This window comes from Bradyrhizobium sp., assembly GCF_030693485.1.
Classification (GTDB): Bacteria; Pseudomonadota; Alphaproteobacteria; order Rhizobiales; family Xanthobacteraceae; genus Bradyrhizobium.
This window is the reverse complement of record NZ_JAUYAN010000297.1, coordinates 1-46,243: the sequence shown is the minus strand read 5'-3', so window position 1 is coordinate 46,243 and position 46,243 is coordinate 1. Positions and strand designations below refer to the sequence as shown.

52 protein-coding genes and 3 pseudogenes are annotated in these 46,243 nt (G+C 63.6%); 27 read left to right on the top strand and 28 right to left on the bottom strand.

Annotated features, from left to right (window positions below):
• The 3 genes and pseudogenes from Q8N40_RS21565 to Q8N40_RS21555 all read left to right on the top strand — a co-directional run.
• Positions 1-1,289 (top strand): annotated as a pseudogene (locus tag Q8N40_RS21565) (vitamin B12-dependent ribonucleotide reductase); the annotation flags it as partial.
• 400 nt (positions 1,290-1,689) lie between these two features.
• Positions 1,690-3,132 carry an SEFIR domain-containing protein gene (locus Q8N40_RS21560; protein WP_305713234.1) on the top strand — a complete coding sequence of 481 codons (1,443 nt, stop codon included), beginning with the start codon at positions 1,690-1,692 and terminating at the stop codon, positions 3,130-3,132.
• 28 nt (positions 3,133-3,160) lie between these two features.
• Positions 3,161-3,334, top strand: coding sequence for a hypothetical protein (locus Q8N40_RS21555; RefSeq protein WP_305713233.1), 174 nt, complete (start codon positions 3,161-3,163; stop codon positions 3,332-3,334).
• A gap of 244 nt (positions 3,335-3,578) precedes the next feature.
• Here the strand turns inward: Q8N40_RS21555 and Q8N40_RS21550 are convergent, their stop codons facing one another.
• Positions 3,579-4,256, bottom strand: coding sequence for a hypothetical protein (locus Q8N40_RS21550; protein ID WP_305713232.1), 678 nt, complete (start codon positions 4,254-4,256; stop codon positions 3,579-3,581).
• 79 nt (positions 4,257-4,335) lie between these two features.
• On the opposite strand from Q8N40_RS21550, the gene Q8N40_RS21545 reads away from it, so the two are divergent.
• Together Q8N40_RS21545 and Q8N40_RS21540 are read left to right on the top strand one after the other, a co-directional pair.
• Positions 4,336-4,572, top strand: coding sequence for a hypothetical protein (locus Q8N40_RS21545; RefSeq protein ID WP_305713231.1), 237 nt, complete (start codon positions 4,336-4,338; stop codon positions 4,570-4,572).
• On the top strand, positions 4,569-4,862 hold the full coding sequence (locus Q8N40_RS21540; RefSeq protein WP_305713230.1) for a type II toxin-antitoxin system RelE/ParE family toxin: 294 nt from the start codon (positions 4,569-4,571) through the stop codon (positions 4,860-4,862). Before Q8N40_RS21545 ends, Q8N40_RS21540 begins: the two co-directional genes overlap by 4 nt.
• A gap of 72 nt (positions 4,863-4,934) precedes the next feature.
• Here Q8N40_RS21540 and Q8N40_RS21535 read toward each other — a convergent pair whose 3' ends face one another.
• Positions 4,935-5,636 carry a hypothetical protein gene (locus Q8N40_RS21535; protein ID WP_305713229.1) on the bottom strand — a complete coding sequence of 234 codons (702 nt, stop codon included), beginning with the start codon at positions 5,634-5,636 and terminating at the stop codon, positions 4,935-4,937.
• Between the two features lie 295 nt (positions 5,637-5,931).
• On the opposite strand from Q8N40_RS21535, the gene Q8N40_RS21530 reads away from it, so the two are divergent.
• From Q8N40_RS21530 to Q8N40_RS21520, 3 genes are all read left to right on the top strand, one after another.
• Positions 5,932-6,213, top strand: a complete 282-nt coding sequence (locus tag Q8N40_RS21530) for an AbrB/MazE/SpoVT family DNA-binding domain-containing protein (RefSeq protein WP_305713228.1) — start codon at positions 5,932-5,934, stop codon at positions 6,211-6,213.
• Positions 6,194-6,583, top strand: coding sequence for a type II toxin-antitoxin system VapC family toxin (locus tag Q8N40_RS21525; RefSeq protein ID WP_305713227.1), 390 nt, complete (start codon positions 6,194-6,196; stop codon positions 6,581-6,583). Before Q8N40_RS21530 ends, Q8N40_RS21525 begins: the two co-directional genes overlap by 20 nt.
• Before the next feature lie 164 nt (positions 6,584-6,747).
• Complete coding sequence (locus tag Q8N40_RS21520; RefSeq protein WP_305713226.1) at positions 6,748-7,536, top strand: hypothetical protein; 789 nt, start codon at positions 6,748-6,750, stop codon at positions 7,534-7,536.
• Between the two features lie 193 nt (positions 7,537-7,729).
• Here the strand turns inward: Q8N40_RS21520 and Q8N40_RS21515 are convergent, their stop codons facing one another.
• The 4 genes from Q8N40_RS21515 to Q8N40_RS21500 all read right to left on the bottom strand — a co-directional run bounded on the left by Q8N40_RS21515 (position 7,730) and on the right by Q8N40_RS21500 (position 11,968).
• A complete protein-coding gene (locus Q8N40_RS21515) occupies positions 7,730-8,572 on the bottom strand; it encodes an amidohydrolase (RefSeq protein WP_305713225.1) in 843 nt (280 codons plus the stop codon).
• 54 nt (positions 8,573-8,626) lie between these two features.
• On the bottom strand, positions 8,627-9,874 hold the full coding sequence (locus Q8N40_RS21510) for an aminotransferase class III-fold pyridoxal phosphate-dependent enzyme (RefSeq protein ID WP_305713224.1): 1,248 nt from the start codon (positions 9,872-9,874) through the stop codon (positions 8,627-8,629).
• A gap of 79 nt (positions 9,875-9,953) precedes the next feature.
• A complete protein-coding gene (locus Q8N40_RS21505; RefSeq protein ID WP_305713223.1) occupies positions 9,954-11,015 on the bottom strand; it encodes an AI-2E family transporter in 1,062 nt (353 codons plus the stop codon).
• A 71-nt stretch (positions 11,016-11,086) separates the two neighbouring features.
• A complete protein-coding gene (locus Q8N40_RS21500; protein WP_305713236.1) occupies positions 11,087-11,968 on the bottom strand; it encodes an SDR family oxidoreductase in 882 nt (293 codons plus the stop codon).
• Between the two features lie 143 nt (positions 11,969-12,111).
• Here Q8N40_RS21500 and Q8N40_RS21495 point away from each other — a divergent pair, with 143 nt between their 5' ends.
• On the top strand, positions 12,112-13,020 hold the full coding sequence (locus Q8N40_RS21495; RefSeq protein WP_305322830.1) for a ketopantoate reductase family protein: 909 nt from the start codon (positions 12,112-12,114) through the stop codon (positions 13,018-13,020).
• Positions 13,021-13,103: 83 nt separating this feature from the next.
• On the opposite strand, the gene Q8N40_RS21490 is transcribed toward Q8N40_RS21495, so the two are convergent.
• Positions 13,104-13,931, bottom strand: a complete 828-nt coding sequence (locus Q8N40_RS21490) for a metal-dependent phosphohydrolase (protein ID WP_305322829.1) — start codon at positions 13,929-13,931, stop codon at positions 13,104-13,106.
• A 285-nt stretch (positions 13,932-14,216) separates the two neighbouring features.
• Here Q8N40_RS21490 and Q8N40_RS21485 point away from each other — a divergent pair, with 285 nt between their 5' ends.
• From Q8N40_RS21485 to Q8N40_RS21470, 4 genes are all read left to right on the top strand, one after another.
• Positions 14,217-14,573 carry a DUF6152 family protein gene (locus Q8N40_RS21485; protein ID WP_305713222.1) on the top strand — a complete coding sequence of 119 codons (357 nt, stop codon included), beginning with the start codon at positions 14,217-14,219 and terminating at the stop codon, positions 14,571-14,573.
• A 6-nt stretch (positions 14,574-14,579) separates the two neighbouring features.
• Positions 14,580-15,068 carry a DUF6644 family protein gene (locus Q8N40_RS21480; protein WP_305713221.1) on the top strand — a complete coding sequence of 163 codons (489 nt, stop codon included), beginning with the start codon at positions 14,580-14,582 and terminating at the stop codon, positions 15,066-15,068.
• Positions 15,069-15,077: 9 nt separating this feature from the next.
• On the top strand, positions 15,078-15,653 hold the full coding sequence (locus tag Q8N40_RS21475; protein WP_305713220.1) for a histidine phosphatase family protein: 576 nt from the start codon (positions 15,078-15,080) through the stop codon (positions 15,651-15,653).
• A 184-nt stretch (positions 15,654-15,837) separates the two neighbouring features.
• Positions 15,838-16,773: a hypothetical protein gene (locus tag Q8N40_RS21470; RefSeq protein WP_305713219.1), complete on the top strand. Its 936-nt coding sequence runs from the start codon at positions 15,838-15,840 to the stop codon at positions 16,771-16,773.
• Here Q8N40_RS21470 and Q8N40_RS21465 read toward each other — a convergent pair.
• The 4 genes from Q8N40_RS21465 to Q8N40_RS21450 form a co-directional block, all read right to left on the bottom strand.
• Positions 16,770-17,450 carry an endonuclease/exonuclease/phosphatase family protein gene (locus Q8N40_RS21465; RefSeq protein WP_305713218.1) on the bottom strand — a complete coding sequence of 227 codons (681 nt, stop codon included), beginning with the start codon at positions 17,448-17,450 and terminating at the stop codon, positions 16,770-16,772. The two genes, Q8N40_RS21470 and Q8N40_RS21465, sit on opposite strands and share 4 nt — an antisense overlap.
• The gene (locus Q8N40_RS21460) at positions 17,447-19,552 is read right to left on the bottom strand and encodes a VTT domain-containing protein (protein WP_305713217.1); all 2,106 of its coding nucleotides are present in this window, start codon (positions 19,550-19,552) and stop codon (positions 17,447-17,449) included. The genes Q8N40_RS21465 and Q8N40_RS21460 overlap by 4 nt, the downstream gene beginning before the upstream one ends.
• Positions 19,553-19,833: 281 nt before the next feature.
• The gene (locus tag Q8N40_RS21455; RefSeq protein WP_305322822.1) at positions 19,834-20,649 is read right to left on the bottom strand and encodes an MBL fold metallo-hydrolase; all 816 of its coding nucleotides are present in this window, start codon (positions 20,647-20,649) and stop codon (positions 19,834-19,836) included.
• Between the two features lie 14 nt (positions 20,650-20,663).
• Positions 20,664-21,452, bottom strand: a complete 789-nt coding sequence (locus Q8N40_RS21450) for an SDR family NAD(P)-dependent oxidoreductase (RefSeq protein ID WP_305322821.1) — start codon at positions 21,450-21,452, stop codon at positions 20,664-20,666.
• Positions 21,453-21,623: 171 nt separating this feature from the next.
• On the opposite strand from Q8N40_RS21450, the pseudogene Q8N40_RS21445 reads away from it, so the two are divergent.
• Positions 21,624-22,298, top strand: a pseudogene (locus tag Q8N40_RS21445) (methyl-accepting chemotaxis protein); the annotation flags it as partial.
• A 31-nt stretch (positions 22,299-22,329) separates the two neighbouring features.
• Here the strand turns inward: Q8N40_RS21445 and Q8N40_RS21440 are convergent.
• Positions 22,330-23,100 (bottom strand): Stf0 family sulfotransferase, encoded by a 771-nt coding sequence (locus Q8N40_RS21440; protein ID WP_305713216.1) that lies wholly within the window; start codon positions 23,098-23,100, stop codon positions 22,330-22,332.
• A 334-nt stretch (positions 23,101-23,434) separates the two neighbouring features.
• On the opposite strand from Q8N40_RS21440, the gene Q8N40_RS21435 reads away from it, so the two are divergent.
• On the top strand, positions 23,435-23,878 hold the full coding sequence (locus tag Q8N40_RS21435) for a DMT family transporter (protein ID WP_305713215.1): 444 nt from the start codon (positions 23,435-23,437) through the stop codon (positions 23,876-23,878).
• Here the strand turns inward: Q8N40_RS21435 and Q8N40_RS21430 are convergent, their stop codons facing one another.
• The 3 genes from Q8N40_RS21430 to Q8N40_RS21420 all read right to left on the bottom strand — a co-directional run bounded on the left by Q8N40_RS21430 (position 23,879) and on the right by Q8N40_RS21420 (position 26,479).
• The gene (locus Q8N40_RS21430; RefSeq protein ID WP_305322818.1) at positions 23,879-24,565 is read right to left on the bottom strand and encodes a substrate-binding domain-containing protein; all 687 of its coding nucleotides are present in this window, start codon (positions 24,563-24,565) and stop codon (positions 23,879-23,881) included.
• A gap of 4 nt (positions 24,566-24,569) precedes the next feature.
• Positions 24,570-25,274 carry a GrlR family regulatory protein gene (locus Q8N40_RS21425; RefSeq protein ID WP_371135778.1) on the bottom strand — a complete coding sequence of 235 codons (705 nt, stop codon included), beginning with the start codon at positions 25,272-25,274 and terminating at the stop codon, positions 24,570-24,572.
• Between the two features lie 167 nt (positions 25,275-25,441).
• Complete coding sequence (locus Q8N40_RS21420) at positions 25,442-26,479, bottom strand: glutamine synthetase beta-grasp domain-containing protein (protein WP_305713213.1); 1,038 nt, start codon at positions 26,477-26,479, stop codon at positions 25,442-25,444.
• A 552-nt stretch (positions 26,480-27,031) separates the two neighbouring features.
• On the opposite strand from Q8N40_RS21420, the gene Q8N40_RS21415 reads away from it, so the two are divergent.
• Complete coding sequence (locus Q8N40_RS21415) at positions 27,032-27,232, top strand: DUF2735 domain-containing protein (RefSeq protein ID WP_305713212.1); 201 nt, start codon at positions 27,032-27,034, stop codon at positions 27,230-27,232.
• Positions 27,233-27,326: 94 nt separating this feature from the next.
• Here the strand turns inward: Q8N40_RS21415 and Q8N40_RS21410 are convergent, their stop codons facing one another.
• Entirely contained in the window at positions 27,327-27,641 is a 315-nt protein-coding gene (locus tag Q8N40_RS21410; protein WP_305322814.1) for an MliC family protein, read from the bottom strand.
• A gap of 102 nt (positions 27,642-27,743) precedes the next feature.
• On the opposite strand from Q8N40_RS21410, the gene Q8N40_RS21405 reads away from it, so the two are divergent.
• The gene (locus tag Q8N40_RS21405; RefSeq protein WP_305322813.1) at positions 27,744-28,490 is read left to right on the top strand and encodes a tyrosine-protein phosphatase; all 747 of its coding nucleotides are present in this window, start codon (positions 27,744-27,746) and stop codon (positions 28,488-28,490) included.
• 52 nt (positions 28,491-28,542) lie between these two features.
• Here Q8N40_RS21405 and Q8N40_RS21400 read toward each other — a convergent pair whose 3' ends face one another.
• The gene (locus Q8N40_RS21400; RefSeq protein ID WP_304745165.1) at positions 28,543-28,746 is read right to left on the bottom strand and encodes a hypothetical protein; all 204 of its coding nucleotides are present in this window, start codon (positions 28,744-28,746) and stop codon (positions 28,543-28,545) included.
• Positions 28,747-28,953: 207 nt separating this feature from the next.
• Here Q8N40_RS21400 and fabG point away from each other — a divergent pair, with 207 nt between their 5' ends.
• Entirely contained in the window at positions 28,954-29,634 is a 681-nt protein-coding gene (gene fabG, locus Q8N40_RS21395) for a 3-oxoacyl-ACP reductase FabG (RefSeq protein ID WP_305713211.1), read from the top strand.
• Between the two features lie 3 nt (positions 29,635-29,637).
• Here fabG and Q8N40_RS21390 read toward each other — a convergent pair whose 3' ends face one another.
• Entirely contained in the window at positions 29,638-30,402 is a 765-nt protein-coding gene (locus tag Q8N40_RS21390) for a GrlR family regulatory protein (protein WP_305713210.1), read from the bottom strand.
• 140 nt (positions 30,403-30,542) lie between these two features.
• On the opposite strand from Q8N40_RS21390, the gene Q8N40_RS21385 reads away from it, so the two are divergent.
• Positions 30,543-31,229: a DUF2161 domain-containing phosphodiesterase gene (locus Q8N40_RS21385; protein WP_305713209.1), complete on the top strand. Its 687-nt coding sequence runs from the start codon at positions 30,543-30,545 to the stop codon at positions 31,227-31,229.
• Positions 31,230-31,343: 114 nt separating this feature from the next.
• Positions 31,344-31,649, top strand: coding sequence for a hypothetical protein (locus Q8N40_RS21380; protein ID WP_305322809.1), 306 nt, complete (start codon positions 31,344-31,346; stop codon positions 31,647-31,649).
• A gap of 72 nt (positions 31,650-31,721) precedes the next feature.
• Here Q8N40_RS21380 and Q8N40_RS21375 read toward each other — a convergent pair whose 3' ends face one another.
• A complete protein-coding gene (locus tag Q8N40_RS21375) occupies positions 31,722-32,345 on the bottom strand; it encodes a GNAT family N-acetyltransferase (protein ID WP_305322808.1) in 624 nt (207 codons plus the stop codon).
• 178 nt (positions 32,346-32,523) lie between these two features.
• On the bottom strand, positions 32,524-32,922 hold the full coding sequence (locus tag Q8N40_RS21370; RefSeq protein WP_305322807.1) for a PaaI family thioesterase: 399 nt from the start codon (positions 32,920-32,922) through the stop codon (positions 32,524-32,526).
• A 151-nt stretch (positions 32,923-33,073) separates the two neighbouring features.
• Here Q8N40_RS21370 and Q8N40_RS21365 point away from each other — a divergent pair, with 151 nt between their 5' ends.
• Positions 33,074-33,856 carry a cobalamin-binding protein gene (locus Q8N40_RS21365; protein WP_305713208.1) on the top strand — a complete coding sequence of 261 codons (783 nt, stop codon included), beginning with the start codon at positions 33,074-33,076 and terminating at the stop codon, positions 33,854-33,856.
• A gap of 1,001 nt (positions 33,857-34,857) precedes the next feature.
• Here the strand turns inward: Q8N40_RS21365 and Q8N40_RS21360 are convergent.
• Positions 34,858-35,283: pseudogene (locus tag Q8N40_RS21360) on the bottom strand (methyl-accepting chemotaxis protein); the annotation flags it as partial.
• A gap of 413 nt (positions 35,284-35,696) precedes the next feature.
• Positions 35,697-35,993, bottom strand: a complete 297-nt coding sequence (locus Q8N40_RS21355; RefSeq protein WP_305713207.1) for a hypothetical protein — start codon at positions 35,991-35,993, stop codon at positions 35,697-35,699.
• Positions 35,994-36,290: 297 nt separating this feature from the next.
• Between Q8N40_RS21355 and Q8N40_RS21350 the strand changes: the two genes are divergently transcribed.
• Positions 36,291-37,280, top strand: coding sequence for a helix-turn-helix domain-containing protein (locus Q8N40_RS21350; RefSeq protein WP_305320578.1), 990 nt, complete (start codon positions 36,291-36,293; stop codon positions 37,278-37,280).
• A gap of 132 nt (positions 37,281-37,412) precedes the next feature.
• On the opposite strand, the gene Q8N40_RS21345 is transcribed toward Q8N40_RS21350, so the two are convergent.
• Complete coding sequence (locus tag Q8N40_RS21345; RefSeq protein ID WP_305713206.1) at positions 37,413-38,699, bottom strand: ArgE/DapE family deacylase; 1,287 nt, start codon at positions 38,697-38,699, stop codon at positions 37,413-37,415.
• A gap of 142 nt (positions 38,700-38,841) precedes the next feature.
• On the opposite strand from Q8N40_RS21345, the gene Q8N40_RS21340 reads away from it, so the two are divergent.
• Complete coding sequence (locus Q8N40_RS21340) at positions 38,842-38,994, top strand: hypothetical protein (protein ID WP_305320580.1); 153 nt, start codon at positions 38,842-38,844, stop codon at positions 38,992-38,994.
• An 18-nt stretch (positions 38,995-39,012) separates the two neighbouring features.
• Complete coding sequence (locus tag Q8N40_RS21335) at positions 39,013-39,273, top strand: DUF6719 family protein (protein ID WP_371135776.1); 261 nt, start codon at positions 39,013-39,015, stop codon at positions 39,271-39,273.
• 70 nt (positions 39,274-39,343) lie between these two features.
• On the opposite strand, the gene Q8N40_RS21330 is transcribed toward Q8N40_RS21335, so the two are convergent.
• From Q8N40_RS21330 to Q8N40_RS21310, 5 genes are all read right to left on the bottom strand, one after another.
• Complete coding sequence (locus Q8N40_RS21330; RefSeq protein WP_305320581.1) at positions 39,344-39,772, bottom strand: hypothetical protein; 429 nt, start codon at positions 39,770-39,772, stop codon at positions 39,344-39,346.
• 43 nt (positions 39,773-39,815) lie between these two features.
• On the bottom strand, positions 39,816-39,989 hold the full coding sequence (locus Q8N40_RS21325; protein ID WP_305713205.1) for a hypothetical protein: 174 nt from the start codon (positions 39,987-39,989) through the stop codon (positions 39,816-39,818).
• Between the two features lie 254 nt (positions 39,990-40,243).
• Entirely contained in the window at positions 40,244-40,405 is a 162-nt protein-coding gene (locus Q8N40_RS21320; RefSeq protein ID WP_305320583.1) for a hypothetical protein, read from the bottom strand.
• A gap of 196 nt (positions 40,406-40,601) precedes the next feature.
• Positions 40,602-40,889: a hypothetical protein gene (locus Q8N40_RS21315; RefSeq protein WP_305713204.1), complete on the bottom strand. Its 288-nt coding sequence runs from the start codon at positions 40,887-40,889 to the stop codon at positions 40,602-40,604.
• 84 nt (positions 40,890-40,973) lie between these two features.
• Positions 40,974-41,525, bottom strand: a complete 552-nt coding sequence (locus Q8N40_RS21310) for a CreA family protein (protein WP_305320585.1) — start codon at positions 41,523-41,525, stop codon at positions 40,974-40,976.
• A gap of 247 nt (positions 41,526-41,772) precedes the next feature.
• Here Q8N40_RS21310 and Q8N40_RS21305 point away from each other — a divergent pair, with 247 nt between their 5' ends.
• The 3 genes from Q8N40_RS21305 (at position 41,773) to Q8N40_RS21295 (ending at position 45,915) form a co-directional block, all read left to right on the top strand.
• Entirely contained in the window at positions 41,773-43,560 is a 1,788-nt protein-coding gene (locus tag Q8N40_RS21305; RefSeq protein WP_305713203.1) for a L,D-transpeptidase family protein, read from the top strand.
• A 71-nt stretch (positions 43,561-43,631) separates the two neighbouring features.
• Entirely contained in the window at positions 43,632-45,269 is a 1,638-nt protein-coding gene (locus tag Q8N40_RS21300) for a hypothetical protein (RefSeq protein WP_305713202.1), read from the top strand.
• Between the two features lie 73 nt (positions 45,270-45,342).
• Positions 45,343-45,915, top strand: coding sequence for a glutathione peroxidase (locus Q8N40_RS21295; protein WP_305713201.1), 573 nt, complete (start codon positions 45,343-45,345; stop codon positions 45,913-45,915).
• Positions 45,916-46,243: the final 328 nt, after the last annotated feature.

Here is a 46,243-nt window from a genome sequence, read left to right as displayed (position 1 = left end):
GCGCGATGACGGTGGAAGGCGCGCCGCATCTGAAGGCCGAGCACTACAGCGTGTTCGACTGCGCCAACCCCTGCGGCAAAATTGGAAAACGCTATCTCAGCGTGGAAAGCCACATCCGCATGATGGCGGCGTCGCAGCCCTTCATCTCGGGCGCGATCTCCAAAACCATCAACATGCCGAACGACGCCACGGTGGAGGATTGCAAGTCCGCATATCTTCTCTCCTGGAAGCTCGCGCTGAAGGCCAACGCGCTCTACCGCGACGGCTCGAAACTGTCGCAGCCGCTGAACTCGCAGCTGATCAGCGACGACGACGAGGAAGACGATGCGGTCGAGGCGTTCTACGACAAGCCGATGGCCGCGCGCACCGCGCAGCTCTCGGAAATGGTCGTGGAGCGGCTGGTCGAGCGCATCGTCGTCATGCGCGAGCGTGAAAAGATGCCGGACCGCCGCAAGGGCTACACCCAGAAGGCCGTGGTCGGCGGCCACAAGGTCTACTTGCGCACCGGCGAATATGACGACGGCCGGATCGGCGAGATCTTCATCGACATGCACAAGGAAGGCGCCGCGCTCCGCTCCATCATCAACAACTTCGCGATCGCGATTTCGCTCGGCCTGCAATACGGCGTGCCGCTGGAGGAATATGTCGACGCCTTCACCTTCACCCGGTTCGAGCCGAACGGCCCGGTGCAGGGCAATGACAGCATCAAGTTCGCGACCTCGATCCTCGACTATGTTTTCCGCGAACTCGCGGTCAGCTACATGGGCCGCTTCGACCTCGCCCATGTCGACCCCTCCGAAACCAATTTCGACGCCATGGGCAAGGGCGTCGAGGAAGGCAAGGCGCCGGAGCAGCCCAGCAACAAGTACCTCTCGAAGGGCCTGACCCGCTCGCGCACCGACAACCTCGTGGTGATGCGCGGCTCTTCACCCTCCCCGCTTGGTGGGGAGGGTGGCGCACGCGGTGCGCCGGGTGGGGGGGCGCCAAACATCACCTCGATGGCCGGCCACGGCCCCACCAGCCGCGTCAGCGACGCGCTCGAAGGCGCTGTCGCGCTGAAGCAGGAAGCCCAGCACGATCTGTCGCCGACCGAAAAGCTGGAAGCCCTGCAATGGAGCAAGGCGGGAGCAGCGGCGCAGGCTGCGCCGTCGAAAGCCGAACGCCGCCAGGAAGCCCGGGCCAAAGGCTACGAAGGCGAGATGTGCGGCGAATGCGGCAACTTCACGCTGGTGCGGAACGGGACGTGCATGAAGTGCGATACGTGCGGGAGCACGACGGGGTGTAGCTGAGGGACCATAAACGTTTTGGCAGGGCTTGACCGGCGATCCACGAACGAGGGGCGGCTTAGTTGCCGCCCTTCTGATTTGTGGTTTGGAAGATTGCTTACTGCAGCTACGTTACGCCGTTTTGCTCTTCGTTCATGACGGGAGACGGTACCGTGCCGCGACTAACGAAATCCGACATCGAACGCGCGCTACTTTCTGGCGCTGCAGTCCCTTAGGCTGATGCCGGTGCCAAGTCCGCAAACATCCAACTCGATTCAGCGCGTAGGGCGGATTAGCGCCAGCGTAATCCGCCAATTCACGCAATCCTGTCGGCGCAATAAGCTGCGCTATTGCGCCCTACGATGCTGAAGTTCTTGCCCCGCGTGTCAGCATTCAGTCCAAACGATTCGGGAGAGAAACACACATGAGTGAGGAAGCGACACCACCCGCGCCGCGGGCGTTCATATCTTACAGCTGGACCTCGCCCGACCATGAGCAATGGGTGATGGACCTCGCGACCCAGTTGGTGGAAAGCGGGGTAGACGTCATTCTCGACAAGTGGAACCTCAGAGAGGGGAACGACGCCTACAAATTTATGGAATCGATGGTGACGGACCCTCAAGTTACCAAGGTCATCATCGTGTCTGACAAGGGCTATGCTGAAAAGGCTGATATCAGAAAAGGCGGCGTCGGGACCGAATCCCAGATCATGTCGCCAGAGATCTATAAGAAGGCCGAACAGCGCAAGTTTACAGCGATCGTACCTGAGGTTGACGAAAACGGAGAGCCGTATCTGCCAAAGTTCTTGGGATCACGCATTTTTATCGACATGACCGCAAGTCGCTATGGCACGAATTTCGAACAGTTGCTGCGGTGGCTTTACGACAAACCCTTGTTTGTAAAGCCGGCACTCGGCAAGATGCCAGAATTCTTGAATGAAGATGCGGCGCTTAGCCCCACCAAGGCCAAAGTCCGCAGGTCGATTGAAGCGCTGCAAAACCCTGCGACAAACCCCGCGGCTTCGTCCAATAGTTATTTGGAATCACTTGCCGAATTCTTGGAGGGCGCCAGAATCGATCCCAGCACGCCCGACCTTCCTAATGCGGTCTTGGAAAGTATTGAAAACTTCATCCCCTACAGGAACGAGTTCATAGAATTCGTTATGGCCGCAGCGATTCAGCCCAATGCGGAATTAGTTCGAACCTTACAAAGGTTCTTCGAACGCATCATCCCTTTGATGTCACGACCGCATTCGGTCTCCTCGTGGAGAGAGTGGGATTACGACAATTACTCGTTCATTGTACATGAGCTATTTCTTTACACAGTCGCAGGCCTCCTGAAGAGAGAACGGTTTGAAACGCTGTCGGAGTTTCTGGCCTTACGCTTCTACATTGAGGATGATAATCGAAACGAAACAATGAGGTCTTTCGTTGAGGTTCGGAAATCCATGAAATCGCTTCATGCTAAGCAACAGGCATTGCGACGCATCTCACTTAGAGCCGATTTATTGGAGGAAAGGAGTCACGTCGTGAGCGGGCTCAAGTTCGCTGACCTGATGGCGGCCGATTTCATTTTGTTTCTTCGAGCGGCAGAGGTCGAACAGGATCGATGGTACCCTGAGACATTGCTTTATACAGTCTTCCGCTTCAATCGACCCTTTGAAATTTTTGCACGATCGGAGTCACGCGCGTACTTTCAACGCCTGTCGCCCGTCATCGGCATACCCAGTAAAGCGGCGATGGAGGCCTTGATAGCAACGTATTCAGAGGACGGGAGTAACGGCGGCCGCTGGCTTCCGAGGTGGGAATACGACTCCTTAAACATATCTCTGCTTTCAAACGTTGAAAAGCTTCAAACCCGACCGTAGGTGGGGTCCGCATGGGTATATCTCGGACATGACCGCCGCCGAAGACATCGACAAAGCCGTCGAACAGCTCGCCCCGCGCGAGCTGGAGCGCTTTCGCGCGTGGTACGAGGCCTTCGACGCTCGGCAATTCGACGCCGCGATAGAGCGGGATATCAACGCCGGAAAGCTTGGTGCCCAGGCATTACGGTGGGCATTACGGTGACAGTGCACTAAATAGGAATTCGTCATTACGTTGACAGTGCTGGACTACACCCCGACGCTCGTAGGGCGGATTGGAGCTGAAGGCGTAATCTGCCATTGCGACGAGGGTTGACAGAGGATCATGATCCGCCCACGAGCACTGTCACCATATTCACTAGCGCGTAGGGCGGATTAGCGCAGCGTAATCCGCCGATGGCGAGTTCAGCCAAAGCGGCGGATTACGCCAACGGCTAATCTGCCCCACGCTATTCAAACGCCCGAGACATCTGTCGCATCGTCCCGTTTTCGAGATACACGACCCCGCTAGGCGCCGAGCCGCTGATGAACTCCGCAACAAACGCCCGCCCGATATCATCCTGCTCGATCGCGCCAAAACGTCCCGGGATCAGACGCCCCAGCCAGGCCACATAGCCCGGCGTGTGGGCGTTGCCTGCGATAATTCCCGGACGGAAGATCGCAAGGCGCTGGAAGCCGATCGCTTTCACCGTGTCTTCTTTCAACCTCATAACCCGCACATAGCGAATCCTGCTTTTCGCGGTGCTTCCCACGGCCGAGAGCAGGGCAAATCGTGTGATGCCCCCGGCCTGACAACCCTTGGCAAAGCCACCGACCACGCCGATTTCGAGGGCCTTCAATTCCTCCTCGCTCCACTGCAGGCTGCCTTTGCCGACGCCGACACAGGACGCCCCGTAGACGGGATCGCCTTGCGCAACCATGCTTTGCGCAAGCCTGGTCACTTCCGCGGGAAACTGCGCAGCTGCCGTATCCAGGATCACCTGCCGCACACGGGGACCGGCGGTCAGGGAAACCGCCCTGCGATTGACCATCACGACTTCAGCGCAGGACGGCTCCGCCGCCAGCGCGCGCACCACCGCTGCCCCCACCTGCCCCGTGCCGCCGATGATCAAGACACGAAATGCCATTTTGGGTCCCTTGCTATTCCAGGAGCAGATGCCGATTGCGAAGCTGGCCGGCTGTCGGCAATTGTGATACATTGCAGTGATGAAGACAAAGCAGCTGACCGATATCCTGGCGCGCGTCGAGGCTTGGCCCCCGCATGTCCAGAACGAGCTTGCCGAGTTCGCGCTTGAACTCGACGCCGGGCTGAAGGACGGCGAGTACCAGCCGACGGCGGAAGAGCTTGCCGGCATCGATCGCGGCTTGCGTGCAGCGGCCGAAGGCCGCTTCGCAACCGATCAGCAAGTTGAAGCCGCATTTGCAAAATTTCGCGGTAGATGAAAGTCGTCTACACCGAGGACGCCCTCAGGGAGCTCGGTGACATTGCCGACTGGCTGATCCTTCACTATCCGACCGTGGCACCGGTCGTCGAGCGGCGCATTCGCACCGTCGTCGCACACATCGCGCGATGGCCGGAAAGCTCACGCCGTGCTGCGGGACGTCCCGACGTTCGCGTGACGTCGTTGGGCCGGTATCCCTACAAGATTTTCTATCGGGTCACGGGTGACACCGTCGAGATACTCCACATCCATCACGCCGCGCGACAGTCTTGGGATGATCAGAGTTCGTAGGGCGGATTGGACCGAAGGCGTAATCCGCCATGGCTACCAGAATGACGGCGGATCAATGTTCCGCCCCGCGCGTTAGCTTGCGTCCGCACCGGCTGTCGGCGCAGGATTCAGCGGAGCGCCTCCTACCGAAACAGGACCTGCAGGCTTGGGAAGTGGCGGAAGGGTTGGAGGAAGAACGGGAGGGAGTACTTTTCGCGACGCATGGACGACCCGCGCGCGAGGATTTCGACGGGGGATGCTGGAAGTCACCGACGGCAGGATGCCGGAAGTCGCCGCCGGCAGGATGCTGGAAGTCGTCAGCGGCGGCGTCACCGGATTCTGCAGGGAGCTCACCTGCGCCGTCAGCACGGCGAGTTGACGGGTTATTCTTTTCAAATCCGCCTGTTGGATTGCGGCGCTCTGCGTGAGCAAACCCAACGCATCGGCGTTTTGCTGCTGCGACGACTGAATGTCCCGAAGTCCCGCCCTGACAACCGGATCCGGTACGAGGACTGGAGCCGGGTTGGACGGAGGGGGTGCGGCGACGCGATTGAAATTCGGCGGGGAGAAGCGGCTGAAGTCCGGCAGGGAGAACCGATCGACGCCCGGCAAAGCGACCTGATTGAATTCCGGCAGAGAGAAGCCGCCGAAACTCGGCAAGGAATTGGCGGTGGCGGCGCCGATGACGGCCAGGGCGGCCAGCGACACCGCTATCACCGGTACCCGGCTTGATGCCATCTGCGGTGCCTCGGGCTGTTTGTCCCCTTGCGTTTCCCTTTCCGGTGCTTCGGTCACCTGCGTTCCCTGCGTCTCAGCCCAATCGCGAGATTCTTCCCATCTCCGGTCAGCAAAACGAAAGAGCCATCGCGGTGACAAACCAGCAAAGGCCCGCGCGCGCTTACCCACCCGAATTCGGCTCAGATCATGGGCTGGTATGGTTAATGATCGGTTAGTCTTGTAGCGCGTAGGCGGATTAGCGCAGCGTCATCCGCCGATAAACCACAGCGGCGGGTCAGCTTTCGGCATGGACAACCTTGCCATTCGGCCTCGCCTCCACTATCTTACTTTCGTCTTACCGGATGCAACCGCCATGTCCGCCAGGCCGAAGCTGACCACCATTGTATCGACCAAGGGCCAGGTGATCTTGCCCAAGGCGATCCGGGAACGGCTGCGCTGGCCTGCCGGAACGGAACTGACGGTGGAGGATACCATCGAGGGCGTGCTGCTGAAGGCGAAGCCCGCCTTCGCGCCCACCCGCCCGAAAGACGTCTTCGGCTCCCTGCCCAGCAAGGGCCCGGCAAAGTCGATCGCGGACATGAAGGCAGGGATCGCCGCCGAGGCGAAGCGGCGGCATGCTCGCAATCGATACTGATCTCATCGTCCGCTATCTCGTGGGCGACGATCCCGCACAGGCTGCCCGGGCGCGCAGGCTGATCGATCATAATGACGTCTTCGTCTGCACCACGGTCCTGCTGGAGACCGAGTGGGTGCTGCGCAGCGTCTACGGATTTTCTGTTGCCCAGTGCGCCAGGGCACTTTCCGATTTTGCCGGGCTGCCGCGCGCCAGCCTGGAAGATGCCGCCACCGCGGCGAAGGCGCTGGCCTGGATGCGGCAGGGCCTGGACTTCGCGGATGGCCTGCATCTGGCCCAAGCGGAGGGCTGCGAGGCCTTCATCAGCTTTGACCGGGACTTCGTCAAGGCCGCCAACGCGCTCGGCGGCATCAAGGTGCGGGCGCCCTGAGGACACCAGGCCGGCGGATCGGACCGGGCGCAACGCCGTCAGCCTGCTGCAGCCCGCTTCGGCCGCGCTGGTTTGTCATTCGGACGACAGCGGCGTAGAATCAGATCTGTAACTCTCGCCGTCCTGCTCCGCCAGGGGGCGCATCGCGATGGGAGGCCGACGATATGCCTTCGGATCCGAATGCGAAAACCCGCGTCAGAATAGCCTTCCTGCTGCTGTTCATCGTCTTTTCGGTTGGGGCATATTTCGTATCCGACCTGGGCAAACTGCGTGACGGCATTGACGCTCGTGACGGTCGGACGGCCTTGCAGGGCTTCTCCAGTCCCCACGAGATAGATGAGGCGCTGGCGCGACATCCCTCGAACAGGTTCCTGCGGCTGACGGCCATGGCCATCAGGGCGGCAAATGAAACCAACGCGGCGACTGAAAGGCTGTCGAATGAAGTCGAGCCGCCGGCGATTTCAAGGATCGGCAATCTGGGCGTGGCGAGCCGGGGTGACCTCGAGGCGCTTCGCCGCGACCTGAAAACGGCAGAAGCCAATGCGACGACATTCATGCCGCGCTACATCGCTGTGTTGAAAACCGAACGTGACAGCGTAAAAAAATATGCTCTCTCGCTGCCTGCCGGAAACGACACCACGAACAGGTTTCTGGACAACATCGACAAGCGCCACGCGGAATTTGCGGCCCTTGTTTCCAGGGTGCTGTCGGCGCGCGCCGAACTTTATCGCGCTTATGGAGACTATGTTGCGATCTTGGTCGCCGAATCCGGCGCCTACAAGGTCGTCGACGGTCAATTCCTGTTCTCCTTGCAACGCACGGTGGACCGCTACAATACCGCGGCCCGTGCCATGACAGTGGCCACGAAGCGCGTCGTTGAACTGGAAGAAGAACGAAAAAATCTGCTGACGTCGCAGCAGCAGGGATGGGTGCAATTCGTCAGCGGCAAATGACACTGCCGACTGCTCGCCTTCGGGGTGCTCAACTGCATTGGATTGCCTCGCGGAGATCGCAGTGAGGTTGATGGATTCATGCACCGCAACGAGCACCGCCGCGATAGCGGCAAATACACTACTATATTACCTCAAAGGGCATGTCGTTCCTACTGTACATGGGGTTGTTTTCAATATTTTTGGTTTGGGCCGGTTAGACCCCCGCCGGCGTCCACCGGTACGCCTTCGCGCAGGCGCCGCCCATCAGCATCGCCCGCTCGCTCTCGCTCAGGCCGGCATGGCTGCGGAACGGCTCCACCGCCTGCGCGTAATCGACCACGGCGAAGGCGCGGGTCCAGTCGGTGCCCCACAGGCAGCGTTCAAAACCCCAGGCGTCGAACACGCGTTGCAGCGGGTCCCAGATGTCGGCAAACGGATATGGCTCGCGCGACAGCGTGCAGGCGCCGCTGACCTTGATCACGACGTTCGGGCGGCTCGCGAGCGCCAGCACCTTCGGCAGGTCCGCCCATGGTTGCTCCGGCGCCGGCGGGATGCGCGGCTGCAGGATGCCGAGATGGTCGAGGATGAAGCGCGTGTCGGGATGGCGGTCGATCAAGGCGGCGCCGGCGTCGAGATTGTCCCAGCACAGGATGTTGAGCGGAAAGTCGTGGCGCACGGCGGCGCGCGCGATGCGGTCGAGCCCGGGATCATCGACCGCACGCCCGGCCTCCTTCGTCAGCATGATGCGGATGCCGACCGCGCCGGGCGTGGTCTTCCAGTCCGCGACGACATCGTCCACCGCGAGGTCGTCAGGGTCGACCGGCTTGACGATCGCCATCCGGCCGGGATGCGCCCGCGCCACGTCCACGGCGTAGCTGGCGTCATAGCGGTACATCGAAAACGCCGAGATGAAGATCGCGCCGTCGACGCCGACCTTGTCCATCGCCGCCACCATCTCGTCGCCGGTGACGTGATCCGGCCAGTTCGGCACGCTGGCCCACGGCCGCTGCGGCGTGTTCGCCTCATAGGCATGAACCTGGGAATCGATGATGGCCATCGCGGCGGCTCCTCTGGTGCGGGTCGATACGCAGGGATGACGGCGGAGTGGGCGTTAGCGAAGCTCGCGCACCGCCCTGAAGCCATGCGCCGCCGCTTCCAGCGCCTGGTCGATATCGGCTGCCTGATGCGCCGCCGACAAAAACATGTTGTGCTGCGGATGAAAGAACGCGCCGTGGCGCAGCGCCGTCGAGCAGAATGCGCGGCCCTTGCGGACCTCGGGATCGGCGTCGAACAGCATCAGCGGCATTTGCGGCGGGCCGCTCTGCCGGATCGCGATGCCGTGCTGGCTAGCAAGTGACGCCAGCCCCTCGCGCAACCGCAGGCCCATCGCGTGGATATGCCCGGGAACGTCGGTCTCGCGCGCGATCCGCAACGTGGCGCGGGCCGCCGCCATCGCCACGGCGCCGCACCAGAACGAGCCGGTGACGAAGACTTTTGTGGCGGCGTCGCGAAACCTGTCATTGCCGGTGACGGCCGCCAGTGCATATCCGTTGGCGATCGCCTTGCTCCAGGCCGCGAGGTCCGGGCGCACGCCGAGCGCCTCCCAGCTGCCCCTGAGATCGAGCCGCAGGCCGGTGCGGACTTCATCGAGGATGAGCGCGGCGCCGGCGGCATCGCAGGCCGCGCGTGCGGATTTGGCAAACTCCGCCGTCGGCAGTTCGAGATCCCGGCCCATGTCGTGGCGGAATCCCGTCACCAGGATGGCGGCGAGATCGTTGCCCGCTTCCGCAGCGGCGGCGCGCAGGCTCGCGACATCGTTATACTCGAAATGCACGAGATGCGCGCGGTCCTCGCTGGTGACGCCGGCGACGCTCGGCGAACACCATGGCAGCGCGCCGTGATAGGCGCCGCGCGCCACCAGCACCTTGCGCCGGCCGGTGCCGGCGCGGGCGATGGTGACGCAGGCCGTGGTGGCATCGCCGCCGTTCTTCTGGAACATGGCCCAGTCGGCATGCGGCGCCATCGCCACAAAATCCTCCGCCAGATCCACCATGACCTCGCCGGGACCGTTCAGACAGTCGCCGAGCGCTGCCTGCGCCTGCGCCGCCGCCTCCACTTCGGGATGGCGGTGGCCGAGCAGCACCGGCCCCCAGCTGCACATGAAATCGATATATTCGCGGCCATCGACGTCGCGCACCCGGCATCCCTCGGCGGAAGCGAAGAACTGCGGATAGCCTTCAGGCAGCCGCGCCGCGTTGAGATGGCCCCACATCCCGCCGGGAACGACGAGCGCCGCCCGCGCCCGCAACGCCGCGTCCGCCGTCTGCGCTTCGCTCAGCACCGCCGCTGCCCTGCTCATGAATCCTCACATCGATTGGCGAATTTCAGCCATCGTAGCCCGGATCGAGCGCAACGCAATCCGGGACAATCGGCCTCGCCTACGCTTCCGACTCCGGCGATGCCTGCCGCGATGCCGAAAAGATTTCCCACGTCACCATGAACATGGCTGCAATCAAGGGCCCGATGACGAAGCCGTTGAGGCCGAACACCTGGATGCCGCCCAGCGTGGAAATCAGCACGATATAGTCCGGCAGCTTGGTATCCTTGCCGATCAGGAACGGCCGCAGCAGATTGTCGACGAGGCCAATCACCATCACCCCGTACAGGATCAGGCTGACGCCCTGCCAAACCGAGCCGGTAGCCAGCAGATAGATCGCCACCGGCACCCAGACGAGACCGGCGCCGATCGCCGGCACCAGCGACACGAACGCCATCAGCACCGCCCACAGCAATGCCGGGTGAATCCCGAGGAACCAGAACGCCAGCCCGCCCAGCGCGCCCTGTGCCATCGCCACAAGCACGCTGCCCTTCACCGTGGCGCGGACGACATCGGCGAACCTGGCGAACAGCGCGGTCTTCTGACCGGCGCGCAGCGGAAGCACCTGCTTGATCCGCTCCGCCAGCGCCTTGCCGTCGCGCAACAGGAAAAACAGCAGATACAGCATGATGCCGCCGCCGATGATGAAGTCGAAGGTGTTCAGCCCGATGCTGAGCGCCTGCGGCGCCGCCGCCTGCCCGCCCTTCACGAGCCCGGCGGTCAGGCTGTCGCGAACCTTGCCCAGATCCGTCAGGTTGAAGCGATCCAGCAGGCCTGTCGCCCAGGCCGGCAGCGCATCGAACACACGCTGACTGTAGCGGGCAAGGTTGAACTCTCCGGATTGCACCTTGGCGTACAGGGCTGATGCTTCCTGCAGCAGCGAAGCGGTGATCAGGGCCAGCGGCAGGATCACGATCGCGATCACGATCAGCACCGTGGTCGCGGCGGCGAGATTCGGCCGCCCGCCCATCCGTTGCTGCAGCCGCCGGTTCATGGGCGCGAAAATCACGGCGACGACGACGGCCCAGAGAATAGCGCCATAGAACGGCGCCAGAATCCAGGCGAACGCCAGCGTGACCGCGACCAGCAACAGCAGAAACGTCTGGTTCTCGAGCCTGCGCAATGCTTGTGCCTCCTGATGTTGCTCTTCACACGCCGCTGCCAACGAACTCGGCGGCGCTTGGTTCAAAATCCTCAGGCAGGCGCCGGCCCCTCGCCGGCGGCCCGCAGCGCCGTCAAGCCCTCCCGATAGGTCGGGTAGCGCAGCACGACGCCGAGTTCGCTGCGGATCAGGGCGCTGCGAACCCGCTTGTTCTCGCCATAGAAACTCCGCGCCATCGGCGAGAGCCCGGCGGTTTCGAACGGGATCTCCGGCGGCGGTTCTACCCCGCACAGGCCGGCCGCAAAGCCGATGACGTCCTGCGGCGGCGCCGGCTCGTCATCGCCGACATTGTAGATCGCGCCGGCGCGCGGACGCCGCAGCGACGCCTCGATCACGGCGGCGATGTCGGCGACATGGATGCGGTTGAACACCTGGCCCGGCTTGACGATGCGCCGGGCGCTGCCCGCGGCCAGCTGCGCGAGCTGGTTGCGGCCGGGACCATAGATGCTGGGCAGCCTGAAGATCTGCACGGCGACGCCATGCGACGCGCCGAAGGCGAGCCATTCCTGCTCGACCCGCGCCCTGGCCTGCGAACGCGCCTCCACCGGCGCTGCCGGCGTCGCCTCGTCGACCCAGCCGCCGGCGTGGTCGCCATAGACGCCGATGGTCGAGAGATATCCGATCCAGCGCAATTTTGGCGCAGCAGCCATGGCGCCGGCGAAGGCCGCCAGCACGGGATCGCCGGCAGCATCCGGCGGGATCGACAGCAGGATGGCGTCGCTTGCGGCGATTTGCTGCGCGATCGCGGGATCGCGGTGCTCGGGCGAGAAGACACTGGCGCGGATGCCGGTGCCCACCAGCATCTCGGCCTTTTCCGGGGTACGGACGGTTGCAGCGATCTCCGCGCCGCCCGGCCGGAGGCGTTCCGCGACGTACCGCGCGGTGTAGCCAAATCCGAACACCATAAGCTTCATCAAGGCGCTTTCGCAGGACGCCGCACCTATATGGCACCGACCTTGGCCCGGCAAGCAATGGACGCTCGCAACCGGCCGCGGAATTGCGCCCTCCGTTCCGATCAGCTACCCCGGACCGCATCAGCATCAACCGGGAGCCAAGCATGCAAGTCGCGGTCATCGGGGCCGGAGCCGTCGGGTGTTACTATGGCGGCCTGCTGCTCAAGGCCGGGCACGACGTGACCTTCATCGGCAGGCAGCCGCATGTCGATGCCATCAACGCCGATGGCCTGCTGCTGGACATGCAGGGTTTCAAGGGCCACCTGCCGGCGAAGGCCGCGGTGGACACGACTGGCCTCGCTCCGCCGGACCTGGTGCTGTTTTGCGTCAAGTCGGCCGATACCGAAGCTGCCGGCCGTTCTCTCATGGGCCATTTGCGTCCCGACACATCGATCCTGAGCCTGCAGAACGGCGTCGACAATGCGCCGCGGCTGTCCGCGGTCACCGGCCATCCCGTGATTCCCGCCGTGGTCTATGTCGGCAGCGGCATGGCGGGGCCTGGCCATGTCAGGCATCACGGCGGCGGCGGCCTCGCGATCGGCGCCGCGCCCGCGAGCGCAGCGCTGGCGCAGGCGCTGAATGCCGCAGGCATCCGCACCACGATCGCCGACGACATCGCAACCACGCTTTGGAGCAAGCTCGTCATCAACTGCGCCTTCAACGCGTTGTCGGCGGTGGCGGGCATCGCCTACGGCCCCATGATGGAGGTCGCAGGCGCCCGGGAGGTCATTGCGAGTGCGGTCCAGGAAGCCGTCAGCGTCGCCCGGGCCAGCGGCGTGGCGATGCCCGACGATCTCGAGGCGCAGATCCTGAGCATTCCCGCCGCAATGCCGAACCAGACCTCCTCCACCGCGCAGGATCTGTCGCGCGGCAAGCAAAGCGAGATCGACTTCCTCAACGGTCACGTCGTGCGCAAGGGCGCCGAACTCGGCATTGCCACGCCGACCAATCAGGCCCTGCAGGTGATGGTGAAGCTGGCGGAGCGCGGCAGGGAGATTTCCCGGCGCGCGTGACCAGCCCTGCTCCGCTCACCGCGCCGTCTTGACATCGTCTCACCCTTGCGAACAACTCGCCGCAAATCCGAGACGCTGGGCGTCTACCGCTGCGGCCCCGACAGCGAGATCGCCTGTTCGGCGCGGAACACGTTGGCATATAGGTTCGCGATCCACCGCCGTCCGCTCGACGTCATGTTGAGATAGCGTATTTCGGTCTGGATCTGAGGCGCCACGCTGTCCCAGTAGAAGTGCGGGTAGCGATGGACGATGTCGGCAGGTGAATCATAGCCAAGCTGACGATTGATGCCGACTTCTTCAAACTCGTGATAGAGCGCGTTGGCTTTCCTGATGTAGTTGGGATCGCCGAGTTGCCCGATGAAATCCGCGGCGCGAACCATCGACGCTTCCTCGCCATATTGCTGGCCTGGCAGCGGCGGAAACCTGGTGCCCTCGATCGCATCGGCGATGCGCTGGTTGTCGAGCGGAGGCACGACCCGCTTCATCACGTAAAGCTTCGAGCGGTCGACGTGGTGAGACATCAGGCCGGCGTCCGATGCGCCGCGCGGCAAGGTTACCTTGCTGCCGGACGAATCGATCACGAATCCGTCGGCGTCGTCCTCCCTGAACAGGCCGCGGACATAACCGATGTCATGGCCAAGACAGGCGACGATGACATGGGAATAGTCCTCCACGCTGACGTGGGTGTGCAACGCACGCCCGCGCAAAATATCGTGTCCCGCCAGCGTCACCAGCATCGTATGCTCGACATTGTGGTAAAGTGCGTCGCTGTTGCCGATGCATTCCAGCGCGAGGCGCGCCGCCGCCGGCACGATCTCCACGAGGTTCTCCGAAGGCCCGAACCGGCGACGCATGAAGGACCGGAGAAATTCTTCCAGTGCGTCTACGGCCAGTTCCGGTAAGGTCATCATTGGATGCAGCCCCCGCTTGGCTAACCCTGTCGCGCCTGCTCCCGACTTCTTGTTTTTGTCTGTGGCGGTCAGCATAGCGCATCTCGGGTCCGGCCACCAAACGATGGATGGCACAGCCGGGAGAAAAAGAGAGTTGTGTTGCGTCGCCGCCGCACCCGGTCACTCCGCAATTGGGCGGGAAAATCGTGCTTTGCCCGGATCACGCCGGGGTTATTTGAACGGTCAGGTCAAACGCGCTAACAATCCGCTTCGGATTGCTGTGTTTCAAATTGCCGGAGGCGGACCATGACATCCCTCACCCGCCGTTGCCTGCTGTCGCTGGCGGCCGCCCTCGTTCCGGGTGCGGCGTTCGGCCATCATGGCTGGGGTGGATACGACACCTCGAAGTCGTTCACCGTCACCGGCAAGATCATGAAATCGGCTTTTGAGAATCCGCATTGCGAGATCGAGATGGAGGTCGACGGCAAGCACTGGCACTTCGTGCTGGCGCCGCCTTCGCGCATGCTGGCGCGCGGCATCACCGCGGACATGATCGCGCCCGGCAAGACCTGCACCGTGTTCGGCTATCCCCACACCGGCAAACCGGACGAGGCCCGCATCGAATACGTCATTCTCGACGGCAAGCGCGTCGAGCTGCGGTAAGCCGGCGTGGAACAGCAGCCGGCGGCCTCCATCTTTCTCGCCCTGCAGGAAAGCGCGCTGGGTCATGCGATGCGCTCCTCGCCCGTGCTTTATCCCGCGGTCGAAATCCTGCATATCATCGGCTTCGTCGTGCTGGTGGGATCGATCATTGCGCTCGATCTCAGACTGCTCGGGCTCGGACGCGCGATTCCGATTCAGCCGATGGCGCAATTGCTGCTGCCGATGTCGCGCATCGGCTTTGTACTGGCGATCAGCATGGGATTCCTGCTGTTCAGCGCCGATGCCTCGCATGTGGTGCGCAACCCCGCGTTCCAGAGCAAGCTGCTGCTCATCGTCGCAGCGCTGGTCAACGTCGTGATCGCGCATCTCGGGCCATGGCGGCAGATCGCTCAGTGGGGTCCCGAGGCGCCCGGTAGCGTCAGGTTCACGGCGATGCTGTCGGTCTTGCTGTGGCTCGGCGTCGTCTGCGCCGGGCGCCTGATCGCGTATATGTGACGAGGTCCAATGCGCCGCATCCGTTCTGTCATCCTCGCAATTCTGCTCGGTCTCGGCGCCCTGGCGGACGTCGCCGGCGCCAGTGAAGCCGAGGCGTGGTCCGCACTGCGCGCCGGCGGGCATGTCGTCTTGATGCGGCATGCCGATGCGCCAGGAGGCTTCGGCGACCCGGCGGGCTTCAAGGTCGAAGACTGCGCCACCCAGCGCAATCTCAGCGCCAGGGGCCGCGAGGATGCGCGCAAGATCGGGGCCCGGCTGCGCTCGGAAGCTATCGCGTTCGAACGAATTCTCGCCTCGCCATGGTGCCGCTGCATCGACACCGCGACGCTGCTGGCGATGGGACCGGTCAAGACCGAGGGGACCTTCGGCAACGTCGTCGTGCTGCGCGATCAGCGAGATAGTCTGACATCCGGCGCGCGGGCGGTCATCGACCAATGGACCGGCAGCGGAAATTTACTTGTCGTGACGCACGGCGCCAACATCCAGGCGCTCACCGGCATCCAGCCGGCGAGCGGCGAGATCGTCGTGGTCCGCGGCGGAAGCGGCGGCGGCAGCGTACCGGTCGGCCGCCTGATACTGGATTGACGCGTGGCGCCGCTCCCATGATTCGGGTTCCCGCAACACCGCCGGCCAAGCCTCACACTCTCTCCACGCTGTCGCCTTGCTTTGGTCAAACCTGACGGCACTTTGGAGTTGGGCAGAGGGCCGTCAACGTCGCCTGAACCGCCAAACCCCTCGCGGGTGAGTCTGGACCGAGCACGGAGCGCCAATGCATTCGACACTGAAGCTGAGAGATTCCGATCCGCACGACGACTTCGCGATCGCACCCGAAATCGTGCCGGCCGCCTGGGCCGACAAGGTGCTTGCCGACATCACGCGCGACGACAAGATTTCTGCTGACTTCAAGCATCCTGCTTCGGCTCAGCAGCCCGCCGCGGTATCCGGTGTGGCGGCGGCGGCGCCCACCGTCGACACGACTTTTCGCGCCGCTGTCACCGACGATGTCCCGGTCCCGGCCGAACCGCCATCGACCAGCCGGTGGGCAAAAAGCGCAATCATGCTCGTATTTGCTTTGTGCAGCGCCGCCGCTGCCGCCGCCTGGCAGAACCATGGCGATGCGGCAACGCGGATGATCGCGGGCTGGGTACCGAGTTTCGCCATCACCTCGTCGCCACCGGCGGAAACGGCTGCTCTCCCGGGACCGGCCGATACGCCTGCCGCTCAGCTATCCGTAGCAGAGCAGACCCCTGCGGCATCTGCCGCTCCGGCCCAACCTCGGGAAAGTGCGGCACCAGCCGCTGCGGCGCCCTCCCCGGATACGGCGAAGCTGGAGTCGATGGCGCGCGATCTCGCGGCCATGGCGCAGCAGGTCGAAGGGCTCAAGGCCGGCATCGCCGAGCTCAAGACGAGTCAGCAGGCGATGGCCCGCGAAGCCACCAGAACATCCGAGGCCAAACCTGCCGAGATCAAGCCTGCCGCGCCAAATCCGCGGCCAAGGACAACAGCGCCGCCGCCGCGAACGGCCGCAGCGCCGCCGCACCGGCCGTTGCCGGCCTATCCGCCCACGCAGGCCGCCGCACCCGCACCATTGCCGCAACCGGCTTACCCGGCAGCGTCGACGCTATCGGCGCCGCCACCCCCGCAGGCCTCGGCCCGGACCGAGGATGACGAACCGATCGTGCGGCCGCCGATGCCGCTGCGTTAGGTAAATCCGACATCCGCCAGCACCGGCAGATGATCCGAATAGGCCCGCGCCGCGCGGTCGGTCCACGCCTTGACCATGATTCCATTCGACGTGGCGTAGATGCGGTCGAGCCGCAGCATCGGCAGCCGTGAGGGAAAGGTCCGCAGCCGCGTCCGCACCGGACAGCGCGCCGCCAGCACCCGCCGCACCGACATCACCCAGAACCAGTCGTTGAAATCGCCGACCACGACGGTTCGCGGCGCATCCACCAGTGCGGCGAGCGCCCGCGCCTGCGCGTAGCGCTCGTGCATGGAGAGGCCGAGATGGGTGGCCACCACGGTCACCTCGCCGATCGGCGCGCGGATCGCCGCCGAGATCGCCCGGCGCGGCTCGCGCTCCTGATAGGACACGTCGGTCACAACAGGCTCGGCGGCGAACGGCCAGCGGCTGATCAGCACCTGGCCGTAGTCGCCGTCTTCGGTGGCGATCGAGCGGGCGGCGACGCGGTGTTCGCCGACCACGTCCGCCAGCATGCCGAACACATCGTCCTTGCGCCCGCGCGAGTCGACCTCCTGCAGCGCGACCACGTCGGGCGACCATTTGCGGATGATCGAGGAGACGCCGTCAAGGTCGAAATCCGGATTGAGGTTGAACGTGCCGTGCACGTTCCACGTCATGATGCGGATGGTTTCCGTCACGCGCGGCGTCCGCTCCACCACGTCACCACGAACTGCACCGCGAGACATAGCGCGATCCACAGCAGGATTGTCAGGCCAAGCGGCGCCGCGTTCGACCACGAGGCGTTCCGTGCAAAATCCGCGATCTGGGCGCCGACCGCCGCCATGGCGATGATGCCGGGCGCCATGCCGATCACTGTGCCGATCAGGAAATCGGTCAACCGCAACTGGCTGGCGCCGGCCAGCACGTTGACCAGCGAGAATGGTGCAACCGGCACCATCCGTATCATCGCCACCGCAACCACGCCCTTGCCGACGATGCGGCGCTGCACCCGCAACGCGCGAGCGCCGAGCAGCGATTGCAGCCGCTTGTGGCCGAGAAAGCGGCCGATCATGAACAGCAGCAGCGAACTCGCGAGCACACCAGCGAAGGCGCTGAGGGCGCCGATCCCGGGCCCCAGCGCGGCAGCCGTGGCGGCGATCAGCACCAACACCGGGAACACCACCAGCCCGCCAAGCACGAACGCCATCACCGCGAACACGGGAGCGAAGGCCGACTGCGCGTAACGCGAAATCCCCGACGCGACATAGCCGATATCGGTAAAATCCCGCAGCGAGGTGGTGTGCCAGGCCAGCGCCAGGCCGGCGAGCGCAGCCGCGGTGCCGGCCACCGCCAGCACGGTGCGTGGGGTCCACATCCGTCGCGCTGTTCGCGCCAGGTTGAGCGGACGCTTCGGATCGGCGATCGGCTGGATGATGTCGGCGACCGCGCCGACCGGAGTTGGCTCGCATTCGATCGGCAGCAGCGCCCTGCCGGTACCTGCCGCCGCATGGCGATCGAGGAATCCGAGCAGGTCGTCCTCGTTCTCAGCGATGGTATCCCCGTCCACCCCGCAAAAATGTCCGATCAACCGGCGCCGCTGGTCGCGGATGAATTCAGAATGCTCGTCGCCATCGGCCTCGAACGCCAGATCGCATTCGGTATCCGCTCCCATCGAGCGGTTATTGAGATTGGCCGAGCCGATCCGCAAAAATCCGTCGTCGACGATCATAACCTTGCTGTGAATCATCACCGCCGCCGAGGATTCCTCGTCCGCCACGGCCGGATAGAGAATGCGCAGCCGGTCGGCGACGCCGGCCGCGACGAACGGATCCATGAAGCCGCCGCGGCCGCCCTGCATCGCCTGCGATTCCAGCCACGACGAATGCGCCTTCGGCGTCACGATGAGAACGCGCAGCGACGGCACGTCGGCCATCCGCTGCGCCAGCATCTCGGCGATCTCGGTGGCGCTGGTGAACTGGTTCTCGATGTAGATGAAGCGGCTCGCCGCATTGATCGAGGCCTCGAACAAGCGGGCCACTTCATCGACCTCCACTTGCGACGCGGTTCGCAGCTCGGTCCGCGCGATCGCGGCCTGGATCTGCCTCGTCCCTGCCGGCACCGATGCGGGCCAGCGATCGCCCGCGACGGTTTCGCTGCCTTCCACGACGCAACCGGCAGCGGCCCATCGCGCGGCCGCGATTTCGCCGAGCGCGGCGGCGGCCTCGCCTTCGACCATGCACTGCACATCGTGGAAGGGCGCGTAAGGCTTGCCGTCGGGATCGCGGCGAAGCGGATGCTCGGCGAGATGCTCGCTGGTGTCCCAGCGCCGGATCGTCAGGTCGAGCCCGCCGGAAAAGGCAATCGCGTTGTCGATGACCACGATTTTCTGATGCTGGGACGACCCCAGCGGAAGACTGGAGTCCAGGCAGAACCGGATTCGACCCTCACATCCCGCGGTGAACTTGTCGGCGGAATTCCACTCCCGCTCGACGGCATACAGCGTGGCGAAATCCCAGACCAGAATGTTGATCTGCAATTCCGGCTTAACCTTGAGCAGCCCGGTCAGAAAGGGACCGAGCGCGATCGGCAATCCGTCATCGGCGCGGCCGGACGGCCCGACCAGCGGCGTTTCGGAGTGAATGTCCCAGCCGAGAATGTGCACCTGCCGCTCGGCCAGCAGCAGCGCGTCCCTGAGCGCGCCGAAATACGCCGCGGCGTCATTGAGGACAGCTACCCGGCTCGCTTCACATCGCTTCCAGACGGTTCGGCCTGGGATGAGGATCGATGAACTCTGAAGCAAGGCGTGACCTCTGCGCAAACGGTGCGTGAACACACCAAACGCATGGGAACCCGCTGTGTTCCCCACGCAAGTTCCCTGATTGCGATCCGCCTGGTTCCCCGCGCAACCAAATCGCGCCAGTCCGACAACTGATCCGTTGAACCTTTGCGCTTCCGGGCAGACCCATATCTACCGGGGGATTGCATTGTCCGGTTTTAAGCACAACGCCACCAGGCAATATTGGGCCTGGTGGCGTTGTCGCTTCAGTGGCCTGTCGGGCGCCTGCGATCGCCTCGTTCGTGCTAGGCCTGATCTTCCTTCAGCAACTCAACATACCGCGCCGCCGATCGCTCCACGGCGCCCGCGCCGCCGTTCATCACCTGGCGCCTCGGAAACGCGCCGTAGATCCGGTCGAACTTCCAGGCCGCGAGCGTGTCGGCGATGCGGCGAACCGTTGTGCCTGACAGCGGCATCATGTTGGGATAGCTCCAGAGGAACGAGACGCGGCTGAGATCCGCCGCCACCTGCACGATATCGCCGCTCAGGATCGCGCCGCGCCCCTCCGCGCCGTCAGCCCAGTGCAGCACCGTGCCGCCGGCAAAGTGGCCGCCGATCCGGAGCAGCGTCACGCCATCAGCGATTTCCATTGTTTCGCCATGCCAGCCGCGAACCGCGGGATCGGGACGCACGATCCATTCCGAATCCGCAGCGTGCAGATGGACCGGGCAATCGAAGCGGCGCGCCCAATCCTGCATGCTGGTGTAATAATGCGGGTGCGAGATCGCGATCGCATGCAGGCCGCCCAATGACCGGATCAGCGCCTCGGTGGCGTCGTCCAGCAAGGCGAGACAGTCCCACAGGATGTTGCCTTCCGCGGTGCGCAACAGCAGGGCGCGCTGGCCGATGCCGAATTGCGGCCATGTGTGGATTTCGAACAGGCCGGTCTCGAGCTGCCGCCATGCATTGACGTGTCCGCGACCAAGTTTTTCCGGTGTCGTCCAGGCCTGTCCACCCGGCGGCACGTACTGGCGTTCGTCGTCACAGATCCGGCAGTGACGCGGCGGCTCGGGTGTCCCCGGATACGAGGTGCCGCACGTGCTGCAGATGTGAACCGGCATCGAACGCTGCGCTTTCAGAGATCGCCGAGGTCGGGCGGCTCGAACCAGTTCGTCAGCGCCAGCCCGCCGTCGATCACGATGGCCGCTCCCGTGACATAGGCCGACACCTTGTTCGACAACACCGCCAGCGCCATCGGCGCCAGGTCCGCGGCCTGCCCGAGGCGGCCGAGCGGGATGTGTCTGGCCAATGCCGGATCGGCAACAAAGCCGCCGGCGGCGATGGCGCCGGGCACCAGCGCGTTGACGCGGATGCCGTAGCGGCCCCATGTCTTCGCCAGTTCCTTGACCAGCATGGCGAGCGCCGCCTTCGATGTCGAGTAGTGCGGCAGATTGCGCGGCGTGCCGGCATGAAGCGAGGTCAGGAACAGGAACGAGCCGGGTTCTTTCGCTGCGATCAGCGGGCGCGCCAGTTCGCGCGCGAGATGAAAACCGGCATCGACGTTGACCGCGCGCATCTGCGCCCAGATCTCGTCGCTGACGCCCATGGCATGATCGGCCTCGCGCCGCGGCGGCGACGCGCTGTGAACGAAATGCGTCACCCGCCCGACCGCCGACCGCGCATGCGCCAGCAGCGCATCGCAGGCGGCCCGATCCGCGAGGTCACCGACGAAGGCCGAGGCCAGCTCCGGTCGCGCCGAGGCCTTGATCGCAGCCGCGACGGTATCCGGGTTGATGTCGGCAAACACGGTTCGCACGCCCTCCCCGACCAGCGCTTGCGCGATGGCACGGCCGATGCCGTTGCCCGCGCCGGTGACCAGAGCCGCCTCGCGCGCGGGATCGAATGGATTGTTCAAGAGGCTCATGTTGTCGAGGGCTCCGGTTGACCTTGCAGTGAGTAAGACACGATTGACCGTCAGCTTCAACGCCATCGACCAGAAGACCAAAATTGTTGAAGCAATTCAACAAATCGACCCCGGACGGGCAAATCAATTCAACTATCGGAAATCGCGTCAAGCCCCGTACTTGTTGCGGCCTCGACCCACGTGCAGACGGTCGCCAGCGCCACCAAAGAACTGACCTCATCGATTTCGGAAATCGTACGTCAGGTCACGCAATCCACCGAGATCGCGGCGCGCGCGGTCGACAATGCCCGCCGCAGCGGCGATACCGCGCGTTCGCTGGCCGAGGGCGCGCAGAAGATCGGCGACATCGTGACGTTGATCCAGAGCACCGCAGCCCACACCAACCTGCTGGCGCTGAACGCCACCATTGAGGCGGCACGCGCCGGCGACGCCGGACGCGGGTTTGCCGTGGTGGCCTCCGAGGTGAAATCGCTGGCTGGCCAGACCGCCAAAGCCACCACCGAAATATCCGAACAGATCGCAGCCATTCAGGCCGCGAGTGACGAAACCGTGCAGGCGATCAAGAACGTGGTCGACGTCATCACCGAGATCGACCAGATCGGCATCGCGATTGCGTCCGCCATCGAGGAACAAGGATCGGCGACGCGGGAAATCTCGCGCAGCGTCCAGGAAGCCGCGCGCGGCACCCAGGAAGTGAACGCGAACATTTCTGGCGTGCAAAGCGCCGCCGATGACACCGGCTCGGCCGCCAATCAGGTGCTCGGCGCCGCCGAACAATTGTCGTCGCAATCTCGCGATCTGGCCGGCCAGTTCAACCGCTTCCTCTTCGAGGTCCGCGCTGCGTAGGCGGACGACGACTGGAGGTGGGCGGTTCGCGCTATCGCTTCCCGCAGCGCCCCATCACGACGCCCTTGATGGCGCTGCGCAGCGGCGTCCAGAACGGCGATGGCGGCCTCGGGCGGTCAAGATAGCCGGGATCACCATGCTCGCGGACAAAGCGCTCGCGCCAGGCCAGCGTCTCGGCGTCTCGCTGGATTTTCAGCGAGACCTTCGTCCGGTCGATTTCGATTTTCCCGTCAGGATCCAGGCGAGCGGCGATGGCAGTGATGGCGCTGAGAGGATCATCAGCGACACGCTCGTAAGTCAGCAGCAGCGGCGCCAGCCCGTTGCGGGCAAAGAACGCCCGCCAGCGAGCGTCGGCCGTAACCAGATAATTCAAATTGGCCCGGATCGCACGCGCATCGTAGACGCTGGGGCCAGCGGCCGGCTGCGTCGACCTGTAGCGCCGGGTTTGGTCGGCCCTGGCGGCCGAAATCGCCTGCCCCAGCACATCCTCCCGGGTCAGATAGACGAAACTGAGTGCGGGCAATTTGGAGATCCAGTGCGTTCGCGCCATGTCGTCGAAATGATCGACGAACAGCTTCAGGCCGTAGATGCCGTTGCTGGTCGCACCCAGGCAAAGCGCCTGCCTGAGCCGCGCCTCGCGATCTCCCGAAAATTCGGGCAAGCCGCGGACCCGCAGCGCAGCCGGACTGAAATACTCGATGGGGTTACCCAGCGTGCCGGTCGAATCCAGCAGTTCGCACAAATAATTGCTGCCCGACCTTGGCGTGGTACAGATGGCATATCCACGCTTGGGTTGCGTCATCGGCAGACGCTAGGTGGTTTTCGTGGGAGACGCAACAGACGGAGCGTCCTGATTCGGTAGCATCGCTTGCGTCGACCGCCATCGGCCGAAGCCGGGCGCCGTTACGCCGGGCGCATCAGTTTCAGGGCTGCGGTCGCTGAATTGCCGCCAGCTGCTTGCCGGCATGCATGCACATCACGCTGCGTCCGAACGCGTCGTTGACGCCGTACTCAGCCTTGTAAAGTCCGGTCCAGCACTGCGGGTACTCTGTCGAATCAGGCTTTCGACATAGCATTGCCGGAGAAACCGGTACATCCGGCATTCGCAGAAGCCGTCGAATCGATTGGAGGACCACGTGCAAGCCATTTTCCTGTATGTGCTCGCGCTCGCCGCCGGCGTCAGCGTGGCCGTGCAACAGGTGCTGAACGGCGCCTTGCGGATCGCGCTCGGCTCACCCGCCTGGGCAGGCTTCGTCAGCTATGTCGCCGGCCTGTTGACGATGATCGTCGTGCTGTTCGCGCTCGGCGAACGGCTGCCATCGTGGAAGGCCGTGGCCGATACGCCGTGGTGGGCATGGTCGGGCGGCGTGCTCGGCGGCGTGTTCATCCTGCTGATGATCCTGCTGCTGCCCTCACTCGGCGCGGCAACGCTGATCGCGCTGGTGGTTGCGGGCCAGATGGCCATCGCCATCACGCTGGACCATTTCGGCGCGTTCGGACTGGCGTCGCATCCGGTCAGCATTTCGCGCCTCGCGGGCGCAGCGCTGCTGATCGCCGGCGTCGTCCTGATCAAGGACTGATCATGGCTCCAGCCCGGATTCCCTCAGCGCCGGAACCGCCTCGGGCGATGCCAGGAACTTCAAGAGCCGGTCGGATGGCGCCACGTTGTTCGACGCCGCGAGGCGACCGGCGGAAAATATCGCCGGTCTTTGCATCTCGCGCGGAATCGGCCCGACCACCTCGACGCCGCCCACCAGCTTCAATTCACTGATCTGCTGCACCGCGAGATCGGCCGCATCAGACACCAGCAATTCAGCGGTAAAGCCTTGCGGAATGATTTTGGCGCGGGCGTTGATGTCGGCAGCGATGCCCATGCGCGCGATCAGTTGCGTGAAGAAAATGCCGCTGGCGCCGAGGCGCGAATAGGCCACCGAGCGCGCCCCGAGCAACGTCGCGCGAAGTGCGGCTTCCGTCGCAATATCGGGATGCTCGGCGCCGGCCTTGACCGCGATGCCGACAAAGGACCGCGCCAGATCGGCGCAGCTCGCCGCGATTACCGTTCCCTGCGCGGCGAGATCGTCGAGCGCCTGCTTGGTCAGGATCACGACGTCAGCGCCCTCGCCTCCGCGCAGGCGTTCCAGCAGCGCCAGTGTCGGGGCGAAATCGGCATCGATGCGCGCCCCGCCTTCCGTTTCAAACCGTGCGGCAAGATTGCCCACCGCGCCCTTGAGGGCCAGCGTCGAGAGTACCCGGACCATTTTTGCCATCGGCCTATGCCGGCTGCATCAGCTTGAGCACCGCGGTAAAGCGAAGACTGCGCTTGCCCGCCAGTGCGGTCGCCTCCAGCAGCGCGCCGCTGTTGTCGCAGGTGCCGGCAAAGCCGATGCCGACCTCGTGACCGCCGGAAATCGGATGCTCGCTCTTGGCCGGCGTGTGCTCCTGATTGAGGATTTCACCCCGCCACCTGCCATTCGCCGAGCTATAGACGCCGAGATAGTAGAAGAACGCATCGCCGCCGAGGATACGGCCGTCATGCAGCAGCATCACGCCGGTGAGGCCGCCATCGACGCCGTCAAGCATCCTGATGTGAACGGAATAAAGCCCGTTGACGATGCCGCCCTCGCCGACCGCATCCCTGGGCGCCACGATCTCGTCCGCGATCGGGGTCATGACCGAACGGAACACCGCGCCCGGCATCTGCGGCGAACCGCCCTTGAAATGATAAATATTGCCGATCGCGCTGCCGCGGACGTCGATCGTGGCAATGTCGGAGCCCAGCAGCGACTGGTAGTTGGGATCATCGTTGTGGCGGTGGCTGGTAATCTCCGAGGTGACGACGCCGTCGACCTCGCTATAAGTGCCGTAGTGCGCGAACGTCGAGTTGCCGCCGGGCATGCTGCCGCCATTGGCATACATCACGCTGCGGCCGACCGTGTCATCGACCTGAAACCTGACCTTGCAGAAACCTTGCAGCAAAAACCCGCGTCCCCCGGCCATGCGATGCAATAGCGCTATCTAGCGTGGATCGCGCCGGCGTGGAAACGGATTTGGAGCGGGCCAAAACGAAATGATCCGCCGAGGCATGGCCGTGGCGGATCAGATCGATGGCCCGGACGCCCCGCTCCGGGCCGTCGGTCGAGCTTTCAGGCCGCCACCGACTTGGCGGCGATCGAAACTTCGGCGACCGTCTTCAGGATCTGCGAAGCGATTTCGTAGGGGTCGCCTTGCGAGTTCGGGCGACGGTCTTCCAGATACCCCTTGTAATCGTTCTTGATGAACGAGTGCGGCACGCGGATCGAAGCGCCGCGGTCGGCCACGCCGTAGCTGAACTTGTTCCAGGGCGCGGTTTCGTGCTTGCCGGTCAGGCGCTTGTCATTGTCGGGCCCATAGACGGCAATATGGTCCATGAGATTCTTCTCGAACGCTGCCATCAGCGCCTCGAAGTACGCCTTGCCGCCAGTCTCGCGAAGATACTTCGTCGAGAAGTTGGCGTGCATGCCCGAGCCGTTCCAGTCGGTGTCACCGAGCGGTTTGCAGTGATACTCGACGTCAATACCGTAGGCTTCGGTCAGCCGCTGCAACAAATAGCGGGCCATCCACATTTCGTCGGCGGCCTTCCGGGAGCCCTTGCCGAAGATCTGGAATTCCCACTGGCCCTTGGCGACTTCGGCGTTGATGCCTTCGTGGTTGATACCAGCGGCGAGGCAGAGATCGAGGTGCTTCTCGACGATTTCGCGGGCGACCGAACCGACGTTGGAATAGCCGACGCCGGTGTAATACGGACCTTGCGGTGCGGGGTAGCCGGCGGTCGGGAAGCCGAGCGGACGACCGTCCTTGTAGAAGAAATACTCCTGCTCGAAACCAAACCAGGCGCCGGCGTCGTCGAGAATCGTGGCGCGCTTGTTGGTCGCGTGCGGGGTGACGCCATCCGGCATCATGACTTCACACATCACCAGAACACCGTTGGTGCGGGCGCCGTCCGGATAAAGCGCGACTGGCTTGAGCACGCAATCCGAGCTCCTGCCTTCCGCCTGCATGGTCGACGAGCCGTCAAAACCCCACAGCGGGAGCTGCTCCAGGGTCGGGAACGAATCGAATTCCTTGATCCGGGTTTTGCCGCGCAGATTCGGCGTCGGCGTATATCCGTCGAGCCAGATATACTCGAGCTTGTACTTTGTCATTGAGTTCTCTCATTTTGATGATGCGAAAGGTGCGGAAACCGAGACCCTGTTGGCCACCACACGCGTACCCGGCCGCCATCGGCCACTCCTTCCGAGCAATTAAAGTGCCAGTCGTCGAAACCCGGGGCACGGCTGGAAGGGAGAAATCTCTGCCTCGCCGGCGAAAATAACGGGATTTTGGGTGCGGCAAAGTCGCGCGGTCTGGCTCGTCGACCAAGACCCGGAGTACCCGACTTAGATGTGAAATCCGCCTGATAAGACAGCAACCGGCAAGCCACTGCTCGTCCGGATTAAATCCGCGCCATCCGTCGTCACCATTCGGTGCCGAACCCTCGCCATGTCGGCCACTTGCCGTCGGCTCGGGCATTGGCCACCCGGCCGCTGCTGGTTTGTGAGCAAAAAAGGAAATGCCCAAGATCTATACAGACAGTGGCTTTGTTTTGATCATGTTGCACTTGCCGACGGCAGCAACGATATCGGGATCAGTAACCATCCGAGAACGAGTCGGGCGCACCATTATCCCCTGCGCGCCGCGCATCAGGAGAGACGAAGATGAATACGAGTTTGGACCACGGGTCCGCCAGGATCTACCAATTCCCTGCCGGGGGCCGCTCGGCACTCGGGGGCCGCCGCTACGACGAGGCCAAGGCCATCACCGACCTTGCCGTGTCGCGCGCCAGCGAGATTGCCGTCGGCGGCGCCTGGTACCATGACGCTGCGATCCAGGACACCAAGCCGGTGCGTGAGCGCTGATGCCGGGTGCGGACGCGACGCTGAGGTACCGGCGTTGGCTGGTGCGATCAAATGAACGGAAAAAGGGTCGAAACGAAAACGTTTCGGCCCTTTTTCAAATGATCCCGCACGCGGTCACCGGCCGTTTGGCGTGCTTGAGCCTGGTACCGGCCTTGCCGATGGTCAAGGTAACGCCGCCGCCCGAGTAACGGGAGCCCGACAGGGCCACGCGCTTGCCGAGCGTCACCGCTTTGCCGTCGATCTGCAGATGTGCGCGCTTGTCGTACTGGAAAAACCCGACAATGAACTGGGAACCATCGGCGCAGCGATAGTTCTGAAAGGTCGTCTGCGTCTGCGCCAGCGCGGGCGAAGCGCCGGCCGCGGCAACCCCCAGTACCGCACCGATAACAATGATCTTGCGTCGATTCATCCTCGCCCCTCCGGAAAAGCAAGTATAGACCGGACCCGTCCCGTCAGGCGATATGCCTGTTCCGTCTTTTCTCCACCGCACGGGATGGCCTAAGCTGATCCAATGTCAGATTCCCCTGCCCGTCACCTCAATCTCTCCGGAGCGAGCAATTTCCGCGACCTCGGCGGCTATCCCGCCCGCGACGGCCGCGCCGTCCGCTGGCGGAAGATCTTCCGCTCCAACCATCTCGGCCACCTCACGGACGCCGATATCGAGGTGCTGCGCGACCTCGGCGTCAGGCGCGCCTTCGATTTCCGCGGCGCCGAGGAGCGCGTTGCCGCGATGTGCGGCGTTGAGGAGATCGAGGTCCATTCGCTGCCGGTCGAGCCGACCGTGGTCGCCGCGCTGCGCGCGCGGCTCGCTACCGGCGTGCCCTTGTCAACGACCGATGCGCTGGAGGTGATGCGGGATTCCTACCGCAACTACGTGCGTCAAAATACGCCCGCCTTTCGGGCGCTGTTCACCCACCTGGTCGGCGACCACGCGCCGCTGGTGATCCACTGCACCGCCGGCAAGGATCGCACCGGGTTCGCCTGCGCGCTGATCCTGCATGCGCTTGACGTGCCTGACAATCTGATATCGGAGGATTACCTGCTCACCAACCGCTTCTACCGGCGCGACCCCACCGCCAGCAGCGATCTCCCTGAGGAGGTGAAACAGGTGCTGGCGTCGGTGGAAGCTTCCTTCCTCGCCGCCGCCTTCGAGGCGATCAGCGCCGATTACGGCACGCTCGAAAACTATTTCAGCGAGGGATTGCGCGTCGGAGCGGCAGAACGCGCTGAACTCAAGGCGCGCTATCTGGAATCCTGATTCGAGATATGCCGCCGCAGCCTGCGCGGCGACAACTTCGCGAGCCTTTCGACTAGGCCGCAGCTTCCATTTCCGCTTCCGCGTCGAGATCGGCGATGACGTCCTCGAAGGCCGAGATGGCCTGCTGGACCGCAGCGATTTGCATCAGCTCCCAGCTATTGATCGGACCGTTACGATTTTGCAGCGCGACAATCAGATCCCGGCGCTGCTCCTTAAGCTGAACAAGCGGTAAACCGTGGTCGGGTAGATTTCCCATAGCAGTACGCCCCTGCCCATTGATTGGGTCATGCGAAGGCTAGCTGGAAATTTCTGCGGTCCGCTTACAGAACTCCTACAAATTTTATCGATCGGCTACCGTAACAATACGGTACCTTGCGCTCGTCATCGAGCGCATCCGCAATGTTCTCGAAGCGTTGCAAATGAAATTCGCATTGCGGATAGTATCGCCCCCGGGAGAGCCATCATGGACGGAAAAGTCGTTGTCGTGACCGGCGCCTCGGGCGCGCTTGGACGGGTGGTGGTGGAAGCCGCGCTGGCGCGGGGCGCGCGGGTGGCGGGTCTCGACTACGCGGCGTCGCAGATCCCGGCGACGGCGAACCGGATCGCACTCGGCGACGTCGATCTTTCCGATGCGGCCGAAGCCACCAAGGCGATCGACGCTGTCGCCGCGCATTTCGGCAGGCTCGATGCGCTGGTCAACATCGCCGGCGGCTTTGCTTTCGAGGCGGTCGCCGAGGGCGATCCGGCAACCTGGCAGCACATGTATGCGCTCAACGTGTTGACCGCGCTGAATGCGTCGCGCGCCGCGATCCCGCATCTGGCCGTCTCTGCCTCGGCCCGGATCGTCAATATCGGCGCGATCGGCGCGCTGCAGGCCGGCGCCGGCATGGGCGCCTATGCCGCCTCCAAGGCCGGCGTCCATCGCCTCACCGAGGCGCTCGCCGCCGAATGGAAGGGCAAGATCACCGTCAACGCAGTGCTGCCGTCGATCATCGACACAACAGCCAATCGCGCCAGCATGCCGAAGGCGGATTTCGCCAAATGGGTGACGCCGCAGGAACTGGCCGAAGTGATCCTGTTTCTGGTCAGCGACACCGCCAGCGCGGTGACCGGCGCGCTGCTTCCGGTGAGTGGACGGGTCTGACCCTCACGCCTCTGCCAGCTTTTTCAACACCGCGCTGAAGCGGATGCTGCGCTTGCCGGCCAGCGCCGTGGCCTCCCCGACGGCGCCGTCATCGGTATAGGTGCCGGAAAAGCCGATGCCGACCTCATAGCCGCCGAACACCGGCCGTTCGCCTTGGCTCGGCGTATGCTCATGGTTGATCAATTCGCCTTTCCACCTGCCGTTGGCGCTTGTGTAGGCGCCGATATAGTCGAAGAAGGCGTCGCCGCCGCGGATCCGGCCGTCATGCAGCACCATGACGCCGGTATTGCCGCCATCGATGCCGTCGAGCATCCGGATGTGGATCGAATAAAGGCCGTTGGCGATACCGTCGGGTCCGGACGCAACCGCGGGCGGGGCGGCGGCTTCGCTGATCGGGGTCATCACCGAGTTGAAGGTCACGCCGGGCAATTGCGCCGCGCCGCCTTCGAACAAATACTGCTCGCCCTGCTGCCTGCCCTTCAGCGAAAGCGTGATCGTGTCGGTCTTGAACAGCGGCTGGTAATTGGGATCATCGTAGTGGCGCATCGCCGAGATTTCGACCGTCACCTCGCCTTCTGCTTCCTGGTAGGTGCCGATGAACGCGAAAGCCGAATTGCCGCCCAGCATCTTGCCGTCACGGCAATAGAGCACGCCGCGGCGCGAACCGTGCACCGTTTTCATCTCGACCTTGTAGAGTCCCTGCAGCATGGCCGCTCCGGCCTCGACGAATTGCAGCGCGACCCGCGCCTCCCCTGGATTCGCGGGCACCCGATCCGACGCTAACCGTCTTGTCCCGGCACCATGCTACGCGCTCTGACGACCTTTGATCAAATCCCCGAATCGCAATTCAGGCTAAACTGGCGCCACTGAGTCGCGCAGGCGACGCCGGCGCCCGCATTGGAGTTCCCTTGGAAACCGCGCTCTATCTGCCCGTTAAACGCTTCCTCGAGAAGCTCGGCTTCACCGTCAAGGGCGAGGTCGGCGGCTGCGACCTGGTGGCGCTGAGCGGCGACGAACCGCCGATCGTGGTGATCGGCGAGTTGAAACTTTCCTTCAATCTTGAACTGGTGCTGCAGGCAGTCGATCGCGCCGCCGCCGCCGACGAGGTCTGGCTGGCCGCCCGGATGTCGGCGCGCGGCAAGGGCCGCGAGAGCGACGCGCGCTACCGCAATCTGTGCCGCCGGCTCGGCTTCGGCATGCTGGCGGTCACCGCTGGCGGCGACGTCGAGGTGCTGGTCAAGCCGCCCGAGAGCAGCCCGCGCCGCAATCCGAAGAAGCGCTCGCGGCTGGTCGCCGAACACCGGCGGCGCAAGGGCGATCCTGCGCTCGGCGGCAGCACCCGCGCCCCGATCATGACGGCCTACCGCCAGCAGGCGCTGGCCTGCGCCTCGGCGCTGTCGGCGGGGCCGCGGCGGGTGCGCGACCTCAGGCCGGAGATACCGGATGCGCCGAAAATCCTGCTGAGCAACGTCTATGGCTGGTTCGACCGTGCCGAGCGCGGCATCTATGTGCTGACCGATATCGGTCGCGCCGCGCTGAAACGCTGGCCGCAGCAGCCGCTGGATCTTGCCGGCGCGGCCGATTCAGTGCCGTAGCCGCGCGAGCAGGCTGGAGAAATTGTGAACGCATGGCTGGTTTGCCATACCAATTGCATATTGCAATGCAACATAAGGGCACTTAGGTATCCGGCATCGAGATGCGAGGCCCCAATGAGCCAAGACTGGAATACCAAGTACGGCACCAGACGCGTGCGGCGCGACCCGCCGACGCTGGAAGAGGCGATTTTCGCCGCTGTCGGCATCACCGACGACCTGGACGCACAGGCGGAGATCGCGGCGTCGCTGATGGGGCTGCCGATCGAGGCCGTTCAGGCCGAGGTGAAGAAGGCGGCACGGCCGGTGTTGGGACGTTCGGTCACCCGCGTCATTGCCGGCGAACAGGGCGCGCAGCGCTCGATCGTGGTCGAGCGCCGTATCGTCCGGAAATTCGGCAACGACAAGCGCACCGGCACCTGACCTTCGCTTGCTGATATCAAGAACCCTTCGCAGATCAGAGATCGGCGAAGGGTTTTTGCTGTCGGTGGCCTATCAGGCGGTCCGGCCCCAGCCATACATCCGCATCAGCATCTTCCAGTAGACGCGGTTGACGCTGGCCATGGCGCGTGCGGCGTCGACCGGCGTCGCGATCGCCGCCCTCGCGGGCATCGGCTGCGCCTGCGGCTCCAGATCGATACTTCCGGTGGATTCGCCGTGCCGGAACTTCAGGTTTGCACCGAACTTGTGCGCCAGCGCCCGCATCGCCTGATTCTGCGCGCCCGTGGTGATGCGCAGCGAGCGGTAGCCCTTGGCTCGCGCCTCCGCGATCAGCTTCTTGAACAGGATGCTGCCGACGCCCTGCCGGCGCACCGTTGCCTCCACGCTGAAGGCGATCTCGGGCTGGGAATCCGGCGATCGACCTGGCGGATGCAGCTCGGCGGCGCCCCGCACCACGCCATCCTCGATGTAGGCGATGATGACGGTGCCGTCGTCGGCGCATTTGGCGGCATAGCGCTCGATGAAGCTCTCATCCATGAAGCCGTGGAAGCGGTCATGGCGGCTCTCTGGATCGAGCCGAAGCAGATGGTCGCGCAGCAGCGGCAGCTCTTCCTGCTGGCGCAGCGTCCGGACGCTGCCACGGGCGGCGGTCGGACGGGTCATGGTGTCGTAGCTCATTTCATTACTCCTCTTGGATAGCCCTTCGAGGAGGCGTCAAATCCCTAGACGACAGATATTGTGCATCGCACCATGAAATTCAAGCCCGCTATCTGCCTGAAATATCGGCAGAATGTCGCAACCAAGGCGTTCACCAACATGATTTTCTGTTAACGAATGAACTCAAGTTCAACCGGTATTATAGAACCATCTGGGTCTGAGTCACCACGGCGACCAACTTGCCGTCCGCGGTTTCCAGTCGTGTCTGCCAAACCTGGGTGCGGCGGCCCCGGTGCACCGGCGTCGCGGTCGCGATAACAGTCATTCCCTCTTTGGCGCCGCCGATGAAATTGGTCTTGCTCTCGATCGTGGTGGTGCCCTTGGCATCCTCGGGCAGGTTGATCACGGTCGCGGCGGCGCCGACCGAATCCGCGAACGCCATCACCGCGCCGCCGTGGATCGTGTGATGCAGCGTGCAGAGATCGGGGCGCACCAGCATCCGCGCCACCACGCGGTCTTTCTCAGCTTCGGTGAAGACCACGCCCTTCAATTCCGCGAATGGCATCTTCATCGAATTCACTTTGTCGAGCAGCGTCATGGGCACTCCCGTTCTTTCAGTTTCTTGCAGTTTCTTGCAGTTTCTTGCACGCGATTCCTTGCGAGCATGGATGAGGCAGGTAATTCAGGCAACGACCTCAGAGGTAATGGCGCCCGTGACAACGCGACTGTAATTCGCCATATGCTTTTCCATGCGCCAGTACCCTCCCCGCCGGATCGTCTGCCTCACCGAAGAGACCGTGGAGACGCTGTATCTGCTCGGCGAACAGGACCGCATCGTCGGGGTCTCCGGCTATGCGGTGCGGCCGCCGCGGGTCAGGCGCGAGAAGCCGCGGGTGTCGGCCTTCATCTCGGCGGACATCCCGAAGATCCTGGCGCTCGAGCCCGACCTCGTGCTGGCCTTCTCGGATTTGCAGGCCGGCATCGTCGCCGATCTGGTCCGCGCCGGCGTCGCCATCCACGTCTTCAACCAGCGCGACATCGCGGGCATCCTCGCGATGATCCGCACTTTGGGCGCGCTGGTCGGTGCAGCGGAGCGCGCGGGCCAGCTTGCCACCGGCTACGAGCAGCGTCTCGCCAATATAGCGTCCACTCCCCGGCCCGCGAAAAAGCCAAAAGTCTATTTCGAGGAATGGGACGATCCCTTGATCAGCGGCATCGGCTGGGTTTCGGAACTGATCGCGATCGCCGGCGGCGAAGACGTGCTGCCGAAGTTGCGGTTTCAGCAGGCCGCCAGGGACCGGATCATTTTGCCGGACGTGGTGCGTGCGGCTGCGCCCGATGTGATCCTGGCATCGTGGTGCGGCAAGAAGGTGGTTCCCGACAAGATCAGGAAGCGGCCGGGCTGGAGCGAGATTCCGGCGGTCGCCCATGATCGCATCGTCGAAATAAAATCGCCGCTGATCCTGCAGCCGGGACCGGCGGCGCTGACCGACGGGCTGGATGCGATCGTGAAGGCGTTGTGGCCGGTGTAGCCAGCAGGCCAATGCCTTTTCAGCCCTCTCCACTCGTCGTCCCGGCCTTGAGCCGGGACCCAGAATCACCGGCCGCAGTTGTCAAGCGAAGGCCGTCCAACAGCGTGCTAAATTGCGGCCGCCGCGGCGTGATGGGTCCCGGATCAGCGCTCGCCATGCTCGCTTGTCCGGGACGACGAATCTATTTTCCGATTCATTCCAACCACCAGATACACGTCCGCGCTCTCGCGGCACGATTTGCCCGAGGTTTGCCTGTCGTTCTCCCTCCAACGAGGGAGCAGGGAATGCCGGATGCGCGCTGCACCTGCGGTCTCGTGTGCGAAGTCGTACGAAAAAGGCTGCACACGAGCATACAGGGCAGCGGAGAACATCCGACATTCCCTGCGCAATGGCTTGACGGCTTATCACGCGCTCACCCCGGAGAATTTTGGCCTTTGTCGCCTCCGTCGCCCCGCGGAAACCGGCGCCCCGGCCCGGTCGGACCTGCAGCGCCTCCGCAAGACTTGACGCCTACCAGTGAGGCATCGGGTCCACACGCTTTTGCCGTACGCATCGACACCGCTCGTTCACATGTTCCAGGCCGCTCACGGAGTTTATCCCGCCCTGCGATCCCATCCCGCGCACGATGCCGCCGCGTCCACCGCATCCCATCCCAGCGTTCGGTAACGATGGCCAACGCCCCTCGCCCGGGGACAGGATGGCGTGAGTCATACGGGTGATTTGGGTTTCGGGAAAAGCGAAATTTTACCCGACGGGTTAATTTGTCGCAGGTGCGGCGCGGCACCGGTAATGCGCCTATTCCTCTTCCGTTTCGATCCACTTGCACTGGTCGCAACGGTAAACCGCGACTTTCGGGAGTACGCCAATACTCCTCATCGTGGCTAAGTGGTGAAGAGCCGAGCGCATGATTACATATGCGCTCAGCCTTCGGTGTCATTTCCAGCGGGCGTCCGGAATGTCGAAGAGTGAACATCGGAAATCGCCTCCACCAGACGCGGGCGCTATGCGGCCCGCACGGTTGCCAGGAATTTGCCCACTTCCGTCTTGAGCCGGTTGCTGTCGCCGGACAGCATTTGCGCCGCCGACAGGACCTGCGAGGAAGCCGAACCGGTTTCGGTGGCGCCGCGCTGGACGTCGGTGATATTGGAAGACACCTGCATGGTGCCCTGGGCTGCCTGCTGCACGTTGCGGGAGATTTCCTGGGTCGCCGCGCCCTGCTCTTCCACTGCCGCCGCGATCGTCGAGGAGATCTCGGAAAGCCGTTCGATCGTGCCGCTGATCTCCTTGATCGCACCGACGGATTCCTGTGTTGCCGCCTGGATACCGGTGATCTGCTGGCCAATCTCACCCGTCGCCTTCGCGGTCTGCTCGGCGAGCGCCTTCACTTCGGAAGCGACCACCGCGAAGCCACGACCGGCCTCACCGGCCACCTTGACGCGCTGATTGAAGGCGCCGAAGCCTTCCGAGACCCTGACAAAACCTTGATATGACATTACCGGTAGCACGGCCAGCAGCGCCAGCACGACGGCAAAGCCGATCATTATCTTGGTGTTGATACGGCAGTTGGTGAAGAAGCCGAACAACCCGGACGAGGTGCTGGCGGTCGACGATGGATTGCTCACGGTGCTATTTTCTTATTTGGGAATGAAAGATCAGAGAATGACGATCAAGACGCATCGATGACGAAGCGGCGATTGCGCGCCTGGATTGGACGGGCGCTCGCCGGGAACCCGTCGCGGGTTTCCGTATTTGCTCGGTCGATCGAGATCAGAAATCTCCAGGTTGAGGTGTCTCGGCTTTCAATGTTTCGACGAAATCGCGCGGAGGTGTTGCAGCGACCTTAGAGTTTCAGGGTCAGATCGCGCGCGAGTTGCAGCAACTGTTGGATTGCCGCGATCTGCGCTTCGAAATTCTTCCGTCGTGACGGGTCGGTTATGTGCTTCACGAGCACGTCCGCCTGCTGGGCCGCAACGTCGAGCAACAGAACCGCGCGAAAGAGGTCTTCCTTTCCGGGCAATCGCTGGTAGGCCTCACCGGACACCGCCTCATTTCCGCGGGCGCCGATTTTTTTCGGCGAACGCGCTCCCGACGCTGTACTCGGGAGTCCTAATTGCTGGAAATTGATTACTTGTGCCATCGGGCTGCCTGTCGATTTCAAACGGTGCGCCATTGCGAGCGCTCGATGGCAAACTAGGTTAATGAAGTTAGCGATGGTTAAGACCACGTGCCGACAGGCATGTCCGGATTCCGCCAAGCCTGGACAAGAATGATGATTGAACGCGGATATCTGCATGGCGGAATTTGGATGATGCTGGCATGATTTGCGCATCGCGAGCGGCGACTTGCTCCATCGCGTCAACCATCGATTGTTTGAGTTTCAAAGTTCCCAACGCATTAGTCATCCGAACAGCGAATCAACCGGACCTGGAAAATCATGTCCCGCCGTTCGGCCCCTCTGAGCAACTTTCCCGTCGTACGCTCCAGCGATCCGTCGTTCGTGCGGGACCGGCTGTTTGCCGTTTACGGAGCCAACAGCTTCGATGTCGGAAAGCAAAATCGCACCTTTGCGATTGACACCAATCATTTGCAGATCGGCAGCCTCGGACTTTCCTATTGCGGTATATCCGGCGATGTGTCGGTCGGATTCGGCGAAGCTACTTTCGTCCGGCAGATTTTCAACCTCGAAGGATCGGCTCGTTATGCGAGAGGTCAGCAGTCCGGAGCGATAGCGCCGGGCTCCTCGACTCCCGTCATGCGCGCGCAGGAGCCCTTCAAGCTGGATTTCCGTTCCGGCTGGCGTCACCTCGGGCTGCGAATCGAGTTCGACGCCCTGCTGCGCTATCTCGGTGTCCTGGTCGGTCGGGATATCGGCCGAAATCTGGTGTTCGACGAAACTGACGTGCGTCAACCGGCGATGGAAGCACTGCGCCGACGCGTCTTCCAGTTTGCCCTCGACTACAATGAACGCGGCGCCTTCTTCTCCGACCTGGCCGCAGCCGAGGTCGAACGCATGATCATCATGAAGTTCTTGATGTGCCACCGACACAATTTCACGCATCTGCTGCTGCGCGAGCCGCTTCCGGCTTCCTCCATGGCGGTAAAGGCGGTCGAGGAATTCATCGAGGCCAACTGGGACAAACCTGTCGACATTGAAGCAATGGTGGCGGTCGCCAAGGTCAGCGCACGAAGCCTGTTCCGACAGTTCAGAAAGGACCGCGGTTATTCACCGGCGGATTTTGCAAAGCGGGTTCGGCTCAGCCGCGCGCGCGAAATGCTGGAGCAATCGAATGAAAGCGCTTCTGTGGTCCAGATCGCGCTCAGATGCGGCTTTCAGAATCCCGGACATTTCGCGCGCGACTACCGCAGCTTGTTCGGTGAGTTGCCATCGGCAGCGCTGCAAAGGGCGAGGAAGCGGCGACGTTAGGGGGATCAGGATTTCACGCCTCCTGGCCCGTTCAGTCCGGGGAGTCGCATGTCAATCCGGTTCCTTCGGAGTGGACTAGACGCGCTCTGGCCCGACAATCTTCGGCGAGCCAAAGAAGCCGCTCGGTCGCCTCTATATCGCTTCCACGCCGCACCATTCCGCAATGAACAGCGCGGTGGCCTTGGTCGATTTCCGCAGCGATTCGAGATCGACATATTCGTTGAAACCGTGCATCGCGGCACCACTCGCGCCGAAACACAGGCTCGGGATATTGTAGTTCAGCCCGTAGAACCGGGTGTCGGTCAGCGCGGTGAACACGAGATCCTGCACCGCGCCGCCATAGACCGCGTTGAACGCCTTGCCGAAGGCGGCTTCGGCTGCCGCGGATTCCTTCAACTCATAGCCTTCCGACAGAAAGCCGGACCATTCCACGCTCGGCGGGTTGTTGGAGAGGAAGCGGTGATCGCGCGCCGCGGCCGAAACGCAGGCCAGAATCTCGTTCTGGCAGTCGGCGACCGACCAGCCCGGCAGGATCGCGATCCGGCAATCGACGTCGCACCAGGCCGGCACGCTGGAAGCCCAGTCGCCGCCCTTGATGATCCCGGGATTGAAGTTGATCGGATGCGTCAACGCCTTGAAATGATGATCGGCTTTGGCGCGCTCGTTCCACGCGATCTCGAGTTTTTCCAGCGCGTGAATCAGATGATAGGCCGCGGTGATCGCGTTGGAGCCGGAGCCGGCCTCGAACACGTGCACGGGAAAGCCGCGCACCCGCAGGCGAAACCAGATCACGCCGACCTGCGAGCGCACCATCTTGCCGCCGGTCGGCTCGGGAATGAAACAGGCATCGGCGCGATAGCCGCGCTGCAGGGTGGAAAGCGCGCCGACGCCGGTGCTCTCTTCCTCGATCACCGATTGAAAGTGAATCCGCGCGGTCGGCTTCAGGCCCGCCGCCTTGATGGCGTCGAGCGCATAGAGCGCGCCGATGGTGCCGGATTTCATGTCGCAGGCGCCGCGGCCATACATCTTGCCGTCCTTGATCACCGGCGAAAACGGCGGCGTCTCCCACATGTCGAGCGGGCCGGCCGGCACCACGTCGCAGTGCCCCTGCAGGATCAGCGACTTTCCGCCGTTGCTGTGGGGACGCCAGGTTCCGACCACGGTGCGCGCCCTGGAAAAATCATGCTCGATCGGGCCGAAGCCGCGCAGGTCCTTGAGGTCCTCGACGTCGATATGCCAGTCGTCGACCTCGTAGCCGCGCTGGCGCAGCAGATCGCCGATCATGTCCTGGCACGGCCCTTCCGCGCCGCGAGTCGAGGGTATGGCGACGAAATCCCTCGTGGTCGCGAGTTGCGCGTCGAAACCGGCATCGACGGCGTCGAGGATTTTTTGCCTGGTGTCGCTTGTATTCGATTGCATGGTTACTCCCTGCAGCAGCGGTTCGATGGAACTCTGCCGATCAAACCATACTTTGCCCTGATGTGCAGACGTTTTTGATCGCTTTCAGAATCGCAAGCGCGTCAATAGAGTGCGCGGAAATGCGCTCCCATGGAGATTCCAGATGTCCGGCAACCGCAATCTCATGTTCCTCATCATCGGCGCGCTGATCGTCGCGGTAGGCGTGCTCGGCTACAGCCTTTACGAGGCCAAAAAGAAACCGGACGGCGTGCAGATCAATGTCGGCCCGGGCGGACTGAAAATCCAGAGCAAGTGAGACGGGATGGGTGCGGCCATGAAACGTCAGCACATCAGGCGTTGCTGGATCGGACTGGGCGCGTGTTTGGCGCTGTGCGCGCTGGCGCCATCGGCGATGGCGCAGCAAGTCGCGCGCGAGCAGGACATCGTCAATCTGCGCTTAGGCCAGCGCATCCTGGTCGATGACGGCTCCTGCCCCGCCGGGCAGATCAAGGAAGTCTCCGGTTCCCGGATGACGTCAACCGGAATCGTCGCGGTAAAAAAATGCATTCCGCGGCTCGGGACGAAGACGCGATAGACGCGGCTAGCCGTCGCGCGAAAAACCGGCCTCGTGAACCGGCTGTTTCAATTTCAAAAGCTCGAGATTGTCAGCCCGCCGGCTCGAACATGCACTGCAGGGTCGGCTTCGCAATCCTGGTGAAGGTTGCACTGATCTGGGATTGTTTCGACGGCGGCACCCAGTCGGTCTCGATGGTCGGCACCCCGGTCTCGCTGATGCCGCGCAGCAGCGCTTCGCGCAGGTCGGTGTCTTCGACGGTCGCGGCGGCGTAGTCGTGCAGGCAGCTGCATACCGACTCCGGATGCGCCCAGCGTCCCACCATGTGGGGGGCGCACAGGCGCACGAACTCGCCGCGCGGATCGGGCATCTTCAACAACGAACGAACCCGCTGAAGTTGAAGCTGCGGAGCCTGGGGTGCTTGAAGCTGGGGTGTCTGAAGCTGCGCGACCTGGGCCTGTGCCGCCCCCATCAGGAGGGCGGAGGCGACGATCGCAGCTGAACTGAAACGAAAAAGCATGATGGCCTTTACCGGCAACTTTCTTTGTGGGCTTTGCACCGCCTCAGCGGGCTGCAACGACGATGGTCTGAAGACCGGCAGCCTGGGAAGCCGCAGCGATCGGCGCGCCGTTATAGGCGAAAGTGCCGATGCCTGGCATCCTGTTTTCGGACGATCCGGCCATGGAGGGGCCCGCGAGCACGAAGGCGACAGCGAGGATGAAGCTCAGGGTCCGCATTGACTTGTCTCCGGTTTGGCCTGCCGGCGCTGCTCGCCGCTTCGTTGGCAGACTGATAACCATCCGTTGTTTCCGGATGTCTGCGCCAAAAGCGGGAAATGGTTTCGTCGCCCGGTAGAATTGTTTCGTCACTGGGCATGCGACGAAACAATTGTCCGAAAAATTCAATAAATTCAGTCGAATGGGTTTGGCTGAACCGGTCGCTCCGGGACCCCAGATGGCGCCCTGCTGCCGTCATTCAGCGGGTCAGTCGTTCACTGGCTGAGGTCAGCCAAAAGCTCCGGCGCCGGGGTCATGACGGGCGATCCGCAATACACGAAGGTGCCGACCCCCGGCACGTCGCGATCGGCCGAGCCGGCCAGCGAGGGTCCGGTCAGGGCGAGCACAAGGACGATGATATAGCTGAAGGCTCGCATCGGACTTCTCCACCAGGCATCTGTCACGCTCAGACGCCGGCAAAACCGATCGGGTTCAAGAAGCCCGGGTTCGAAACCCCCGGGCGATTTTTTAATCTTTCTCTGGTGGAAAAAGCTCTCTGAAGTTTCCTGATCGCTTCTTGCGCGGCGCGACGAACCTGAACCGAAGTCACGCGGCCACCGACTCACATCAACGTCATGCAACCTTTCGAAGTGGCTGCGCGTTGTGACGTAAAATCAGGCAAAGGATAGCAGTCGTGGGCAACGTCGATGTTGACAACACCGCGGCCAGCAACCCCGGCCAGCCGGTGACCGAAAGACTGGCTGGAACGGACGGCGCTGCCAAACGACGGTTCGAAGCGCCCAATACCGTCAGGATAAAGCGGTCGGCAAATTGTGGCGCCATGTCACAGCAAGGCTGCGACAGCGGCAACACCTCGACGCCGCAAAAATTCGTCCAGCTGGTGGGCTGCCGTGACCCCATGGCCGGCTCCGAACCATGGGTGCGACCCAGGCCGGCGAAGCCTGGCCCTCCGGCCAAGCCGTAGAATCCCGATTCAGCTCCGGCTCATTGGATGAACTCGCCGCATTTCTGAACCGCGGCGTCGCCGGCGCCCCACGGCATGATCGGAACGGAAGAAGTCGAATTCTTCGGCGACCCTTCGATGATCCGGTCCGAATAGACCATATAGACCAGCACATTCCGTTTGGCGTCGCAGCCGCGGACGATCTGCATCTTCTTGAAGAACAACGATCGGCGCTGCCGGAACATGTCTTCGCCCTGTTCCGACTTGGCCTTGAAGCGGATTGGACCAATCTGGCGGCATGCCAATGAAATGTCAGAGACTTCCTCGGCCAGTCCGAGCCAGCCCTTGTAGCCGCCCTTCTCCGGTACCGTGAAATGGCAGGACACCCCCTCGACCTCGGGGTCGTCGACGCCATAGGTCGCCAGCTTGTCGTTGGGGCTGAGCCATTTGAACACGGTCGAGCGGCGGAAGATCAGGTCCGGCTCGTCGGCGGCGTAGGCCGGTACGGCGAGCCCTAGCGACGCGATGGCCAACGCCAACAAGGCCCCAATCCTCCATCTGGCGTCGTGCTGGCTGAAGGCCTGGAATGTCATCGAAATCTCCGTGCGGTTTCTATCCATGTAGGTGCGCCGAGGCTCCGCCGGAAGGCATGACGGTACTCTCGGTGGTACCCAACCGACCGCGGCCCTTTAACCGAATGTGAGGCTTTTTTGCTACGCTCGGGGCGAAATCCGCAGGCTGCACAAGGCCTGTGCTGGTGAACGTGTTGCGGCTCTGCGACAATTAGACTTCCGAGGGCTGGATTCGAGGATGTTGCGCGTGGACGGGCATCGGATTTCTATGGCAGGCATTGCGACCGAACGGTTTTGGCAAGTTGCGGTTCTGACGACGGCAGGCGCTTTCGGCCTGGCTTCCCCTGCCGAAGCCTCCCGGTACTACATGCCGGATTACGAGCCCGGCTATTTCCAAAGCCGGCCCGCGCCAGCGCAGCAGCGGCCTCGCCCGCATCAGGCCAAGAAGGTCATTCAGGCACCGAAGGATTCGGTCAAACCGCAGGGCCCGGTAATCATCGCGATCTCGATCGAGCGGCAAACCCTCAAAGTCTACGACGCCAACGGATTTTTCGCGGAAACGCCGATCTCCACGGGCATGAAGGGCCATCCGACCCCGACCGGCGTCTTCAGCATCATTCAGAAACACAAGCTGCACCATTCCAACATCTATAGCGGCGCGCCGATGCCGTTCATGCAGCGGATCACCTGGTCGGGCATCGCAATGCATGCCGGCGCACTGCCGGGCTACCCGGCGTCGCATGGCTGCATCCGCATGCCGATGGCGTTCGCCGCGCGGATCTGGAACTGGACCAAGATGGGCGCACGGGTCGTCATCACGCCAGGCGAGATAACCCCGGCCAGGTTCGCGCATCCCCTGCTCGCCGAACAGAAGGTCGCGCCGCAGCCACAGCCGACGGTCACCATCGAGCCCAACCCGGATGCGCCGCCGGCCATGAAGGGCGACAAGGCCACCGACGCCGGTTCGGCGTCCAGGTCTGCGACTGCGGAAGCACGCCACGAACTCCGGTCGAGCGCCGGGCACGAGGGCGTCCAGCCCGACTCCAGTTCCAGGCGCCACCACACCCGCACCGCGGACGCCAGCGGCGCAACCAGCGCGCCGGTCACGATGTCCGATGCCTCGTCATCCGCTGCCAATATTTCCGACAGCGCGCCGCGGCGCGGCGCCGATGAGACAAAACCCGAAGCCGCGGCTTCGTCCGAGGTCGCGCCGACGGAAAGCAAGGCGACGGAATCGGTGGTCGCCGAAATCAAGCCTTCCGACACCGAAGCCGCCGACAAAGCCGAAATGAAACCGGATCAGCCCGCGGTTTCGGCGGAAGCAAGCAGCACTTCGGTAACGGCCGAAGCACAAGCAGCCGAAGGCGCGAAGCCGGACGAAGCAACGCTCGAGGCGAAAGCCGAGCAGACGCCGAAAGTCGAGGAGCCCAACACTGCGGAAAAGACTGCAGACGCGGCCAGCGATACATCCGGCGACAGCGTCACCGCGACGACCGATGCCCGTCCAGCCGCTCCCGAGGTGGACAAGGACCAGACCCGCCTGCCGAACGCCGAGAAGGCGGTGGTGGCAAAGCCCGAGCCGCCGAAGCCTGCCGGCCGGATCGCGGTGTTGGTCAGCCGCAAGGACGGCAAGCTCTACGTGCGGGAAAATTTCAAGCCGCTGTTCGATGTGCCCGTGACGATCGCGCCGAGCGAGCGCCTGCTCGGCACCCATGTGTTCACGGCGGAGGTCGACAAGGACGACGCCAACGCGCTGCGCTGGTCGGTGGTCTCGCTGCCGGTCGCGGCGCGCAACGCGCAGAAGAACGACGACGACGACGAGCGCTCGTTGCGGCGGCGCAAGATCGCAGGCGTCGTGCCGGCCGAAATGAAGCAGCCCTTGCCGGCGCCGAACAGCCCGGCCGAGGCGCTGGACCGCATCACGATTCCACCGGATGCCATGGCCCGCATCGCCGAGGCGCTCAGCACCGGCGGCTCGATCGTGGTGTCCGACCACGGCATCAACCAGGGCGGCGAAACCGGCGAAGGCACCGATTTCATCGTTCCGCTGCGCTGAGCGGATCTAAGGCAATCCCGACTGTTGCGCCGCCATCGCTTTGCGGTGGCGGCTGAGCTAAGACCGCCGGCATGAACGAGCTTCCCACCCCGGCCCGCACCACCGCGCCGCCGACCGTCGCGGCTATTGACGCCTTTGACCGGCTCAGTTTCCTCGGCTGGCGATGGGGATTGGCAGCCATTGTCGCCGGTCTTGCAGTCTCGTTTTTTCTGTTCGGCTACGCGCTGATTTACTGGCGCAACGCCGACATGGATTTCATGGTGGTCTACAACGCGCTTGTCCTCAACGACGGCAAGCCGCAGCGGTTCTTCGACCACACCGCCTACATCAGCATTCTTTCGGTGCAATACTGGTTTCGGCTGCTGCACGGGATCGGCCTGCTCGACGCCTGGACACTGTCCGCCATGCCGCCGGCCGCGGATACGGCCGGCTTCGACGCCGCCATGACCAGCGCGGTTCGCGCCGGTCGCGTGCTGGCGCTGTTGACCGCGACCGGCTGCGTGCTGATTTTCGCCGGCCTGATCCGCTGCGTGGTGCGCGACCGGCGGATCGCGATGCTGGCCACCTTTGCCTTCGCATTCTCCGGCGGCGTCGCCGTGCATTCGCGAATTTTGCGCAGCGAACTGGTGGCGGCCTGCCCCGTCATCTTCGCGCTGCTGATCCTGATCGTGGCCGGACGCCGCGCCAGCGGGGCGCGGCCGCTGACGATGGCGGCGGCGGCTGCCTTGTGCGTAATCGGCCTTGAGAACAAGGTGCAGGCGATCCTGCTGATCGGCGCGCTGCCCATCGTGACGCTTCCGTTCGGCAGCGCCACCGGCGCCAGCGTGGCGTTCTGGCGCGATTCATCCGTGCGCTGGCTCGCAGCGCTGGTCGCGGCCGCCGCCGCGCTTGCCGCGGTCACGGCGGCATGGCCGATCATCGCCACCGGCTTTGACCGCGCCTTGCTCGACGCCGCCCAGTTCCGTCCCTTGCTGCTCGGCCGCTTCGGCATCTACCAGGCCGCGCTGCTGATCCTGACCGGCGGCTGCATGGTCGCCTATGCCGCGATCTGGCGCGTCAGCGTCGCCGAGACGATGGCGTCGATGTTCGCCATGGCCGCCGGCGCATCGATCGCGCTGCTGGCGCTCAACTTCGAATACAGCGCCAGCAACGTCATTGCCGTCGCCAATCCACTGGAGAAGATGCTGTCGTTTGCCGATGCCGGCACCGCCGACGCCGAGATCGCGTCAGGCCCATGGGGAATGCTGTCGCTGCTCAACGGGATCGGATCGGTGCTGGCGCGCTATACCTTCGTGCTGCATCCGTCGCCGCGGCCGGCGATGTTTCTGACGTGGCTGATCGTCCCGCTCATCATCCTTGCCTGGTCGCGCGGCGAAAGACTGGCCGCGGTTCAGGCCCTGCTGCTGCTGCTGGCCGCCATCGGAATCGACACCCTGACCGTGCGCCGCGGATTGAAATCCGAATATTTCATCTTCACCGATCCCCTGGTGATCCTCGCCTGCGCTGTTCTGCTGGAGTCGCTGAACGATCTGCGCCTGCACAAATGGGCCTACCCGATCGGCGCGACCCTGTTCGTGCTGCATATCGCCGTCGGCCAGGCCGAGGCGGTCAAATACGCCACCAAGCGCAGCGGCCCGCAATCGATCTGCGAATGGAACCGGCATTATTTGCCACTGCTGCCGCTGCCCTGGTGTCCGGTCCGGCCATAACGGGTTGTTGAAAGCGGCGGTGCGCCGGTTGCGCTATCGTCGCCCGAGGCCAGTTCGCATGAGAGGCGTGACCATGATCGACCGCAGGACCATCCTCACCGCAGCGCTCGCCGCGATCGCAGCCCCGGACGCGACACGAAGCGCTCCGGCGCAAGCCCCGGTCAGCCGGATCACGGCCTATGCCTTTTCGTTTCCGGCGCTGGCGGGCGGCGATATCCGGCTCGCCGATCATGCCGGCCGCCCGCTGCTGGTGGTCAATACCGCCTCGTTGTGCGGCTACACCCCGCAATATGCCGGCCTGCAGGAGCTGTGGACGGAGTTTCACGGCCGCGGCCTGATGATACTGGGCGTGCCCTCGAACGATTTCGGCGGACAGGAGCCCGGCGGCGCGACCGAGACCGCGAACACCGCGCAGCAGCATGGCGCGACCTTTCCGATCGCGGCAAAGGCCACCGTGAAGGGCCCGAATGCCCATCCCTTCTACAAATGGGCCGCCGACGCCCGCCCCAGGGATGTTCCGCGCTGGAACTTCCACAAATATCTCGTTGGCCGCGACGGCTATATCGCCGACGTCTTTCCCGAGTCGGTCGCACCCACGGATACCCGGGTCAAAACCGCGATCGCGCGGGCGCTGGCCGACTCCTGAAGCCGGCGAATTAACCGGCCTGACCGACAAATCGGCGGTTTGGATAAAACCCCGTTGCCGTGGCGGCGCCGGCCCAACTAAGCTAATATGATCAAGGCAGGAAATGTTTCGGGCGATCGCGGTAGCCCCGGGACACCGGATCATTTTGAGGGAAATTCAGATGCGTATTGCGGCAGGTTTGATCTTTGCGGGCGCGGTTTCGCTGTGTGCAACGGGCGCGGCATGGTCGCAGGCTCCCGCCGCCAAGGGTGCGGCGCCACAAGCTACGGCCGCTGCGCCGGCGGCTGCGGCTGCGCCGGCCCCTGCTCCCGCGCCGGCCCCTGCGCCC

What these genes read in the sequence shown, in the direction of transcription:
- Q8N40_RS21560 (WP_305713234.1), top strand. Translation starts at nt 1,690, where the DNA reads ATGAGTGAGGAAGCGACACCACCCGCGCCGCGGGCGTTCATATCTTAC.
- Q8N40_RS21555 (WP_305713233.1), top strand. Translation starts at nt 3,161, where the DNA reads ATGACCGCCGCCGAAGACATCGACAAAGCCGTCGAACAGCTCGCCCCG.
- Q8N40_RS21550 (WP_305713232.1), bottom strand. Translation starts at nt 4,256, where the DNA reads ATGGCATTTCGTGTCTTGATCATCGGCGGCACGGGGCAGGTGGGGGCA.
- Q8N40_RS21545 (WP_305713231.1), top strand. Translation starts at nt 4,336, where the DNA reads ATGAAGACAAAGCAGCTGACCGATATCCTGGCGCGCGTCGAGGCTTGG.
- Q8N40_RS21540 (WP_305713230.1), top strand. Translation starts at nt 4,569, where the DNA reads ATGAAAGTCGTCTACACCGAGGACGCCCTCAGGGAGCTCGGTGACATT.
- Q8N40_RS21530 (WP_305713228.1), top strand. Translation starts at nt 5,932, where the DNA reads ATGTCCGCCAGGCCGAAGCTGACCACCATTGTATCGACCAAGGGCCAG.
- Q8N40_RS21525 (WP_305713227.1), top strand. Translation starts at nt 6,194, where the DNA reads ATGCTCGCAATCGATACTGATCTCATCGTCCGCTATCTCGTGGGCGAC.
- Q8N40_RS21520 (WP_305713226.1), top strand. Translation starts at nt 6,748, where the DNA reads ATGCCTTCGGATCCGAATGCGAAAACCCGCGTCAGAATAGCCTTCCTG.
- Q8N40_RS21515 (WP_305713225.1), bottom strand. Translation starts at nt 8,572, where the DNA reads ATGGCCATCATCGATTCCCAGGTTCATGCCTATGAGGCGAACACGCCG.
- Q8N40_RS21510 (WP_305713224.1), bottom strand. Translation starts at nt 9,874, where the DNA reads ATGAGCAGGGCAGCGGCGGTGCTGAGCGAAGCGCAGACGGCGGACGCG.
- Q8N40_RS21500 (WP_305713236.1), bottom strand. Translation starts at nt 11,968, where the DNA reads ATGAAGCTTATGGTGTTCGGATTTGGCTACACCGCGCGGTACGTCGCG.
- Q8N40_RS21495 (WP_305322830.1), top strand. Translation starts at nt 12,112, where the DNA reads ATGCAAGTCGCGGTCATCGGGGCCGGAGCCGTCGGGTGTTACTATGGC.
- Q8N40_RS21490 (WP_305322829.1), bottom strand. Translation starts at nt 13,931, where the DNA reads ATGATGACCTTACCGGAACTGGCCGTAGACGCACTGGAAGAATTTCTC.
- Q8N40_RS21485 (WP_305713222.1), top strand. Translation starts at nt 14,217, where the DNA reads ATGACATCCCTCACCCGCCGTTGCCTGCTGTCGCTGGCGGCCGCCCTC.
- Q8N40_RS21475 (WP_305713220.1), top strand. Translation starts at nt 15,078, where the DNA reads ATGCGCCGCATCCGTTCTGTCATCCTCGCAATTCTGCTCGGTCTCGGC.
- Q8N40_RS21470 (WP_305713219.1), top strand. Translation starts at nt 15,838, where the DNA reads ATGCATTCGACACTGAAGCTGAGAGATTCCGATCCGCACGACGACTTC.
- Q8N40_RS21455 (WP_305322822.1), bottom strand. Translation starts at nt 20,649, where the DNA reads ATGCCGGTTCACATCTGCAGCACGTGCGGCACCTCGTATCCGGGGACA.
- Q8N40_RS21450 (WP_305322821.1), bottom strand. Translation starts at nt 21,452, where the DNA reads ATGAGCCTCTTGAACAATCCATTCGATCCCGCGCGCGAGGCGGCTCTG.
- Q8N40_RS21440 (WP_305713216.1), bottom strand. Translation starts at nt 23,100, where the DNA reads ATGACGCAACCCAAGCGTGGATATGCCATCTGTACCACGCCAAGGTCG.
- Q8N40_RS21430 (WP_305322818.1), bottom strand. Translation starts at nt 24,565, where the DNA reads ATGGCAAAAATGGTCCGGGTACTCTCGACGCTGGCCCTCAAGGGCGCG.
- Q8N40_RS21420 (WP_305713213.1), bottom strand. Translation starts at nt 26,479, where the DNA reads ATGACAAAGTACAAGCTCGAGTATATCTGGCTCGACGGATATACGCCG.
- Q8N40_RS21415 (WP_305713212.1), top strand. Translation starts at nt 27,032, where the DNA reads ATGAATACGAGTTTGGACCACGGGTCCGCCAGGATCTACCAATTCCCT.
- Q8N40_RS21410 (WP_305322814.1), bottom strand. Translation starts at nt 27,641, where the DNA reads ATGAATCGACGCAAGATCATTGTTATCGGTGCGGTACTGGGGGTTGCC.
- Q8N40_RS21405 (WP_305322813.1), top strand. Translation starts at nt 27,744, where the DNA reads ATGTCAGATTCCCCTGCCCGTCACCTCAATCTCTCCGGAGCGAGCAAT.
- Q8N40_RS21400 (WP_304745165.1), bottom strand. Translation starts at nt 28,746, where the DNA reads ATGGGAAATCTACCCGACCACGGTTTACCGCTTGTTCAGCTTAAGGAG.
- fabG (WP_305713211.1), top strand. Translation starts at nt 28,954, where the DNA reads ATGGACGGAAAAGTCGTTGTCGTGACCGGCGCCTCGGGCGCGCTTGGA.
- Q8N40_RS21380 (WP_305322809.1), top strand. Translation starts at nt 31,344, where the DNA reads ATGAGCCAAGACTGGAATACCAAGTACGGCACCAGACGCGTGCGGCGC.
- Q8N40_RS21375 (WP_305322808.1), bottom strand. Translation starts at nt 32,345, where the DNA reads ATGAGCTACGACACCATGACCCGTCCGACCGCCGCCCGTGGCAGCGTC.
- Q8N40_RS21370 (WP_305322807.1), bottom strand. Translation starts at nt 32,922, where the DNA reads ATGACGCTGCTCGACAAAGTGAATTCGATGAAGATGCCATTCGCGGAA.
- Q8N40_RS21365 (WP_305713208.1), top strand. Translation starts at nt 33,074, where the DNA reads ATGCGCCAGTACCCTCCCCGCCGGATCGTCTGCCTCACCGAAGAGACC.
- Q8N40_RS21355 (WP_305713207.1), bottom strand. Translation starts at nt 35,993, where the DNA reads ATGGCACAAGTAATCAATTTCCAGCAATTAGGACTCCCGAGTACAGCG.
- Q8N40_RS21350 (WP_305320578.1), top strand. Translation starts at nt 36,291, where the DNA reads ATGTCCCGCCGTTCGGCCCCTCTGAGCAACTTTCCCGTCGTACGCTCC.
- Q8N40_RS21345 (WP_305713206.1), bottom strand. Translation starts at nt 38,699, where the DNA reads ATGCAATCGAATACAAGCGACACCAGGCAAAAAATCCTCGACGCCGTC.
- Q8N40_RS21340 (WP_305320580.1), top strand. Translation starts at nt 38,842, where the DNA reads ATGTCCGGCAACCGCAATCTCATGTTCCTCATCATCGGCGCGCTGATC.
- Q8N40_RS21335 (WP_371135776.1), top strand. Translation starts at nt 39,013, where the DNA reads ATGAAACGTCAGCACATCAGGCGTTGCTGGATCGGACTGGGCGCGTGT.
- Q8N40_RS21330 (WP_305320581.1), bottom strand. Translation starts at nt 39,772, where the DNA reads ATGCTTTTTCGTTTCAGTTCAGCTGCGATCGTCGCCTCCGCCCTCCTG.
- Q8N40_RS21325 (WP_305713205.1), bottom strand. Translation starts at nt 39,989, where the DNA reads ATGCGGACCCTGAGCTTCATCCTCGCTGTCGCCTTCGTGCTCGCGGGC.
- Q8N40_RS21320 (WP_305320583.1), bottom strand. Translation starts at nt 40,405, where the DNA reads ATGCGAGCCTTCAGCTATATCATCGTCCTTGTGCTCGCCCTGACCGGA.
- Q8N40_RS21315 (WP_305713204.1), bottom strand. Translation starts at nt 40,889, where the DNA reads ATGGGGTCACGGCAGCCCACCAGCTGGACGAATTTTTGCGGCGTCGAG.
- Q8N40_RS21310 (WP_305320585.1), bottom strand. Translation starts at nt 41,525, where the DNA reads ATGACATTCCAGGCCTTCAGCCAGCACGACGCCAGATGGAGGATTGGG.
- Q8N40_RS21305 (WP_305713203.1), top strand. Translation starts at nt 41,773, where the DNA reads ATGGCAGGCATTGCGACCGAACGGTTTTGGCAAGTTGCGGTTCTGACG.
- Q8N40_RS21300 (WP_305713202.1), top strand. Translation starts at nt 43,632, where the DNA reads ATGAACGAGCTTCCCACCCCGGCCCGCACCACCGCGCCGCCGACCGTC.
- Q8N40_RS21295 (WP_305713201.1), top strand. Translation starts at nt 45,343, where the DNA reads ATGATCGACCGCAGGACCATCCTCACCGCAGCGCTCGCCGCGATCGCA.